General features: G+C 53.5%; 59 protein-coding genes, 6 tRNA genes and 1 pseudogene. 30 read left to right on the top strand and 36 right to left on the bottom strand.

What is annotated here, in order from left to right:
- Positions 1–71: 71 nt before the first annotated feature.
- The 7 genes from CRO87_RS21190 to uvrY form a co-directional block, all read right to left on the bottom strand.
- A tRNA-Leu gene (locus tag CRO87_RS21190) sits at positions 72–158 on the bottom strand.
- A 13-nt stretch (positions 159–171) separates the two neighbouring features.
- Positions 172–245: transfer RNA gene (locus CRO87_RS21185), tRNA-Cys, on the bottom strand.
- 38 nt (positions 246–283) lie between these two features.
- Positions 284–359 (bottom strand) — tRNA-Gly (locus tag CRO87_RS21180).
- Between the two features lie 48 nt (positions 360–407).
- Positions 408–483, bottom strand: a tRNA-Gly gene (locus tag CRO87_RS21175).
- A gap of 148 nt (positions 484–631) precedes the next feature.
- A complete protein-coding gene (pgsA, locus tag CRO87_RS21170; protein ID WP_097164896.1) occupies positions 632–1,180 on the bottom strand; it encodes a CDP-diacylglycerol--glycerol-3-phosphate 3-phosphatidyltransferase in 549 nt (182 codons plus the stop codon).
- A gap of 55 nt (positions 1,181–1,235) precedes the next feature.
- Positions 1,236–3,068 (bottom strand): excinuclease ABC subunit UvrC, encoded by a 1,833-nt coding sequence (gene uvrC, locus CRO87_RS21165; RefSeq protein WP_097164895.1) that lies wholly within the window; start codon positions 3,066–3,068, stop codon positions 1,236–1,238.
- Positions 3,065–3,721, bottom strand: a complete 657-nt coding sequence (gene uvrY / locus CRO87_RS21160; RefSeq protein WP_097164894.1) for a UvrY/SirA/GacA family response regulator transcription factor — start codon at positions 3,719–3,721, stop codon at positions 3,065–3,067. The genes uvrC and uvrY overlap by 4 nt, the downstream gene beginning before the upstream one ends.
- Before the next feature lie 444 nt (positions 3,722–4,165).
- Between uvrY and CRO87_RS21155 the strand changes: the two genes are divergently transcribed.
- The gene (locus CRO87_RS21155) at positions 4,166–4,390 is read left to right on the top strand and encodes a DUF2594 family protein (protein WP_097164893.1); all 225 of its coding nucleotides are present in this window, start codon (positions 4,166–4,168) and stop codon (positions 4,388–4,390) included.
- Between the two features lie 62 nt (positions 4,391–4,452).
- Here CRO87_RS21155 and sdiA read toward each other — a convergent pair whose 3' ends face one another.
- The 7 genes from sdiA to CRO87_RS21120 all read right to left on the bottom strand — a co-directional run bounded on the left by sdiA (position 4,453) and on the right by CRO87_RS21120 (position 10,393).
- Entirely contained in the window at positions 4,453–5,175 is a 723-nt protein-coding gene (gene sdiA / locus CRO87_RS21150; protein ID WP_097164892.1) for a transcriptional regulator SdiA, read from the bottom strand.
- Positions 5,176–5,434: 259 nt separating this feature from the next.
- Positions 5,435–6,187: an L-cystine ABC transporter ATP-binding protein TcyN gene (tcyN, locus tag CRO87_RS21145; RefSeq protein ID WP_097164891.1), complete on the bottom strand. Its 753-nt coding sequence runs from the start codon at positions 6,185–6,187 to the stop codon at positions 5,435–5,437.
- Positions 6,184–6,852 (bottom strand): cystine ABC transporter permease, encoded by a 669-nt coding sequence (tcyL, locus tag CRO87_RS21140; protein ID WP_097164890.1) that lies wholly within the window; start codon positions 6,850–6,852, stop codon positions 6,184–6,186. The genes tcyN and tcyL overlap by 4 nt, the downstream gene beginning before the upstream one ends.
- Positions 6,853–6,864: 12 nt before the next feature.
- Positions 6,865–7,851 (bottom strand): D-cysteine desulfhydrase, encoded by a 987-nt coding sequence (gene dcyD, locus CRO87_RS21135; protein WP_097164889.1) that lies wholly within the window; start codon positions 7,849–7,851, stop codon positions 6,865–6,867.
- A gap of 324 nt (positions 7,852–8,175) precedes the next feature.
- Positions 8,176–8,976 (bottom strand): cystine ABC transporter substrate-binding protein, encoded by an 801-nt coding sequence (gene tcyJ, locus CRO87_RS21130; protein WP_097164888.1) that lies wholly within the window; start codon positions 8,974–8,976, stop codon positions 8,176–8,178.
- 85 nt (positions 8,977–9,061) lie between these two features.
- The gene (gene fliZ, locus CRO87_RS21125) at positions 9,062–9,610 is read right to left on the bottom strand and encodes a flagella biosynthesis regulatory protein FliZ (RefSeq protein ID WP_097164887.1); all 549 of its coding nucleotides are present in this window, start codon (positions 9,608–9,610) and stop codon (positions 9,062–9,064) included.
- Positions 9,611–9,661: 51 nt separating this feature from the next.
- Positions 9,662–10,393: an RNA polymerase sigma factor FliA gene (locus CRO87_RS21120; RefSeq protein ID WP_097164886.1), complete on the bottom strand. Its 732-nt coding sequence runs from the start codon at positions 10,391–10,393 to the stop codon at positions 9,662–9,664.
- A 163-nt stretch (positions 10,394–10,556) separates the two neighbouring features.
- On the opposite strand from CRO87_RS21120, the gene CRO87_RS21115 reads away from it, so the two are divergent.
- Together CRO87_RS21115 and CRO87_RS21110 are read left to right on the top strand one after the other, a co-directional pair.
- The gene (locus CRO87_RS21115) at positions 10,557–11,822 is read left to right on the top strand and encodes an ATP-grasp domain-containing protein (protein WP_097164885.1); all 1,266 of its coding nucleotides are present in this window, start codon (positions 10,557–10,559) and stop codon (positions 11,820–11,822) included.
- A 2-nt stretch (positions 11,823–11,824) separates the two neighbouring features.
- Positions 11,825–13,018 (top strand): sulfatase-like hydrolase/transferase, encoded by a 1,194-nt coding sequence (locus CRO87_RS21110; protein ID WP_176504349.1) that lies wholly within the window; start codon positions 11,825–11,827, stop codon positions 13,016–13,018.
- A 28-nt stretch (positions 13,019–13,046) separates the two neighbouring features.
- Here CRO87_RS21110 and CRO87_RS21105 read toward each other — a convergent pair whose 3' ends face one another.
- The 4 genes from CRO87_RS21105 to CRO87_RS21090 all read right to left on the bottom strand — a co-directional run bounded on the left by CRO87_RS21105 (position 13,047) and on the right by CRO87_RS21090 (position 19,150).
- Positions 13,047–13,439 (bottom strand): adenylyltransferase/cytidyltransferase family protein, encoded by a 393-nt coding sequence (locus CRO87_RS21105; protein WP_097164883.1) that lies wholly within the window; start codon positions 13,437–13,439, stop codon positions 13,047–13,049.
- A 1-nt stretch (position 13,440) separates the two neighbouring features.
- Positions 13,441–14,595 (bottom strand): DegT/DnrJ/EryC1/StrS aminotransferase family protein, encoded by a 1,155-nt coding sequence (locus CRO87_RS21100; RefSeq protein WP_097164882.1) that lies wholly within the window; start codon positions 14,593–14,595, stop codon positions 13,441–13,443.
- 35 nt (positions 14,596–14,630) lie between these two features.
- Positions 14,631–18,047 carry a bifunctional class I SAM-dependent methyltransferase/glycosyltransferase gene (locus CRO87_RS21095; protein WP_097164881.1) on the bottom strand — a complete coding sequence of 1,139 codons (3,417 nt, stop codon included), beginning with the start codon at positions 18,045–18,047 and terminating at the stop codon, positions 14,631–14,633.
- Between the two features lie 230 nt (positions 18,048–18,277).
- Positions 18,278–19,150, bottom strand: a complete 873-nt coding sequence (locus CRO87_RS21090) for a flagellin (RefSeq protein WP_097164880.1) — start codon at positions 19,148–19,150, stop codon at positions 18,278–18,280.
- A 355-nt stretch (positions 19,151–19,505) separates the two neighbouring features.
- Here CRO87_RS21090 and fliD point away from each other — a divergent pair, with 355 nt between their 5' ends.
- The 4 genes from fliD to amyA all read left to right on the top strand — a co-directional run bounded on the left by fliD (position 19,506) and on the right by amyA (position 23,249).
- Entirely contained in the window at positions 19,506–20,906 is a 1,401-nt protein-coding gene (gene fliD / locus CRO87_RS21085; protein WP_097164879.1) for a flagellar filament capping protein FliD, read from the top strand.
- Between the two features lie 16 nt (positions 20,907–20,922).
- On the top strand, positions 20,923–21,333 hold the full coding sequence (gene fliS, locus CRO87_RS21080; protein WP_097164878.1) for a flagellar export chaperone FliS: 411 nt from the start codon (positions 20,923–20,925) through the stop codon (positions 21,331–21,333).
- Positions 21,333–21,695 carry a flagella biosynthesis regulatory protein FliT gene (fliT, locus tag CRO87_RS21075; RefSeq protein ID WP_097164877.1) on the top strand — a complete coding sequence of 121 codons (363 nt, stop codon included), beginning with the start codon at positions 21,333–21,335 and terminating at the stop codon, positions 21,693–21,695. The genes fliS and fliT overlap by 1 nt, the downstream gene beginning before the upstream one ends.
- A 66-nt stretch (positions 21,696–21,761) precedes the next feature.
- The gene (gene amyA / locus CRO87_RS21070) at positions 21,762–23,249 is read left to right on the top strand and encodes an alpha-amylase (RefSeq protein ID WP_097164876.1); all 1,488 of its coding nucleotides are present in this window, start codon (positions 21,762–21,764) and stop codon (positions 23,247–23,249) included.
- A 97-nt stretch (positions 23,250–23,346) separates the two neighbouring features.
- Here amyA and yedD read toward each other — a convergent pair whose 3' ends face one another.
- Genes yedD through CRO87_RS21055 form a run of 3 tightly spaced genes read right to left on the bottom strand, consistent with a single transcriptional unit; the run spans position 23,347 to position 24,787 of the window.
- Positions 23,347–23,760, bottom strand: a complete 414-nt coding sequence (gene yedD, locus CRO87_RS21065; RefSeq protein WP_097164875.1) for a lipoprotein YedD — start codon at positions 23,758–23,760, stop codon at positions 23,347–23,349.
- Positions 23,761–23,820: 60 nt separating this feature from the next.
- Entirely contained in the window at positions 23,821–24,264 is a 444-nt protein-coding gene (locus CRO87_RS21060) for a DUF421 domain-containing protein (protein WP_097164874.1), read from the bottom strand.
- A gap of 10 nt (positions 24,265–24,274) precedes the next feature.
- Positions 24,275–24,787: a hypothetical protein gene (locus CRO87_RS21055; protein ID WP_097164873.1), complete on the bottom strand. Its 513-nt coding sequence runs from the start codon at positions 24,785–24,787 to the stop codon at positions 24,275–24,277.
- Positions 24,788–25,011: 224 nt separating this feature from the next.
- On the opposite strand from CRO87_RS21055, the gene lysM reads away from it, so the two are divergent.
- Complete coding sequence (gene lysM / locus CRO87_RS21050; RefSeq protein ID WP_097164872.1) at positions 25,012–25,458, top strand: peptidoglycan-binding protein LysM; 447 nt, start codon at positions 25,012–25,014, stop codon at positions 25,456–25,458.
- A gap of 195 nt (positions 25,459–25,653) precedes the next feature.
- Positions 25,654–25,761 (top strand): annotated as a pseudogene (locus CRO87_RS22635) (NAD(P)/FAD-dependent oxidoreductase); the annotation flags it as partial.
- Positions 25,762–25,997: 236 nt separating this feature from the next.
- On the opposite strand, the gene CRO87_RS21040 reads toward CRO87_RS22635, so the two are convergent.
- From CRO87_RS21040 to CRO87_RS21025, 5 genes are all read right to left on the bottom strand, one after another.
- Positions 25,998–26,639 carry a LuxR C-terminal-related transcriptional regulator gene (locus CRO87_RS21040; protein WP_176504348.1) on the bottom strand — a complete coding sequence of 214 codons (642 nt, stop codon included), beginning with the start codon at positions 26,637–26,639 and terminating at the stop codon, positions 25,998–26,000.
- A gap of 299 nt (positions 26,640–26,938) precedes the next feature.
- Positions 26,939–27,901: a fimbrial protein gene (locus tag CRO87_RS22630; RefSeq protein ID WP_141398726.1), complete on the bottom strand. Its 963-nt coding sequence runs from the start codon at positions 27,899–27,901 to the stop codon at positions 26,939–26,941.
- A gap of 121 nt (positions 27,902–28,022) precedes the next feature.
- The gene (locus CRO87_RS21035; RefSeq protein WP_097164869.1) at positions 28,023–30,590 is read right to left on the bottom strand and encodes a fimbria/pilus outer membrane usher protein; all 2,568 of its coding nucleotides are present in this window, start codon (positions 30,588–30,590) and stop codon (positions 28,023–28,025) included.
- Between the two features lie 35 nt (positions 30,591–30,625).
- The gene (locus tag CRO87_RS21030) at positions 30,626–31,282 is read right to left on the bottom strand and encodes a molecular chaperone (protein ID WP_255252527.1); all 657 of its coding nucleotides are present in this window, start codon (positions 31,280–31,282) and stop codon (positions 30,626–30,628) included.
- Positions 31,283–31,363: 81 nt separating this feature from the next.
- Complete coding sequence (locus CRO87_RS21025) at positions 31,364–31,894, bottom strand: fimbrial protein (protein WP_097164867.1); 531 nt, start codon at positions 31,892–31,894, stop codon at positions 31,364–31,366.
- 624 nt (positions 31,895–32,518) lie between these two features.
- Between CRO87_RS21025 and CRO87_RS21020 the strand changes: the two genes are divergently transcribed.
- Together CRO87_RS21020 and CRO87_RS21015 are read left to right on the top strand one after the other, a co-directional pair.
- Positions 32,519–33,181: a helix-turn-helix domain-containing protein gene (locus tag CRO87_RS21020; RefSeq protein ID WP_097164866.1), complete on the top strand. Its 663-nt coding sequence runs from the start codon at positions 32,519–32,521 to the stop codon at positions 33,179–33,181.
- A 72-nt stretch (positions 33,182–33,253) separates the two neighbouring features.
- Entirely contained in the window at positions 33,254–33,892 is a 639-nt protein-coding gene (locus CRO87_RS21015; protein ID WP_097164865.1) for a winged helix-turn-helix transcriptional regulator, read from the top strand.
- 6 nt (positions 33,893–33,898) lie between these two features.
- Here CRO87_RS21015 and fliE read toward each other — a convergent pair whose 3' ends face one another.
- Positions 33,899–34,210 carry a flagellar hook-basal body complex protein FliE gene (gene fliE / locus CRO87_RS21010; protein WP_097164864.1) on the bottom strand — a complete coding sequence of 104 codons (312 nt, stop codon included), beginning with the start codon at positions 34,208–34,210 and terminating at the stop codon, positions 33,899–33,901.
- A gap of 214 nt (positions 34,211–34,424) precedes the next feature.
- Here fliE and fliF point away from each other — a divergent pair, with 214 nt between their 5' ends.
- From fliF to rcsA, 14 genes are all read left to right on the top strand, one after another.
- A complete protein-coding gene (fliF, locus tag CRO87_RS21005; RefSeq protein ID WP_097164863.1) occupies positions 34,425–36,101 on the top strand; it encodes a flagellar basal-body MS-ring/collar protein FliF in 1,677 nt (558 codons plus the stop codon).
- On the top strand, positions 36,094–37,095 hold the full coding sequence (gene fliG / locus CRO87_RS21000) for a flagellar motor switch protein FliG (protein WP_097164862.1): 1,002 nt from the start codon (positions 36,094–36,096) through the stop codon (positions 37,093–37,095). The genes fliF and fliG overlap by 8 nt, the downstream gene beginning before the upstream one ends.
- Entirely contained in the window at positions 37,088–37,786 is a 699-nt protein-coding gene (fliH, locus tag CRO87_RS20995; RefSeq protein ID WP_097164861.1) for a flagellar assembly protein FliH, read from the top strand. The genes fliG and fliH overlap by 8 nt, the downstream gene beginning before the upstream one ends.
- Positions 37,786–39,156: a flagellar protein export ATPase FliI gene (fliI, locus tag CRO87_RS20990; RefSeq protein ID WP_097164860.1), complete on the top strand. Its 1,371-nt coding sequence runs from the start codon at positions 37,786–37,788 to the stop codon at positions 39,154–39,156. The genes fliH and fliI overlap by 1 nt, the downstream gene beginning before the upstream one ends.
- 12 nt (positions 39,157–39,168) lie before the next feature.
- Entirely contained in the window at positions 39,169–39,612 is a 444-nt protein-coding gene (fliJ, locus tag CRO87_RS20985) for a flagellar export protein FliJ (RefSeq protein WP_097164859.1), read from the top strand.
- Positions 39,609–40,817 carry a flagellar hook length control protein FliK gene (gene fliK, locus CRO87_RS20980; RefSeq protein WP_097164858.1) on the top strand — a complete coding sequence of 403 codons (1,209 nt, stop codon included), beginning with the start codon at positions 39,609–39,611 and terminating at the stop codon, positions 40,815–40,817. The genes fliJ and fliK overlap by 4 nt, the downstream gene beginning before the upstream one ends.
- Before the next feature lie 105 nt (positions 40,818–40,922).
- A complete protein-coding gene (gene fliL, locus CRO87_RS20975; protein WP_097164857.1) occupies positions 40,923–41,390 on the top strand; it encodes a flagellar basal body-associated protein FliL in 468 nt (155 codons plus the stop codon).
- A gap of 4 nt (positions 41,391–41,394) precedes the next feature.
- A complete protein-coding gene (gene fliM / locus CRO87_RS20970; protein WP_097164856.1) occupies positions 41,395–42,399 on the top strand; it encodes a flagellar motor switch protein FliM in 1,005 nt (334 codons plus the stop codon).
- On the top strand, positions 42,396–42,806 hold the full coding sequence (gene fliN, locus CRO87_RS20965; protein ID WP_097164855.1) for a flagellar motor switch protein FliN: 411 nt from the start codon (positions 42,396–42,398) through the stop codon (positions 42,804–42,806). The genes fliM and fliN overlap by 4 nt, the downstream gene beginning before the upstream one ends.
- 2 nt (positions 42,807–42,808) lie before the next feature.
- Positions 42,809–43,192, top strand: a complete 384-nt coding sequence (gene fliO, locus CRO87_RS20960) for a flagellar biosynthetic protein FliO (RefSeq protein WP_097164854.1) — start codon at positions 42,809–42,811, stop codon at positions 43,190–43,192.
- A complete protein-coding gene (gene fliP, locus CRO87_RS20955) occupies positions 43,192–43,929 on the top strand; it encodes a flagellar type III secretion system pore protein FliP (RefSeq protein ID WP_097164853.1) in 738 nt (245 codons plus the stop codon). The genes fliO and fliP overlap by 1 nt, the downstream gene beginning before the upstream one ends.
- Before the next feature lie 11 nt (positions 43,930–43,940).
- Positions 43,941–44,210, top strand: a complete 270-nt coding sequence (gene fliQ, locus CRO87_RS20950) for a flagellar biosynthesis protein FliQ (RefSeq protein ID WP_097164852.1) — start codon at positions 43,941–43,943, stop codon at positions 44,208–44,210.
- A gap of 5 nt (positions 44,211–44,215) precedes the next feature.
- Complete coding sequence (gene fliR / locus CRO87_RS20945; protein WP_097164851.1) at positions 44,216–45,010, top strand: flagellar biosynthetic protein FliR; 795 nt, start codon at positions 44,216–44,218, stop codon at positions 45,008–45,010.
- A gap of 280 nt (positions 45,011–45,290) precedes the next feature.
- Positions 45,291–45,914 carry a transcriptional regulator RcsA gene (gene rcsA, locus CRO87_RS20940; RefSeq protein ID WP_097164850.1) on the top strand — a complete coding sequence of 208 codons (624 nt, stop codon included), beginning with the start codon at positions 45,291–45,293 and terminating at the stop codon, positions 45,912–45,914.
- Between the two features lie 236 nt (positions 45,915–46,150).
- Here the strand turns inward: rcsA and dsrB are convergent, their stop codons facing one another.
- Positions 46,151–46,339 (bottom strand): protein DsrB, encoded by a 189-nt coding sequence (gene dsrB, locus CRO87_RS20935; RefSeq protein ID WP_097164849.1) that lies wholly within the window; start codon positions 46,337–46,339, stop codon positions 46,151–46,153.
- 131 nt (positions 46,340–46,470) lie between these two features.
- On the opposite strand from dsrB, the gene yodD reads away from it, so the two are divergent.
- Together yodD and CRO87_RS20925 are read left to right on the top strand one after the other, a co-directional pair.
- Complete coding sequence (gene yodD / locus CRO87_RS20930; RefSeq protein ID WP_097164848.1) at positions 46,471–46,698, top strand: YodD family peroxide/acid resistance protein; 228 nt, start codon at positions 46,471–46,473, stop codon at positions 46,696–46,698.
- A gap of 200 nt (positions 46,699–46,898) precedes the next feature.
- A complete protein-coding gene (locus CRO87_RS20925; RefSeq protein ID WP_097164847.1) occupies positions 46,899–47,714 on the top strand; it encodes a mannosyl-3-phosphoglycerate phosphatase-related protein in 816 nt (271 codons plus the stop codon).
- Here CRO87_RS20925 and dgcQ read toward each other — a convergent pair.
- From dgcQ to CRO87_RS20910, 3 genes are all read right to left on the bottom strand, one after another.
- Positions 47,693–49,393 (bottom strand): cellulose biosynthesis regulator diguanylate cyclase DgcQ, encoded by a 1,701-nt coding sequence (gene dgcQ / locus CRO87_RS20920; RefSeq protein WP_097164846.1) that lies wholly within the window; start codon positions 49,391–49,393, stop codon positions 47,693–47,695. The genes CRO87_RS20925 and dgcQ overlap by 22 nt on opposite strands.
- 72 nt (positions 49,394–49,465) lie before the next feature.
- Positions 49,466–49,645 carry a YodC family protein gene (locus tag CRO87_RS20915; protein WP_097164845.1) on the bottom strand — a complete coding sequence of 60 codons (180 nt, stop codon included), beginning with the start codon at positions 49,643–49,645 and terminating at the stop codon, positions 49,466–49,468.
- A gap of 76 nt (positions 49,646–49,721) precedes the next feature.
- Positions 49,722–50,630, bottom strand: coding sequence for a DUF808 domain-containing protein (locus CRO87_RS20910; RefSeq protein WP_097164844.1), 909 nt, complete (start codon positions 50,628–50,630; stop codon positions 49,722–49,724).
- A 186-nt stretch (positions 50,631–50,816) separates the two neighbouring features.
- Between CRO87_RS20910 and yedA the strand changes: the two genes are divergently transcribed.
- A complete protein-coding gene (yedA, locus tag CRO87_RS20905; protein WP_097164843.1) occupies positions 50,817–51,728 on the top strand; it encodes a drug/metabolite exporter YedA in 912 nt (303 codons plus the stop codon).
- On the opposite strand, the gene CRO87_RS20900 is transcribed toward yedA, so the two are convergent.
- From CRO87_RS20900 to CRO87_RS20880, 5 genes are all read right to left on the bottom strand, one after another.
- Complete coding sequence (locus CRO87_RS20900) at positions 51,697–52,197, bottom strand: very short patch repair endonuclease (RefSeq protein ID WP_097164842.1); 501 nt, start codon at positions 52,195–52,197, stop codon at positions 51,697–51,699. The genes yedA and CRO87_RS20900 overlap by 32 nt on opposite strands.
- Entirely contained in the window at positions 52,181–53,602 is a 1,422-nt protein-coding gene (locus tag CRO87_RS20895) for a DNA cytosine methyltransferase (RefSeq protein ID WP_097164841.1), read from the bottom strand. The genes CRO87_RS20900 and CRO87_RS20895 overlap by 17 nt, the downstream gene beginning before the upstream one ends.
- A 57-nt stretch (positions 53,603–53,659) precedes the next feature.
- A complete protein-coding gene (locus tag CRO87_RS20890; RefSeq protein WP_097164898.1) occupies positions 53,660–54,373 on the bottom strand; it encodes a phosphohydrolase in 714 nt (237 codons plus the stop codon).
- 31 nt (positions 54,374–54,404) lie between these two features.
- Positions 54,405–54,683, bottom strand: coding sequence for a cell division protein DrpB (gene drpB / locus CRO87_RS20885; RefSeq protein ID WP_097164840.1), 279 nt, complete (start codon positions 54,681–54,683; stop codon positions 54,405–54,407).
- A gap of 298 nt (positions 54,684–54,981) precedes the next feature.
- Positions 54,982–55,071: transfer RNA gene (locus tag CRO87_RS20880), tRNA-Ser, on the bottom strand.
- Between the two features lie 92 nt (positions 55,072–55,163).
- Here CRO87_RS20880 and mtfA point away from each other — a divergent pair.
- Both mtfA and CRO87_RS20870 read left to right on the top strand, forming a co-directional pair.
- Positions 55,164–55,961, top strand: a complete 798-nt coding sequence (gene mtfA, locus CRO87_RS20875; protein ID WP_097164897.1) for a DgsA anti-repressor MtfA — start codon at positions 55,164–55,166, stop codon at positions 55,959–55,961.
- Positions 55,962–56,061: 100 nt separating this feature from the next.
- A tRNA-Asn gene (locus CRO87_RS20870) sits at positions 56,062–56,137 on the top strand.
- The last annotated feature ends 40 nt before the right edge of the window (positions 56,138–56,177 follow it).

The raw sequence follows: 56,177 nt of genomic DNA, 5'->3' as shown, positions 1-56,177 counted from the left end.
CAAATACAAAAAAACCACCCGAAGGTGGTTTCACGACACTGCTTATCATTGATTTTATTCTTGTTTTCCCATGGTAGCCGGAGTGGGACTTGAACCCACACAGCGCGAACGCCGAGGGATTTTAAATCCCTTGTGTCTACCGATTCCACCATCCGGCCTCGGGAAATAAAGTGGAGGCGCGTTCCGGAGTCGAACCGGACTAGACGGATTTGCAATCCGCTACATAACCGCTTTGCTAACGCGCCGATATTGCTAACACCCGCAACTGCCGATGTTTTTAAACTGGAGCGGGAAACGAGACTCGAACTCGCGACCCCGACCTTGGCAAGGTCGTGCTCTACCAACTGAGCTATTCCCGCTTGGGTGGTGCGTATCTTGCGATACTGCATCTGATGATGCGCAAATTTTGGAGCGGGAAACGAGACTCGAACTCGCGACCCCGACCTTGGCAAGGTCGTGCTCTACCAACTGAGCTATTCCCGCAGAATCAGATGAAGTTAATCACTTGATTTTGTTACCGTCTGGCAAGCTGTGCTGCCGTTCGATGCGATGCATTCTACTTACCTGACGCACTGAGTCAACGTTAATTTTCACCGCAGCAGATCGTTTGCTGAAAATTACGTCGAAACGATCACTGTTCCAGCAAATCGCCGCGCGCAGCGTTGAGATACTGGAACATTGACCACAGCGTCAGCACCGCTGCCACCATAAACAGGCCGATACCCGCCCATTCAACCCACTCGTTCGGCCGCCACAGCATCCATACCAGCGCCGCCATTTGCGCGGTGGTTTTGACTTTGCCAATCCAGGACACCGCCACGTTGCTGCGCTTGCCAAGCTCTGCCATCCACTCGCGCAGTGCAGAGATGATGATTTCACGGGCAATCATGGTTGCCGCAGGCAGCGTCACCCACCAGGAGTGGTAATGCTCCACCACCAGCACCATCGCGATGGCCACCATGACCTTATCCGCCACAGGATCGAGGAATGCGCCAAACCGCGTGCTTTGGTTCCAGCGACGTGCGAGATAGCCGTCAAACCAGTCGGTTATCGCGGCAACGAAGAAAATCAGTGCGCAGGCAAAAGGGGCCCAGACGAAAGGCAGATAGAACGCCAGCACGAAAAAGGGGATCAGGATGACGCGGAACAATGTAAGCAATGTAGGGATATTAAATTGCATGGCGACGGTAACTATCTGTTGTCAGTAAAATTAGCCCTATGTTGCTACAGAGCCCCTAATGTTTCAACGAGTAGAAGATCTTTTCTGCCAGACCGTGAGAAATACCCGGCACTTTCGCAATATCTTCGACGCTCGCTTTTTGCAACCCCTGCAAGCCGCCCATATATTTCAACAACATCTGGCGGCGCTTTGGCCCCACGCCTTCGATGGTCTCGAGCGTGCTGGTGCTTTTCACCTTCGCGCGTTTTTTACGATGTCCGGTAATAGCATGATCGTGAGATTCATCGCGAATGTGTTGAATCACGTGCAGTGCCGGAGAATCCGACGGCAGGTTGAAGCCCTCGCCCTCCGGCTCGAAGAACAGGGTTTCCAGTCCGGCTTTACGGTCGCTACCCTTCGCCACGCCGAGCAGCAGCGGGTGATGCTTATCCCAGTTGACCTCAAGTTCTGCAAACACCTGCTTTGCCTGGCCGAGCTGGCCTTTCCCGCCGTCGATCAAAATGACGTCCGGAATTTTGCTCTCTTCAATATCTTTGCCATAGCGACGGCGCAGCACCTGGTTCATCGCCGCGTAGTCATCACCCGGCGTGATACCGGTGATGTTGTAACGACGATATTCCGCACGCAGCGGGCCGTTGCTGTCGAACACTACGCAGGAGGCGACGGTTTGCTCGCCCATCGTATGGCTGATGTCGAAACACTCCATACGCTTCACCTCCGGCAGGTTCAGCTGCGTTGCCAGCGCCGTCAGGCGTTGAGAAATGGTCGACTGCTGCGACAGCTTGGTGACCAGCGCAGTTGTGGCATTGGTGCGCGCGAGTTTCAGGTAACGGGCCCTGTCGCCGCGCGGTTTCGTCTGAATATTAATGCGGCGGCCCGCCAGTTCGGAGAGCGAATCCGCCAGCAGCGTTTTGTCGCCGAGGTTAAAGTCGAGCAGGATTTCACCCGGCAGCGTGCGCGCCTGGCTGCCCTGTAAATAGAACTGGCCGACAAAGGTTTCCACCACTTCGCCCGCCTCCGTTCCGGCCGGAACCTTCGGGAAATAGCTGCGGCTGCCCAGGACCTTGCCCTGACGAATAAACAGCACGTGAACACAGGCCAGACCGCCGTTGAAGGCCACGCCGATAACGTCCAGGTCGTCGCCCTCGTTGGAAACGAACTGTTTTTCTGTGACGCGACGCACCGCCTGAATCTGATCGCGAATGCGCGCCGCTTCTTCAAACGCCAACGACTGGCTCGCTTTTTCCATGCGGGCGACCAGCTGATTGACCACCTGCTCGTCTTTTCCTGCGAGGAACAGCCGCACGTACTCTACCTGCTGCGCATACTCCTCTTCGCTGACCAGCCCCGCCACACATGGGCCGAGGCAACGGCCAATCTGATATTGCAGGCACGGGCGCGACCGGTTGCGATACACGCTGTTCTCACACTGGCGAATGGGGAAAATTTTCTGCAGCAGCGCCAGGGTTTCCCTTACCGCGTATCCGTTCGGGAACGGGCCAAAATATTCGCCTTTGGCGTGCTTCGCCCCACGGTGCATCGCGAGGCGCGGATGAGTATCGCCACTCAGAAAAATAAACGGGTAGGATTTGTCATCGCGCAGCAGCACGTTATAACGCGGCTGATAGAGCTTGATGTAGTTGTGTTCAAGCAGCAACGCTTCCGTCTCCGTGTGGGTTACGGTGACGTCTATCTGCGCAATGAGCGCCACTAAGGCTTCAGTTTTTCGCGAGGCGAGGTTGCTGCGGAAGTAACTGGCAAGGCGCTTTTTAAGGTCTTTGGCTTTGCCTACGTAGATAACCGTGCCGCCAGCGTCGTACATACGATAGACGCCGGGCTGGCTGGTCACGGTTTTCAGAAAGGCTTTTGAATCAAATACGTCACTCACTGACTTGCTAACGACTCCGCATTACACAGGCCATGGCGAATTGCCAGGTGCGTCAGCTCCACATCGCCATGAATGTTTAACTTGCTAAACATACGATAGCGGTAGCTGTTCACCGTTTTCGGGCTGAGATTCAACTGTTCGGAGATCTCAGTCACCTTCTGGCCTTTGGTGATCATCAGCATAATCTGCAATTCACGTTCAGACAAACTGGCAAACGGTGATTCTGTTTTTTCAGGTTCAATCTGGCTCAGGGCCATTTGCTGAGCAATGTCGGAAGCGATGTAACGCTGACCGGCAAAGACAGAGCGAATGGCGTTGACCACCTCCTGTGGTGCGGCACCTTTACTCAGATAGCCTGCGGCCCCTGCCTGCATCACCTTGGCGGGCAGCGGATTTTCCGTGTGAACGGTAAGCATGATGACTCGGGTACCTGCGGTGGAGCGCGCAATTTTGCGCGTGGCTTCCAGCCCGCCAATACCTGGCATGTTCATGTCCATTAGCACAACATCTACCGGGTTAGCACGGCACCATTTCACCGCATCTTCGCCACAGCAGACTTCACCGACAACCTTAATACCCTTTATATCTTCCAGAATGCGTCGTATCCCTGCGCGCACCAGTTCGTGGTCATCAACAAGAAGGATGTTGATCAAAGGAATAATCTCCAGAATAGGGATAACGCAACTCTCTCTAAATTCGCGTTCATATTAACGGGTTTTATCTCGAGTTTGAAAGGCAAAAGATGTTCCATTCAACATTTAGCGACTTTTTCTGGAAATCAAAACGTACAACGGCTGGAAACATTCACAAAACAGACAGATACAACAACCATTTTTTTAAATGGTCGTTTCAGAAATTTCCCGATAACACGAGTTTTTGCGCAGATGATAAATACGATTGCAAAAGTGTAACAATAATTAACTAACGATGAACCCGGGCTAAACATATAATCATTTGCCCGCGCGTTAATTAGCGCTAAACACCTCTAAGCATAGGACAAAAATCAGACACTCCCGTTTTCTCCTGAGCCTGTGGTATACTGCGCGACCTTTACTGTTACCACCGCATAAGCGCGATAAAATCCAACGAGGAAATAGATGAGCACTCCTGATTTTTCCACTGCTGAGAATAATCAACAACTGTCCCAGGAAGTTTCCTGTCTGAAAGCCCTGCTGACCCTGATGCTTCAGGCGATGGGCCAGGCAGATGCAGGGCGCGTGATTATTAAAATGGAAAAGCAAATCACGCAGATGGAAGATGAAGCTCAGGCGGCCGTATTTTCCAGCACAGTTAAGCAAATTAAACAGGCTTACCGCCAGTAATGATGAAACCGGCTGCCATGTGCAGCCGGTTTTACGTCTGACACGCAGAACGTCGGATGCCTTCAGATAACGCCAGTCGCAGCGGCATAGCAGGCAATTTGCGTCTTGTTTGGCGCGTTGAATTTCTTCTGCATATTCTTTTGGTGAAAATTCACGGTATTTTCAGATATCGACAGAATGATCGCTATTTCCGCTGAGGTTTTCCCCTCCGCAGTCCACTTCAGAATTTCCAGTTCGCGTTTGCTGAATCGCATTTCCGGCGCCATCACCATCGTATCCTCCAGACGCAGCAGCGTGGCCAGACTCAGCTCCATCAAGGTTTGCAGGCGCAACTCCGTTTCATCGTCGGAGTGCGGGTTCGGCTGATGACCCTGCCGCGATACCGATAAAAAACCGTGCGCACGATTAGGCAGCATTAAGGACTGAGTGATCCCCCGCTGCAGGCCATGGTCACGCGCGGCACTCCAGAACGCCTGGGTTTCGCTGAATAAGCTTTCACTCCAGGGAAGATGCCCGTTGCGGTAATTCTCCATTTTCAACACAGGATCGATGGCGAAATAATTCTCGGCCTGGTAATGCTCCATCCAGGCTTTCGGGTAGGTGGTGTGCAGAGAAAGTTTAGGGCGGGTGAAGGGGACCGGATGCCGTACACACAAGGCGAACCAGTCATATTCCAGCGAGTGAGTCTGCTGCTGCAAAATGGCATAGACCTGGTCATTTGCCGTGGCGGCCTGGAATTGTTGCGTTATCGCTTTACGCCACTGAAAAAAATCGATGTCCCTCATATCTGACGAGAAAACTCCTGATTGATAATCATTCCTGTGAATACAGCAAACTAACACATAATTCTTATTTATATATGTAAAAAATCGTAGATGCCGTAAATAATCTGATACGCCCTGCTCCCCCCGGGCAAACTGGTGGATAAAAGCTTTGTGCGACTCACAGCGAAATAAGCCCGTAGTGACTAAGGGTTATAAATCTTAAAGTAAATTATTTGGTTATATAAAAAAACGGCCTGAGATTTTCAGGCCGTTTTGAGAACTACTGCATGAGGAATTTTTCGAGGAACTGGCGCGTGCGCGGTTGCTGAGGGTTGGCAAACAGCGCTTTGGCTTCGCCCTGCTCCACAATGCGACCCTGATCCATAAAGATGGCCCGGTCCGCCACGTCGCGGGCAAAACTCATTTCATGGGTCACAATAACCATCGTGCGCTTTTCAAGCGCCAACTGACGAATGGTGTTCAGCACCTCCCCCACCAGCTCAGGGTCCAGCGCGGAAGTCGGCTCATCAAACAGAATCACATCCGGGCGCATAGCCAGCGCCCGCGCAATTGCCACGCGCTGCTGTTGGCCGCCGGACAAACGCCGCGGGTAGCTGGTTTCTTTTCCAGTTAACCCCACTTTGGCCAGCAACTCTCGGGCACGCGTCTCAGCTTCGCTTTTGTTTTCACTCTTGACGATCACCGGCCCTTCAATAATGTTCTCCATCACCGTGCGGTGTGGAAACAGATTGAAGTTCTGGAATACAAACCCCACGTGCTGGCGCAGAGTACGGATAAGCCCCTTTTGCTGACTCAGCGGTCTCGCGGTATCGATGGTGATATCCCCGACGCGAATTGTGCCGCTCTCTGGCTGCTCCAGCAGGTTGATGCTGCGCAGCAGCGTGGTTTTACCCGAACCGCTCGGCCCGATGATCGCCACTACTTCGCCCTCGTTCACCTGCAGGTCGATACCGTGCAGCACCGTCTGTCCGTGGAATTTTTTCACCAGGTTTTTAACGTCGATAGCACTCATTTCGGATCACGCTCCTGGCGGTTCAGCTGGTTTTCGAAGTAGTTCTGCAATGCAGAGAGTACCGTTGCCATCACCCAGTAAATCAGCGAGGCCGCAAGATACATGGTGAACACTTCCAGCGTGCGCGAGGTGATAAGCTGCGCCTGACGGAACAGCTCCGGTACCTGAATGGTGGCCGCAAGCGAGGTGTCTTTTACCAGGCTGATAAAACTGTTAGACAGCGGCGGCAGCGCCACGCGGGCGGCCTGAGGAAGGATCGCACGACGCAAAGTCTGCCATGGCGTCATACCAATACTGGCGGCAGCTTCCCACTGACCTTTTTCAATCGACGAAATCGCCGCTCGCAGCGTTTCCGAAGTGTAGGCTGCGGTATTGAGCGACAGGCCAATCATCGCCGCCGGGATCGGATCCAGCTCAATACCAAACTGCGGCAGGCCGTAATAGATCATAAACAGCTGGGCGATAAGCGGCGTGCCGCGAAAAATGGAGATATAGAAGCGCGCCAGCCAGCGAACGGGGCCGACCGGAGACATTCGCATCAGCGCCAGTAAGAAACCGAGCACCAGCCCGAAGAACATCCCGCCGATGCTGAGCTGTAAGGTGAAGACCGCCCCTTTCAGCAGATAGGGCAGCGAATCAATAACCAGTTGGATACTTTCTTGCATTATGGGCGTCTTTTATACGTGTGGATGATAGGCGAACAGCGCCGGAGCACCGCCGGTGTGAACGAAGAGAATCGGCCCTTCATCCTTAAAGCGTTTCTGACTGATGCCATCAATCAGCCCGGCCATTGCTTTACCGGTATAAACCGGATCCAGCAGAATGCCCTCCAGACGGGCCAGCAGCTTCACCGCTTCCATCCCTTCTTCGTTTGGCGTGCCGTAACCAGGAGCAAAGTAATCGTCCCAAAGTGTAATTTCCGCTTTCGCTTTTAGCTCCAGGCTTTCCGCCACGGCCTGCTGCAGGGTAACAACCTTCGGTTTTTGATCGGCAATATGGCGGGAGACCGTCACGCCAATCAGCTCTGCCTCAGGCATCAGCTGTTCTAATCCCACGGCAAGCCCCGCATGCGTGCCCGCGCTGCCGGAGGCCACGACCACCGAAGAGATCGACACTACGCCTTCACACTGCTGAGCGATTTCCAGCGCGCTTTCTACATAGCCTAGTGCGCCAATCGCGTTCGAACCACCGACCGGGATCACGTAAGGACGAAAGCCCTGCGCTTCCACGCGCGTGGCCAGCTCTTCCAGTTGACGGTTAGGATCGGTCAACGCATCGCACATCTCAATTTGCGCATTGAAATAGTCCAGCAGCAGGCGGTTGCCGTTGCTGAGATAGTTTTCTGCCTGGGTTCCAATTGGGTTTTCCAGCAGCGCCACGCAGTGCAGGCCCAGCTTTGCCGCCACGGCTGCCGTCTGACGAACGTGGTTAGACTGAATAGCACCGGCAGTGATCAGGGTATCTGCGCCTTCACGCAGCGCATCTGCGGCAAGGAATTCGAGCTTGCGCAGTTTGTTGCCGCCCATCGCCATCGGCGTGACGTCGTCGCGCTTGATAAAGATATCGCGGCCCAGATAGTCGGAGAAACGTGGCAGGTATTCCAGCGGCGTTGGCGCGCCAATAAATTCCAGCCGGGGGAAACGTGTGAGATTGTGCAGTGACATAGCAGCTCCTGTTTTCTTTTTATTATGCACACAGTTGCGGGCGAAATGAAAAAAGGCGCTGAGTTAGCGCCTTTTTGAGATTTTTATCGACAAACAAACGCGTGTTCTGCGCTGCCTGTCCCCCTCTCCCCGACCCTCTCCCTGAATGGAGAAGGAGAAAGTCACAACCGACTCCGTGCAGTTCTTTCTCCCCGTGAGAGAAGGAGAAAGTCACAACCGACTCCGTGCAGTTCTTTCTCCCCGTGAGAGAAGGAGAAAGTCACAACTGACTCCGTGCAGTTCCCTCTCCCTGTGGGAGAGGGTTAGGGAGAGGGAAACTACGGTTTATTTGGTAACGTCAGCCCCGAACCACTTCTCGGAGAGCGCTTTCAGGCTACCGTCTTTCTGCATTTCGGCGATAGCCGCGTCGACCGCTTTCAGCAGGTCTTCGTTGCCTTTACGCAGCGCCACGCCAGACTCCTGACGGGAGAACGCTTCACCGGTGACGGCCAGGGTATTGTTGGTTTTCTTGACCAGATCCAGCGCCGCCAGACGGTCAACCAGAATCGCATCAATACGGCCTACGCGCAGATCCTGATATTTGGTCGGATCGTCATCATAGGTGCGTACATCCACGCCCTGCACGTTCTGGCGCAGCCACTCTTCATAGTTAGTGCCCAGACCCACGCCAACTTTTTTACCTTTCAGGTCCGCCGCGGTTTTGATGGTGCCTTCATTGCCCTTTTTCACCAGCGCCTGAATACCGGACACGGTGTACGGCGTGGAGAAGTCATACTTCTGCTTACGCACGTCGGAGATGGTTACCTGGTTGATCACCACATCGATACGTTTGGAATCCAGCGAGGCCAGCATGCCGTCCCATTTGGTCGGTTTCAGGTCTGCTTTCACGCCCAGATGCTTGGCCAGTTCCTGTGCGAATTCCACTTCAAAACCGGTCAGCTTGCCGTCATCGCCCTGGAAGCTGAATGGCGGATAAGTGCCTTCCAGCCCGACGCGCAGCGAACCGCGTTCTTTGACCTGATTCAGCAGGTTTTCAGCGGCGAAAGTTTTCACGCTCGCCCCGGCGACCAGCGCCACGGCCATCATGCCCATCAGAGCCTGACGGCCCATAATTGCTAATTTCATTCTTCCCCCGAACATGTGAATTTTTTTGCAGTGTAAGGCGTCTGGGAAAAACAGCTAATACCCTTCCGCTATAGGCTATTCAAATTCAATATAACTCAGAGATTGCCTGCATGGCGAACTTCTGCTTTGGCTCCACCGGGCGCAGGTTTTTGAATTGCGAATATTTTCTTAGGGCAATGCGGTAGTTATTGGTGCTGGTCTGCGGCAACCACGGTGAGAGCGTTTCGTCTGGTTCGCCGTCCAGCAGCTCACGGTCGATTTTCAGGGTCGTCAGATGATTACCAAGGCGACGCAGACGCACCACATATTCGCGCACGGTGCCCGGACTCATATCGGTTTGTTCAAAGAGATACTGCTTGAAGCCAAGGATATCGAAGAAGTCGCTCTGCTCTTTGCAGTGCAGATCGCCGCAGAAGCGGCACAGCGCGACCCACTCGCGGCGCTCCTGCTGCCAGTCAGCTTCGTCCATCAGCATATCAAGGCGGGATATAGCGATTTTGTTGACGATTTCGCCGGCCCGGACCAGCGTGATGCGGTCGAGCATTTTGTGGCAATGGGCGCAATGCGTCTGGCTGTGTTTAAAGTCTTTGAGATAGCGGCTTAAAGGCCGTCTTTTTACCTGCTGCACCGTCATGATAACTCCTGGTCGTTAATGCTATGTGCGGCATTCCCCAGGCATAACGGTTTAACCGCCTTCCTGGTACCGCCCCAGTTTTGTTCGCAAACGCTTTATGGCCTGGCTGTGAAGCTGACTGACGCGCGACTCTCCCACCTCCAGTACGGCACCAATCTCCTTCAGATTGAGTTCCTCCTGGTAGTAAAGCGTCAGCACCAGCTGTTCGCGCTCCGGTAACGCTTCAATGGCATCCATCACTCGCTGACGCAGGTTTCCTTCCATCAGCTGATGAAGCGGGTTCTCCTGCTGGTTCTCTTCAGTCACTAACTCGATACTGTCGCCGTGCTCTTCCCGCCACTCGTCGTAGGAGAAAAGCTGACTGTTGTTGGTATCGAGCAGCATCTGTCGATACTCCTCAACGGCAATGCCCAGGCGCTGGGAAACCTCCGTCTCGGTGGCGTTGCGTCCCAGCTCCTGCTCCAGTTGCCCCATCGCCTGCGCCACTTCGCGGGCGTTACGCCGCACGCTTCTGGGCGCCCAGTCCCGGCTGCGCAGCTCATCGAGCATCGCGCCGCGAATGCGTTGTACTGCGTAAGTGGTAAACGCCGTGCCTTGCAGTGCATCGTAACGTTCGACGGCATTCAGTAGCCCAATGCCGCCCGCCTGAAGCAGATCGTCCAGTTCCACGCTCGCGGGCAGGCGCACCTGAAGGCGCAATGCTTCGTGTCGCACCAGAGGGACATAACGCTGCCACAGCGAGTGTTTATCCATTACACCATCAGCGGTATAGAGTGAATTCACGATAAACAGCCCTGCAATAGATGAGTTATCGGCATGATTATCCGTTTCTGCAGGGGTTTTAATCGACGGAATAGTGGCTAAAAGGAGGGGTTATTTGGGGAGTTGCACGTAAGTAAGGACCTCATACTGGAAAGTGTAAAATCCTCTTTCAGGCAGACCTCTGATGATTAATGTTTTGATTTCACCGGCCGGAACAGAGATTGGTCGTGAGATTTGGCAGTCGCTGCGCTTTGACAAATCCGTTCGGCTTTTTCTGGCGGGCGAAGACTATGACAATCATGCTCGTTACTATGATTGTGATTATCACCTGCTGCCCGGAATAACATCAGATAACTGGCTGTCGGCTTTACAGACGTTTATTTCCCGGCACGAAATTCATTATATTTTCCCGGCTCATGATGATGTGCTGTTTGCCTATGCTCAAAAGCAGGAAAATATCGCTGCCAGAGTGATCACTTCAAACGCCGAATGCTGTGAAATTACCCGCTATAAGAGCCTGACTTATAAAGCACTTGCCGATGTTATTCACGTTCCACGCTGTTATGAAACCGTTGAAGAAATAACTGAGTGGCCCGTATTTGTAAAGCCTGACCGCGGTCAGGGTGCACAGGGCGCAGTCAAAATCGCAGATGAAACGTCGTTACGCCGACATCTTGCGGAACACCCTGGCGTTATCATTTGTGAATACCTGTCTGGAGCAGAATATACCGTCGATTGTTTCAGCAACGCCCAGGGCGTGATCTTCTGTCAACCACGCACCCGCGAGCGCATCCGGGCTGGCATTTCGATGGGCTCGAAGCGTATCGAAATAGAAGGCGTCAGAGAAATGGCGGAAAAAATTTCGACGCGTCTGAACCTGCGCGGGGCCTGGTTTTTCCAGCTCAAATACAGCAATGACAGCGTGTTAACACTGCTGGAGGTCGCGCCGCGAATAGCCGGGACAATGGCCCTTAACCGGGTGCGCGGCGTTAATTTCCCGCTTCTGTCGCTTTACGAGCATCAAAATATTGCTTTCACCCTGCCCGCTCTTTTACCGGTAGAACGTATCAGCCGGGCTTTAAGTAATCGCTATCGCAGCGACATTACCTTCAGCCATGTGTATGTCGATTTCGATGACACGCTAATAATTCATCAAAAATTGTGCCTGCCGCTGATCGCCTTTTTATATCAGTGCGTGAACGAGGGAATTCCCCTTTCTCTCCTGACTCGTCATCGCGGTGATATTTATCAGCAACTGAATAAATGGCGACTGACCACCCTGTTTGACCGGGTTTATCACCTGACAGAGCAGGATAAAAAATCCTCTTATATCACCGAGCCTGACGCCATCTTTATCGACGACAGCTTCCGCGAGCGCGATGAAGTGCATCGCTCCTGCGGGATTTACACCTTTGACATTAGCATGCTTGACGTCCTGATTAAGGAATGAACATGAACAAAAACATTGTCTTTATTCACCTGGAAAGCCTTAATCAGGCGATTTTTAGCCACCGCCACTGGTTCCCTTGCCTGAATAACCTTGCCCCGCACTGCCTGCGCTTTAATAATTTTATTTCCTCTGCCACCTCCTCATTTATGGCCGTCAGCGATTTACTACACGGCGACGAAAATGTACTGGAGCGCAACGTTAATTTTGAAGTGGGCTTACAGGTCAATCGTCAGTCACCGGCGTTATTCGATCTTCTTGCACAGCAGGGTTATCAGACTCGCGGTCTGGGGTTCCCTAAAAACTGGGCCAGCTTTGATACTATCTGGAGCGCAGAGCAGCCATATGAATGGTTCGATACCTCAGGCGAAATGCTGCGTAACGCCGAGTCGGTTATCGCCGATAAATCTAAACCGTTTGCGCTTTATATCTGGAATCTGAGCAGTCACCTCTGCTATCAGGACGGCTATAAAGCCGCGGGCGATAATACCTTTGCACGCTGGCAGCGCGGTTATGAAAGCATGGATAATACCGTTGGCGATATTCTGCGCTTGCTGATGGATCACAAGCAAATGGAAAACACCTGTCTGGTGGTTTTCGGCGATCATGGCGATGACTTCTGGAACCACGGTATTTACGGCGGCTTCGCCCACGGCATCGAACCCTATACTTCTCTGGTTCATACGCCTGCATTTATTTACGATCCGCAGCAAAAAGGCCGCGATATTAATCATCTGGTTAGCATGCTGGACCTGCAAAAAACCGCTTTGGAACTGCTGGATTTACCCGCAGAAAAATCAGCCCACACGTTCTCTGCCCTTTCAGGCAAACGTGAGTATTGCTACAGCAGGAACCTGTTCGCCGCGCAACAGGGTGAAACGGAAGGTATGCCGCTGCGTAAAGGCTACGCCATTACTTCTGAGCTTTTCCATTTGCTGTACGTGAATGGGGAATATCAGATGTTCGCATGGCAGGCTGATGGCGCTAATCAGTTTAATCTGCTCGATTATTTAACCGAAACAGGGAAAGGTCTGACGATCGATTATCCGCGTCTGGGAATGGGTCGTGCTCAGGGCCCGCATCCGCATATTCAATCGTTCCTCTATCCGGGCTGTGAATCGCTGATTGTGACGGAATTTGAAAAGATGTCGGCGCTGCTTCAGGAGTGGATTGCAGAGAAAAATTCGCTGCTTAATTAATAAAAAACCCCCATTGAAACATGGGGGATTAGCGTTCTCGGGCGATTTCGATGATTTCTGTTGTGGAGATGGAAGGCGTCCGTGGCAAATAGAGCACCTCGCATTTAGGTTTCACCCAGTCAAATCTCCCCAACCAGTCATCTCCCATCACCAGCAAATCGGCGCGATACTGTTCGATATAGCGCAGTTTATCCTCGAGCGTCTCCTCGATAAACACTTCGTCCACACACTTCAGCGAGGCAATGATCCTCTCCCGGTCAGCCTGACGGTAGATAGGGTTACGCTGCTTCTTGGAGAAATTCAGGGCGTCGGAGGACACCCCGACAATTAAATAATCCCCCAGGGCGGCAGCCCGTTGCAAAATATTGACGTGGCCGATATGGAAGACATCAAAAGTCCCAAAGGTAATCACTCGTTTCATTTCAGATCTCCGCGACCGCCATTTTGATTTGAGGCCCCGACCTATGGGCCGAAAAACTCAGCAGCAGTTCCACAATCTCATCCACCTCCTGCAGCGTTAACGTCGGATATACAGGCAGACAAAGCACGGAAGCCGACACCGATTCAGCGACGGAAAGATGGCCAGGACGAGCACTTGGCAGACCCCGGTACATAGGAAATTCAGAAATCAGCGGATAAAAATAGCGGCGGGTGAAAATATTCTCCTTTTTCATCTGCTCATAAATGCTGTCTCGCGAACAGCCAAATTCTGGGCCAATAAAGACGGGAACATAGGCGCAATTCCATTCGACATTTTCAGGCGCCTCAAGTAAACGTAGCCCCGGAATATTTTGCAGCAGGCTCTGGTAACGCTGATAAACCGCACGCCTCTTCTCCAGTGCGTCATCAATATGACGCAGTTGCAGCATGCCAAATGCGGCCTGTACCTCGTTCATTTTGCCGTTAATTCCCGTCGCCACCACCGTGGTTTCATCGGCAAAGCCAAAGTTCTTCAGGAAATCAATGCGCTTTTTCATTTTGGCATCGCGACAGATAATCGCTCCGCCCTCGACGGTATTAAATACTTTGGTGGCATGGAAACTCAGGATCGATAAATCGCCCTGGTTCAGTACGCTCAGCCCATCCTGTTTAACGCCAAAAGCGTGGGCCGCATCGTAAATCACCCGCAGATCATACATGTCGGCAATACGCTGGATCTCATCCACGTCACACGGAATACCATAGCAGTGAACGGGCAGGATCGCCGTGGTCTCCGGCGTAATTGCCGCTTCGATTTTCGCCGGATCCATATTGCAGGTGAGCGGATCAATATCAACAAATACCGGAGTCAGCGAATTCCAAAGAATGGAGTGTGCGGTCGCCACAAAGGAATAAGGCGTGGTGATCACTTCACCTTTGACCCGAAGCGCCTGGAGCGCCGTCAACAATGCCAGGGTGCCATTGGAGAATAAGCACAAGTGCTCAACGCCCAGATAATTCGCCAGCTCCGCTTCAAGCTGCTGATGAAATGGCCCGGCATTGGTCAGATGTTTGCTCTGCCAGATTTGCTCGAGGTAGGGAATAAACTCCTCAAGCGGCGGCAGCAACGGGCTGGTTACATAAATATTGTCACGCACAGGGAACCTCCGGGGCTGATACCACAGCCTGATACTTAAATTTCGATAGTCATGGTCGCGGGCTCTTCACCCGCGCAATAACGTTGCCAGATAGCGCGCAGCGTTTTTTCCAGCCCCAGCGAAGCATCAAAATTGTCTTTCTTATCGCTGTTAAACTGCTCACGCATAGCCATACGGATCTCGTTTAATTCATCAAGCCGATTTAGCCAGCCGATTGCCTGTTGGAAATAATCTTCTTCATTGATGACGATAAATTGCTCATGGCGGTAGGCTTTCATAATCTCAGCCCCCTGACGCGCGGCCATGGTTTCACCATTCAAGGTGATAGTTGGCACGCCCATCCACATCGCGTTATTGCTCGTCGTGCCGCCGGTATACGGGAAGGTGTCCAGCATCAGGTCAATCTCATGATGCATCAGCATGTATTCCATGAGATGGGTTTTATTGCGGAAAATAAGCTGCTCTGGCTTCACACCGTAACTTTCCAGCTTTTTACGCAAAATTGCGGAAACCTCTTCGCCCGGCATGTAGCCAATCAGCATGCGCGACTCCGGCGCGGCGACCAGAATTCGAGCCCACAGCTGCAGCACGCTGTCATTAATTTTCTTCGGCCTGTTAAGGCTGCCAAAGGTGAAGCCCTTGCCCTTCAACGCCGGAAGCGTATTGACCTCAGGGGAGTTCTTATCCGGCTCGAATTGAACTGGCATCTGCATATAGATGAGTGCTTCGCTGAACTGATCCTCCAGCTCTCCTTCCGTCGCCAGGCCCGTTCCACAGATGTGATAATCCATGGTCGGGATCCCCGTCGTTCCAGGATAGCCAATCCAACTAATGGAAAGCGGCGTCGGCTTCAGAGAAAACGTGGTGAGGCGGTTGTAAGCCGTGTAGCCCGACAGGTCGATGAGAATATCGATCTCGTCGGCGTTGATGACCCTTGCCAGTTCCACGTCACTTATCTGGCTGACGTTTTTCCACTCTGTGGCACTCTCCTCAAAGAACTGGCTGACCTGATCGTAGAGCGGGGAAGTGTGATAGACATACAGCTCATGTCTGTCACGGTTCAGCGCCTGCCAGAAAGGCTTGACGAACCCGGATACCGGATGGCGGCACAGATCGCCGGAGACAAAGCCGACCTTCAGACAACGCTGAGGATCTTTGCTTTGCGGCCAGGTAAAGCGCACGTTCTGTTTGCGCGCCCAGGCCTCATATTTCCGCCCCGTTTTGACGTGCTCCTGATAAAGCTGCTGCGTCGTAATCTCCGTGCTGTGCGCAAGGCTGAACATCAGACTGGTGTCGTAATCAAACTCCTGCGGGCTTTCTTTAATGGCCCGACGGAACAAGGCAATGGACTCTTCGATGCAGGCCTGCTCCGCCTTAAGATTTGCGAGGTTAGCGAGCATCCCGCTGTTTCTCGGCATCAGGCGCAGAGCGTTATCGAAGCAAATTTCTCCGGAGGTAAACGCGTCATGTTCGGTGTACAAGCGGCCTAACACGTCCCAGGAGAGCGCATGCTGAGGATTAACGCTCAAAATGGCCCGCACCAGTCGTCCGGTCAGCCACTGACGATCCAGATGCCAGGCCGTTATCGCCAGTTCAAAGTAAATGTCCCAGTTGGCCGGAATAATCGCCAGACTGCGAACGATAGCCTGAATAGCGGAGCTATTTTGCCGTGTACGCGAATAGACGCGAGAAAGCTCAAGCCAGGCGTTCGGATTCTCGGGATGCTGACGCACCAGCTCCAGGGCAACTTCGCGCGCCTGCTCATACTCACCCGCAGTGATCATGCCGTACATGCGGTCGAGGTTTTTTTGCGGCATCGGTTTAATCTGCCCTGCATCACTGTTCTTTATGCGTGGCAAAACAGGCGTGGAGCAAAAGCCCCCCTGCTTCACAGAGGTGGAAAACAGGATCAGCGGCATCACTACAGGCGCCAGTTCGTCCACGCTCACTTCTGTGATTAAGGACTGGAAGTGATGACGCCAGCTCTCAGCGTTAGCGATAAGCACGCCCTTGCGCCGTAGTCCTTCAAGCAGCTTGATATCGGCAAAGGCATAGCTACGTTTCTCAATCACGCTGACTTCCTGCACCGTCAGCGCAACGGGCTCCTGCCAGAGGTTAATACCCGCTTTCAACTGCGAGACATAGCCCTCCATAAACGAACCGATCCCGACGGAAGTCACCTCGTTGTAGCCGGAGGCTAAAAGCTGAAAGTGCAGTCCGGTTGAGCCCTGCTTAAAAAGCGCTTCGAGCGCATTAAGCAGCTCAACTTCATGCTTTGCTTTATCGGCTTCAGGCGAACGAGTGTGAAAACAAAGTTGCTCAAAGTTGACTGAAAGTGGCCAGGCTTCGCCAATCACATCCAACACCGACAGCGCAACAGCATTATCCGTGCTGATAAATCCACCGGACGCAGTGGTGAAGCTGTTGCGAACAACACCGTTGGCATTCATTTCACGGTGGAAATTTCCGGCCCAGTGAAAATCGCGCAGTCTGGCAAGGTCAGGCAGCGAAGTGATTGCGGCTTCGCGTGCGGTGCTGACCAACAGGCTAAAGCGAGTCTGACGGCAGACAGCAACATCCAGATATTGCTGGAAAAGAACTTTGTCGTCCGGCGAGCAGATAGTCTGATTGATCTCCGCCACCGTCTCGCCAAAGTGATCGGGACACTCCAGCCACGGATAAGCATCCCCGACATAGCTAAGCCCGGCGCGTACCGCACACTGGTTGAAATCGACCAGATAATCCGAGTGATTAATATTTTGCAGGTAGCGTAGCGTGAAGGTGTCATCGTCCATCGCTTCCGCTGCCCTGATAAGCTCCAGCAGATTTGCGCGCTGCGGATGCTGACTCATGCCAAGCGACAGCCAGGTTAATGCTGCTCTGGCGCTTGCCAGAAGCTGCTGCGGATCGTCAACCCGGCTGGTATGCAGCGCGATGGCGTCCTGTAAGATCTGCGCGGTCTGGCTACCCGGTTGTGTGTTCCATTCGAAGCCGATAACGCCCTGCTCTGTCAGATGCTGCTGGCAGAACGTCAACACTGCCTGGCGTGTTTCATCATCCACCAGCGTGAAAAGACCATGGATAACAACAAAGTCAAACAGTCCTGGTTCGCTTTTCAGTAACTCGTCCAGCCCGGCGCAAAACAGCTGCACGTTGCGGATCCCACAGGCTTCGGTTTGCTGCTGGCAGGCTTCGACTTTTTGGGCAATTAAATCGATGACCACAATGTCTGCCGCAGGCAGGCTCTGGGCAATCGCAATAAGCTGCGAAGGTTCACAGCAGCCTAGCAGCAGGATTCGTGAAGCAGAAGGAGCGCTCACCTCAACGCCGTAAAGCCAGGCTGCTGCCTGCAAACGAAACGGCGAAAGCCCGGCCCTGATGCCTGTGGCCTCAGGTACGCCAGCGGTTTGAGAAATAAAGCCGAAGCCAGGCGATGAGTCCAGTGAGAACACTGCGCAATCCTTAATAATGAAAACGTTTCTTGCATCGTATCCGGCGACGGGGAAAGTGATTCCTGGAGTAAGGGGGAAAAATACGGCTATTTCATCTCTTCCTCGAAAAATGACGGCACACTGCCAGTGAGTCCTCCCAGCGCCGGGCCGCCGGGCATTTTCCTCATCGTGAATAACAAAAAAGCCAACCCCAAAGGGTTGGCTTATCGATACCGCTAAAAGCTTGCGGATTAACGCAGCAGGGACAGAACGGTCTGTGGAACCTGGTTTGCCTGGGACAGAACAGAAGTACCAGCCTGTTGCAGGATCTGCGCACGGGACATGTTGGACACTTCGGTCGCGTAGTCAGCATCCTGAATACGGGACTGTGCTGCGGACAGGTTAGTCACGGTGTTGTTCAGGTTAGAGATGGTGGATTCGAAACGGTTCTGAATCGCACCCAGGTCAGAACGCTGGTTATCAACGGCTTTCAGAGCATCATCGATAGAAGACAGAACGTTAGTCGCCATAACGTCGAAGCCCTGAGTCTTCACGTTACGGGTGCCGCCGCCGGTCACACCGGTAGTCACGCCAGCAGTACCAGAAGAGGTGAATTTGTTCCAGCCGCTGTTGCCGTTAATCTGGATGTCAATTTTCTGACCGTCGTTCGCACCAACCTGGATAGAGATTTTGGTCGCAGCGCTGCTACCGGCCAGGATTTTGATGCCGTTGAACTGGCTCTGGTTTGCAACGCGGTTGATCTCGTCCAGACGCTGGTTAACTTCAGACTGGATGGAGTCGACGTCAGAAGCGGAGTTAGTCCCGTTCTGCGCCTGAACAGACAGCTCACGAATACGCTGTAAGTTGTTGTTGATTTCGTTCAGAGAACCTTCAGCGGTCTGAGCAATAGAGATACCGTCGTTGGCGTTACGGGAAGCCTGAGTCAGACCCTTGATGTTAGAGGTGAAGCGGTTAGAAATCGCCTGACCTGCTGCATCGTCTTTTGCGCTGTTGATACGCAGACCAGAAGACAGACGCTCGATAGCGGTACCCAGCGCAGACTGAGATTTGTTCAGGTTGTTCTGAGTAGTCAGGGACATCAGGTTCGTATTGATAACAGCCATGGTTTATTTCCTTCAAAAAATGGATTTAGAATCGGTGCCTGACACTCGCTGCGTCTCACCGTCAACAAGGTTATCGACGGGTTGTCGGTGGACTTTAGAAATAATCCACAGAAAATCTTAATTATTTGTTTTTTATTGATTTATTTTTTAACGCCGTTTCTAAATCACGCTTTAAAAGGCACAACCTTAGCCATTTTTGAAGATAGAGATGCCGTTATTCACCCTTTTTAATCAGCCTATATAGCCCCCGGGCAACAGGTTATTCCGCCGATTATTTTTTCACGTCATGTATAAACTTTTCCGCATGTAAGCCGATAGAGAGTCAAGTTCTATCCGATTCTGAAGGAAATTAGACATGGCCACTATTAGTAACCTGGGCGTTGGCTCGAACCTGGACCTCACTACGCTATATAACCAGTTAGAAACAGCGGAGCAGTCCAAGCTTACGACAATTACCAACCAACAAAATACCTATAACGCCCAGCTTAGCGCTTATGGAAAATTGCAAAGTGCCCTGACCAGCTTACAAACGGCAACAGCAAATCTTGGCAAAGTGGCGACCTGGAACTCCACAACGGTATCCAGTACCAATACGTCGTTTTCTGCTGTGACAACCAGCGACGCGGCTATCGGTAATTACAATGTGAACGTGATTCAGGTCGCTAAGGCGCAGGTCCTGACTTCGGGTTCGTTCGCAGCGAACAATACCCAGCTGGGTGGCACCACTGCAGACGGCACGCGTAAGCTCACCATCACTCAGCCGGGCACAAAAGATCCTTTAGAGGTAACGCTGTCGGATTCCGACACCAGCCTGACGGGGATCGCCAATGCCATTAATAAAGCCAACGGCAACGTCAGCGCCACGGTGATCAAAGCGGCAGATAACGACTACCGCCTGATGCTCACCTCTAAATCTACAGGGACCGACTTCGACATGACGGTTAGCGTCACTGGCGATGACACCCTGCAGCAGGCGCTGAACCTGAGCGAACAGAGCGCGTCAAAGAACGCCATTGTGTCCGTTAACGACATTAGCATTGAGCGTTCCAGTAATACGATTTCCGATGCCGTACCGGGCATGACGCTGACGTTGAAATCGCCTAGTACCGCAGCAGAAACCCTGACAGTGGCGCGTACCACGGATGCAAACAATAAAGCGATTACCGACTGGGTCACCGCTTACAACTCGCTGCAATCCACAATCGCCAGCGTGACAAAATATGTCGCCGTTGATGCCGGAACAGACCAGTCCAGCAACAACGGAGCGCTGGTGGGTGATAACAACGTACGTTCGATTCAGTCGCAGCTGCGTAGCCTGTTGACTAACGTGCAGACTGGCACTTACGGCATTGCCGCACAGTTGGGGATTACTCAGGATCCGGTAACCGGCTCAGATGGCGCCACGGGGAATCTGAAGATCGACACCACCAAGCTGACCAAAGCGCTGACCGACAACCCACAGGCAGTTCAGCAGTACTTCGTTGGCGATGGCAAAACCACAGGTTTCGCCACCCAAATGAACAACACGCTGACTCAGATGCTGGATACATCCACCACCAGCTCCGGGGTCATCAAAAACGCTCAGGACGGTATCAATAGCACCTTGAAAACCCTCAAGCAGCGCTACGATGATATGTCCGATACCATTGACTCAACGATGGCCCGCTACAAAGCACAGTTCACTTCGCTGGATACGCTCATCAGCAAACTGAACAACACGGCCAGCTATTTGACGCAACAATTCAGCTCTAAATAGCAGTTAAGGAACGAACATGTATAGTAAAAGTGGTGTGCTCTCCTACCAACAGGTAGGTGTTGAAAGTGCTGTAATGAGTGCCACTCCGCATCAGTTGATTGTCATGCTATTCGACGGCGCACTGAGTGCGCTCGTCCGGGCCCGTCTTTTCCTTGAACAAGGAGACGTCCCGGCCCGGGGAGATGCATTGTCGAAAGCCATTAATATCATTGATAACGGTCTGAAAGCGGGTCTGGATAACAGCGTCGAGAGCGACCTGCCAGAACAGCTTGCCGCTCTTTACGATTACATGGTCCGTAGACTCCTGTATGCCAACATCCACAGCGACGGGGAGGCGATAAGCGAAGTGGAAGCCCTGCTTGCCAACATCGCCGACGCCTGGAAGCAAATTGGATCCTCTTCATCCCTTGTTCAGGATGGATACTGATGACAACGTTCGCGCAACCACTTAAGGAGTGGCAGAGCCTGCATGAGCTCAGCCTTAAAATGCTCGACCTTGCCCGGCAAGGAGATTGGGACGCTCTGGTCGAGCAGGAGATGAAGTATCTGCAGGTTGTAGATAATATTGCCCAAAACCCTATTCCCCAAAGCAGTAAACGCGAGTCGGAACAGGCGCGACTTATTCTGGAAAAGGTCCTTGCCAATGAAGAGGAACTGAAGGGATTACTGCAGGTGCGGATGGAGGAATTACGTTTACTAATCAATAACACAGGCAATCAACGTTCGGTGACGACCGCCTACGGAAAACACGCAGGAAACATCCTGTTTCCCGACTTTCCGCCGCAATAATCTCTCTGTCCTGCATTTTTCGTTCATACTCCAGAAGTCCTCCTAACGGCTTCTGGAGCATTCTGGATGAAAAACCCCACGCTGTTGCAGTGTTTTCACTGGTATTACCCCGCTGGCAGTGAATTGTGGCGAGAGGTTGAAGCGCTTGCGCCCAATCTGAACGAAATTGGCGTCAATATGATTTGGCTGCCTCCGGCATACAAAGGCGCATCGGGCGGCTATTCGGTCGGCTACGACAGTTACGATCTGTTCGATCTGGGCGAGTTCGATCAAAAAGGTTCGGTCGCCACCAAATACGGCGATAGAGCTCAGCTACTTGCAGCACTTGATGCCCTGAAGAAAAACGACATCGCCGTGCTGCTCGACGTGGTAGTGAACCACAAAATGGGCGCCGATGAGAAAGAACGCGTCCGCGTGCAGCGGGTTAACGAACAGGACCGCAACCAGATCGACGATGAAATCATTGAGTGTGACGCCTGGACCAAATACACCTACCCGGTCCGCAACGGCCAGTACTCGCAGTTCGTCTGGGATTACAAATGCTTCAGCGGCATCGACCATATTGAAAACCCCGATGAAAACGGCGTTTTTAAAATCGTTAACGACTACTCCGGTGAGGGCTGGAACGATCAGGTCGACGGTGAGCTCGGCAACTTCGACTACCTGATGGGCGAGAACATCGACTTTCGCAATCACGCGGTGACAGAAGAGCTAAAATACTGGGCGCGCTGGGTGATGGAGCAGACCGGCTGCGACGGCTTCCGCCTGGATGCGGTGAAGCACATACCGGCCTGGTTCTACAAAGAGTGGATCGAGCACGTGCAGGAAGTCGCGACAAAGCCGCTGTTTATCGTTGCCGAATACTGGTCCCACGAAGTTGGCACGCTGCAAAACTACATCAATCAAGTCGATGGCCAGACGCTGCTGTTTGACGCGCCGTTGCAGATGAAATTCCATGAAGCCTCAAGGCTTGGCCGCGACTATGACATGAGCCAGATCTTCACCGGCACGCTGGTCGAGGCAGACCCGTTCCATGCAATGACGTTGGTCACCAACCATGACACGCAGCCGCTCCAGGCGCTGGAAGCCCCGGTCGAGCCCTGGTTCAAACCCCTTGCCTACGCGTTGATTTTACTGCGTGAAAACGGCGTGCCTTCGGTGTTCTATCCGGACCTTTTCGGCGCTATCTATGAAGACACCGGCGGCGATGGCAACACTTACAAAATTGAGATGCCGGTTATAGAACAGCTGCACGAGCTGATCGATGCCCGCCAGCGCTTCGCTCACGGCGTGCAGACGTTGTATTTCGATCATCCCAACTGCATCGCCTTCAGCCGCAGCGGTACCGACGAAGCGCCCGGCTGCGTGGTGGTGCTTTCAAACGGCGACGATGGCGAAAAGAGCCTGACGCTTGGCGATAACTACGGCAATAAACGCTGGAAGGATTTTCTCAATAATCGCGAAGAGGTTGTCGAAACCGACGGCGAAGGTAACGGCGTGTTCACCTGTAAGGGCGGCAGCGTCAGCGTGTGGGTAATGGAAGACGTATTGTAAGCGCGAAAAATGCCCGGTGGCGCGATGCTTACCGGGCCTACGCAACGGCAACATATTGTAGGCCGGGTAAGGCAAAGCCGCCACCCGGCTTTTTTTTTCAAGGCAGCGGAGAAAGCAGCGGGTTTTTTTGCAGGTAGTCGGCACATTCCTGCGTCGGACGATCCACGCGTTTGAGCGTCATGCGATCGTAATCCAAGCGGTCGCCTTCGCGGTCGATGGCGTACACTTCTTTTTTCTCGGTGACGTTGTAGTAGTCTTCGCTGCGCTGCATCAGCTTGCCCGGACGAGCAATGACGCGCTGCCACTGACGGCAGTCGAGGGTATCGCCCTCTTTGGTAACCACCAGCGTCGCAATGGCTTCGGGGCTAACCATCGCACTCTGCGGCCCTTCGGACTGCCAGTAACCCGCAAGCCCTGCTGGCGCAGGCGCTTTCACCACGTTATTGTAATTATCCACCTGAGCACAGCCGCTCAGGGCCAGCAGCGCGCCAGCAATCGCAAACTTTTTCATCACCCGTCCTGAAATTCGTGAAAAAAATATTGTGGCATTAAAGCATTAACGCTTCCAGCCCTACTTCTGCGGGATGATGGAGATATGGCCGTTGCTTTCAAGGATGGCGAATTTGATATCCGCAAGCCCGGTCAGTCCCTGGTTGTTGCGGGCCGACACCATAATGTCATCCTCAGAGATATCGGCCATCTTCATTTTGTCGCGCAGCAGCACACCGTTTTCGACCAGCACGACCGCCGTGCCGTCAATCATCTCAACTGCGCCCGGCAGGTATTTTTTTATTTTGCCAAACAGCATGTCCATCACGATGAGCGTGATGATGCACAGCGACGCGCCAGTGACGGAGAAATCATTGCCAAGCAGCCCCTGCTGTGTCGCCTCACTGATGATCAGCAGCAGAATCAAGTCAAACGACGTCATCTGCAACAGCGCCCGTCGTCCGGCAATTTTAAACACCAGGACCAGAATCAGATAGATGGCGACTGCCCGCAAAATCATGTCCATTTGTCTGACCTCAGGGATAAACGAACTGCGTCAGGGAGACAGCAGGCTGCTGATTCACCTGCAGTGTGGAAATGACCTTGCCCGAATGGCGCGGCTGCACGCTGAGCCACAAGGCATGCGCTCCCCCTTCAGGCTGGTCGTGAAACTCAAGGGTCATCTCACCGTTATGGCTGCTGGAACGCCAGGGTTGCGGATAAAGCGCATTGATTTCAAAAGCATCCATAAACTGCCCGCCGAACGTCACGGTATAGCGCTCACCCGGCGGCGCATTGAGCGTGATTTTCAGGTCCATATCACTCTGATTGCGCCCAAAGCGTTCGTAATCGACCTTCAGAGAGTGGGTGCTGTTTACCGCGCTGCCGTTGCTGAAAATCCCTTTAGAGAACAGGCCACAAAATCCGGCCAGCAGCACTAACACCAGCAGCACAAAGCCATACTGGCGGGCGGCATTCTCCACCCGCAACCAGAAAATATGCTCCACGACCGGCGCGGAGTGCGACGAAGAAGATTTAGTTGCAGGCATGACTGTCACTCCATTAGCGGGCCGTGATGAGAAGTATGGTCGGTTACGTTGAAAGCGGAAGGCAGCAAATGAAAAATCTTAAAAAAGCGCCAGAAATACAAGGAGGTAACTTATCAGAACAATCGCCATCACCCTCCACAATATATGGACTTATACTGCGTCGCCGTACAAAACGGCGGTGGATATTAACCAGAATCAGTATGACTCATTACAAGGAGATAAAAATGGGACTGTTTACATTCGTGAAAGATGCCGGGGAGAAGCTGTGGAACTCCGTTTCGGCGCAGAAAGGCAGTGAACAAGGCGAAAAATTGCAGGCACATGTCAAAGCGCTGGGTATTCCGGGGGCTGAAAATGTGCAGGTAGCCGTAGCCGACGACGGTACCGCAACGGTGACGGGTGAAGGGCTCACTCAGGAAGCAAAAGAGAAGATTCTGGTCGCCATTGGCAACGTGGCAGGTATAAGCCAGGTCAACGACAGCCTTTCTGCCACCTCTGGTGAGGAAAGCCGCTATCACACTGTCAAACCCGGTGACACGCTGAGCAGCATAGCAAAGACCGAATACGGCAATGCCAACGAATATCAGCGCATTTTTGAAGCCAATAAACCCATGCTCACCCATCCCGATAAAATCTACCCGGGCCAGGTGTTGATCATCCCGCAGGAATAAAGCCGCGCTGCCATTGACTCCAACGAGCAAGGTTTACAGGGTTATAAGAAGGATAATGGAATGAATATATTGAATACGATTGCAGGCGTGCTGGGCGGGAATGAAGGCGATACCACGTCTTATCAGGCTATCCTGAGCTGGGTAAATGAGCAGGGTGGCGTAAACACCCTTCTCGATAAATTTCACAAGGAGGGTATCGGCGAGGTGATGGACGTCACTGGCTGGCTCAGTGGCTACAACTTCCAGTGGGCATGGGCTTCAACGTGGGCGTGGGCGTGTGCGCAGGCGTTGACTGAGATGTGAACCGACAAAATGGGGGGCAGATTTGAGCCTTTGCTGAGCGTTCAGGATGTGGCTTCGAAAGGCCAAGTGCGAAGATCCAAGGACTGAAAAGGACTGCCCCCCGGTTGCCTGGCCAGGAACCGCCTTCGCTGGCGGCACCATGTAAGGTACAAACGTTGCTCAGCACCTGTTGGCGCCTCTGTGCCGCCTGGCGGCATAGAAAAGCATGTCAGGTCTGTACCCACTACGACAGAATTTCAGTTTCTCACTACATTCCCAAGGATGAAGGATGGGGGACTGATTGTTTTGACCAGTTGAGTGCTAAGAAACTTATGCAATTCATAGTCACTGCGCAAATTGAATCGCCTCATCACTAAGTACTTCTGTGAAAAAACAGTTTTAATATTGATGCTGAGCTTGCCTGCAATCTCAGGCATTGTTCTCCCGGCATAAAAAAGAGTCATAATTCTGGCCTGCTGAAAAGAAAGTGCTTTGCGGGGGCAGTGAAAGCAAACATTCTCTTCATGATGCCATGCATTCAGATTATACTTCTCCCATATGTCCTGAATAAATAACTTAGTCCATTCCACAGAGGAGTTCATGGTGATAAACACCATATCCTGAAAACAAGTGGGCCGCTGTACACGCTTCGAATCCAGACTATCTACGACACCAATAATGACACCCTGCCTCCTGTGTCGTAATTCATAAATACAACTAATACTTTCTCCGGGCTGAAGCCTAATGATAATTAGATCTGCCTTCTGAATACTATCAGTTGAATAATCTGGTAAAAAACAAACATTCTGTAGCCCTTGATATCCAAGGGCATCTGACAGTACGTATTTCATCCCATTCAGCCAGAAAGCATCTTCTCCTTTAATTAATACACTAATCATTAAACACCGTGACACCCGATAAAGAAATACCAATAACCGCATTCATGCAGATGACATTATCCGCATACACATAAAGTAAAAAAAATATATAATAATAAATTTTTTATTACATGCCAATATAACTCAAGAGAAGTAATTGAAACTATTTTAATTAGGATTCCATTGCCTCATCTAATGATAGCACCATACCGTAAAAAATAAAATGAATTCATAGCTCAAATATAACACCAAAAACAAAACGCAATGGTGTTTAAGAAATTATAAATATCAACAGTATATCCTAGTCTGCATGATAACTATCAGTTATACGAAATAGTAAATGTAGTTACAGTTTTTATCTGACCGGATGTCAGAGATCCTCCTTTATAAAAATAATACGAATCCAAATTCATAATCTGTGAGGCTTGTGCATTATTAGTAACGGTGAGGTTTTGACCGAGTGTAACAGGGGAATTGTTATAAACCATCTGTATACCTACGTTATCATTTCCACTTTCTGTATTAGCCAGCACATCATTATTACCCGACATAGCGGTACCTTCAAATTTCGTTTGTAATAACATACCTGGAGTACAGGTGAAATTTATAGTAAAACTTTTTTTGGCCGGATATCTTCCTGGACCATTCCTCCTTAAGTCCGTACCGTTCACCTGAGGAAGCTGGACGGTTTGGTCCGGATTTCCAATAGTGCATGTTGGTGCATTGACTGAAACCTGATTACCTATTGCCAGATAATTATAAATTGTTGTATTTAAAGGGCTTACCTGACTTGTACTTGTCATCGCTTTAACAAGAGGATTTGGCAATGTAATTCTACCAGAAGTCATATTACCGATAGAATAAAACTGTATATAAATCCCAGTAATTCCTGCAGCCCCCCCTGAACTGTTATGTAAATACCAGTACGTTGGTGTATTTCCAACATACGTTAGAGAAATGAACGAAGTCCATACTTTGACGCCAACTCCAGGAACAGATGTTGCGTAAATATTGGCATACGCTGTTGGTGTCAATGGTGTATTAAATGCAAGATACATGTAGGGAACAAACCCACAATTACCTAACGAAGCGTAAGAAGCATTAAATGGTCCGTAGGCAGGTCCAATTGGCTGTCCGGGTTGAGTCTGAGGCGGTACCGTTATAGTTGCTGGAGTTAAAGAAACAGTTGTGGTTACAGGAGATGGGGAGCAATTCGCGCGTGCCTCATTAGTATAAAAATTCACCAAAATAATAAAAGTAGCAATTAAAAATACCTTCTTCATTTCTTCCTCTGCATCTAATATTTAGTAGACATTAACACATCATAAGACATGAATAAGTCATTAAAACAATCCACTCAAATAAATCTAAATTGAACAAGATGACATGAGTGGCCAGTAGTTATTATTGACACTTTATATCCAAGGCAATAATATGTGAATTGCTATCTTTTAACATGGTATCTGAAACTAAATATTTGGAATTACACTGCTGATCTTTGCTCTCTCCCCACTTAGCTATCAGATTTCCATTCACTTCCGCACCAGTCAAATAAACCTGACCAGAATCACCAACAATAAAACTATTTGAGTTTTGAGATAAAGATAATGTTACTATCGCGCCGAATGGAACAGGCTGCCCGTTCTTCTGAGTCATATTTATAAGTATACGCAATCCGACATTCGCCACATATTCAGCACGAACTACCGCACCGCGTGTAGGAACAACCGTAGCGGTTGTAAGATCCAGCTCGACGTCATTCGGCAGCGTTTCAGTACTCAGCGTCACGTCATTTTTCCTGTATGGCGTGATGTTACTAACTGCCGTATAGCCACGCCAGTCGGTTTTGGCTCCGGTCTGGTTCTGAATACCAACGCCCTTCGCACCCGGTGCCTTCACCAGCACGTTGGTTTCACCTAACGGCTGCGAGAGCGTCACGCCATCGGCATGGGCGATAACGCCGCCCTGCAGGCCGTAGTTCAGACGGTCACTGCTTTTGTCGTAGGCATAACCTGCCGTGACTTCACCGTAGGTCCCTTTGTAATCACCATTCATGTTGCCGGTGTAGCCCACACCGTCAGTGCCGTAACCCTGCTGTACGTTCCAGCTTAGCGCGTTGTTTTCCAGCGCCATGCCGTTGATGCCCACAGAATGTGTAGTGCCGTTGTTTTTGCTGGCGTTCATATTGTAGTTGGCCCACGTCTGCGGCAGGAATTTCTCTAGCGGAATGCTGACGTTGAATGCCACAATCTGGTCTTTGTCGTAGCTCATGCTGCTGTTATTACTGGTGTCATTGCTGCTGTTGCCGTAACTACCGTTACCATTTTTACTGTAGGTGTAGGTCAGTCCGTAACTGATGCCACCCCAGTAGTTGTTGTAGCTGGCGCTGTAGGATTCCGTACTCTTGCCGGAATTCCAGTAGTCCTCTTTCACTGCACTGAGTGACATAGACCCGAAGCTCTGGCCCAATGACTGGCTGACCGTCATCTCTGCGCGGTTGCGACGGCGGTCATTGAGTGCGCTGCTGTCGCCATACGAGTCCAGCACTTCCTGCATACCGTAATAACCTGCCGTCGAGTAGCGGTAACCCGCAATGGCAAAGTTGGTTCCGGTTTCCGCAAAGTTTTTGCTGTAGCGAATGCGCCATGACTGACCGTTCTCTTTATCCTGGTTTTTCGGCGTCGACCATGCCTGAGTCACGTCGGTAGAGAAAGCCCCGAGATCGCCCATATTTTTACCCACACCTGCCGCCAGCGACTGGTACTTGCTCGACTCCTGGACTCCACCGTACAGCGTAAAGCCATGCGGCAGACCGTAAATCGCCGTCCCCTGAGCAAATGAGGTCTTATCCACGCTGCTGCTGTACGAGCGATACTGCCCGCCGGTAACAGCAAACTTCATCCGCCCTTCACGCTGCAATACCGGTAGCGAAGCAAATGGTACGGTGAAGTGCTGCTCGCTGCCGTCGGCTTCCTTGATGGTCACCTCCAGGTCACCCGCACCGCCAGTCGGGTACATGTCGGTGATCTCAAACGCACCCGGTGCCACATAACTCTGGTAAATCTGATAGCCGTTCTGGCGCACCACCACCTGGGCATTGGTGCGGGCAATTCCGCGCACCACAGGGGCATAGCCTTTCAGCGAATCTGGCAGCATGTCGTCATCGGATGCCAGCTGCACGCCGCGAAACGGCATGCTGTCGAACACATCCGCAGGCGCGGAGCTGTCACCGGCGGTGAACTGAGCTTTCAGTGGCACTATCGAGCGCTGGGCATAGGTATAAACCGTATCCCATTTGTCCTGACCTGAACCATCGCGGCTCCAGGTGGAATAGTTGCGCAACCGCCACGGGCCGATGTTAATGCCCGGACGCAGGTTGGCGTACTGGCTGTTGCTGTCGCTGCTGCTACCGCTACGTGCCCAGCTGTTGGCGCCGCTCAGGCTGTAGTTGAGCATCAGCGCGGTAATGCCGTTGTCCCACTGCTCCGGCGGCACGTAGCCACGGGCCTGCATGGCGATAGCGGCCTGGGGAATGGTCAGCGCCAGACGCTGGCTGCTGAACTGGAACTCCGCCGTGGCCTGGGGAATAGCTGCCAGCCTGGCGCACTCTCCGCCTTTATTCAGGTCCGGAAACAGTTCGGTTTTCACGCCCCAGCCTTTCAACTGCTCCACGCTCAGGCAGGGCTGCAGGCTCTCTTCGCCGTCAGGCCCTTTCACCGAATCGAACTGCACGTCCAGGGTGTCGACCAGTTGCTCATCCAGCATCACGTCAACATGGTATTTGCCCGGTGCCTGCGAGCCGGACTCGAACGCCGACAGGTCCGCGTGACCTGTGCCAGGATTTTCAAGCTCAACCAGTTTAGGGTTAAAGTAGTCACGCGCATCAGCCAGACTACTGTGCCCGCCAACTGCCATCGCGACAAAGAAAGCCAGCCTTGCCGGGCGAAATAATGTTTTCCGTGCCATCATCATTACCCTTTTAATCCTTTAATTATTATTTGTTGTTATTAAATGCTGGCGTTATGCACTTCTCCGGTGCCACCGTAGTCATTAATCACTTTGAATGTTACTGCCCCACCACTGACGCCCGGCGGTAAAGCGAAGCGCGCGCTGCTGCCCGGCAGGACATAGCTGACGTCGTTAAGCTTTTTACCGTTGACGGTAATTTCATTAAAATTAATCACCAGGCTGGTCGGGTTGGTTACCTGAATCTGGTTACCGCTGCGCTGCCAGGTTAATTTCTCCGCCTGATCTTCCGGCAACTGGCCTTTTAACGCCGCCGGGCGATAAATCAGCTTGATGCGTGTTTTCACCGCTATTTGCAGGGTATTGTCTTTGGCTGCTGCCGATGGAATAGCTTTAATATTCAGCCAGTACAGACTCTCTTTATCCTGCGGTAATGTGCCTGCCAGTAAAATACGCTCAACGTTCTGCTGGCCTTTATCCAGTCGGTACAACGGGGGAGTGATAATAAAAGGCGCTTTCTCAGCGCCATTACCTGGCACTTCGACCCATGACTGAATTAAATACGGCGTACTGTCCGGGTTATTGACGCTCAGAGAGGCTTCCTTTTTATTTCCATCATAAACAACACGGGTTCCGCCAATAATGATGCCGGCATTTGCAATCGTGCACCCTGTGATAATGGAAATACATATGATCATTACTTGGATAAAAAAGTTCATACACTGTCTCAATTTAAAAAGGGCCGATAATCCGGCCCTGATTTTTTCCGGTAACGGAACTTAGTTGTAAACCACAGAGAAGTTAGCTACTGAGTTAGCCGGACCTGCAGTTACTGCTGCTGCGGTAGATTTGTACTGTGCGTAGAAATCCAGGGTGTTGTCTGCAGTGGAAACCAGGGTGTAACGATAGCCGTTGTCACCGTGCAGGCCCAGGTCAGCCTTGTCAGCAGTCATCAGGTTGATGGCCACACCAGTTGCTGCGCCAGCAACAGAGCTATCAATTGCCAGCAGAGAAGAGTTAGTGGTATCTGGCTTGCCGTCGAACATTACGTGAGCAGAGGTCACGGTAGCTGGGCAGTCTTTCAGTACGACATTGAATTTCTTAGCAGCAGTAGTATCACCAGCTGCAGTAAATTCAGACTTATTGTACTGACCCAGAGCCACAGTCTGATTCTGAGAAGCCACGTCAACGGTGCAGGCAGCATCCAGAATTTCGCCTGTGAAGTTTACTGTGCCAGCCGCAGCAAAAGCGTTAGACATAGACAGTACAGCTGTAGCAGCGATAGCAACGGCGATCAGATTTTTTTTCATAACTTTATCCTATAAATATTAATTTTTCACCCGGACGTATTAAAACGTCTTTATCAAATTAAACTTGATAAATTCAGTCAGGTATTTTCCATTTCAGTATTACAAAATAGTTTTTCACCCTGCTCTTACCGCCAATCAGTAGTGACGAAACGCTACTTTTAAGCTTAAGAGTGGAGGCCCATTTTGCTTAAGGTGAAATTTATAGAAACACTTATTTCCTGGCAATTAATTTTAGTGTCTACGTTTAGACACTGATAATTCACTTGACCAATGATATAACAAATAAGAAACAAACATAAACAAACAATAAACAGTGAAAGCGCGCAGGCCAGCTTAAATAAAACATATCGAGCCACCTATAAATTCATTATTTTCCATACATTAGTGGCTAGAAGTAAGATTCTAAAAAAACAAGTGTCTATTTTTATACACACGTCATTCTTCGCCATCAAAATACGCATAGAAATCGTTTAATTACCTTCCTGACTGAAAATTTCAAGGCGTTATCTATTTCTTTGGGTCAAGTGTCTATTTTTAGACACCACTCTCTGCATTGACTCTGTACTGAAGGCGTTAATAATCGCACTTAATATTTTCTTGATGAATTATTAGATCGACACATTTATGAATAAAACCATGAATATTGATGCCAGAGACTCCACGCTCTGTGCCGATAATGCTAAGCCCGTAGATGCCTTTCAGCAGCTCATGGCGCACCTTGCCATCGATACGATGAGAGTAGACATACCGAAAAGCAAAGTCCTGAGCTACAGCCAGGGGGGCGGCAAGGTCTGCTATATCCTGCATAAAGGCAGTGTGGCGATACATCGCCGGGGAGATGGCATTGTGATGATCTCTGAGGCAGCGCCGTTTATCTTCGGCCTGAGCAATCAGGACAACATCACCGATACTTCCTACTTGCGCACACTTGAGGAGTGTGAAATCAGCACAATCACGTTGCGAGAGGCCAACCAGATTATTTTGCAGGAGAACCTGTGGAAATCGCTAACGTTGATACTGCTCTACACTATGTCCCGTATCTATGAGCACTGCACACAGCTGCATCAAATGTCCTCCTACGACATCATTCGTTTTCAGCTGAACGAGTTGGCGAAAGAATCTGATGAATTCAGGATGAAAACAACGGTGGCGAACTATATTAAAAGCAGGACATATTTATCGCGCAGCGGGATCATGAAGATCCTGCAAGAGTTACGCACGGGGGGTTACATCACCGTGGAAAAGGGAGTACTTAAAGGCATCAACTATCTGCCGAAAAAGTACTGAGCTACACCCTTTCTCCTGCTCTATTCTGGTTAACTGGCTGCGCTCTTACTTTGACTACAAAGGAAAGAAGTGATGAAAAAGCCGTTTCCCCCGAAAGACCTGAATGAAACGTCCCAGAGTGGCGTTGAATTAATTGAAAGGATCACACCTTTACTCACCTTCAAAGAGTATCCAAAGGGATCAAAGCTCTTACATGGTTACGGAGAAGAAGCTAAGAGCTATGTCATTACCGAGGGGATGTTTAGCATCTACAGGGATGCAGACGATCTGATGCTGGTGTCCATGAAGGGGCCTGCGCTAACGGGTTTTTCTACCTTCGCCTTTAATAACAACGCCACTTTCATTAAAACCATCACGCCCTGCAAGATTGCCGTGCTGGCACAAGGTGAGGCAGAAAAGATTATTGACCAGCACAACCTATGGAAACTGTTGGCCTTGCATCGTGGTGAAACGTTACGAAAGCTTTTTTATTTCCACACCAGCCTCATCACCCCCACCGCCTACGAAGCCATCCGCATTCAGCTACTTTTGTTGATGAATGAACCTGAAGAGTATCGCCTGTCTATTCCGGTCGAGAGCTATATCCGCCAGAAGACCCTGATGTCACGCAGCGGCATCATGAAGATCCTCAGCCAACTGCGCCAGGGCGACTACATCAACGTCGAGAATGGGAAACTGATTAGTGTGAATAAGCTTCCCGATCGGTATTAATCTGCACTACACCTGCATGCCCATCACTTCCTGATACGCAGCAACCAGCTTGTTTCTGACCTGAATACCCATCTGCAACGAAACGGATGATTTTTGCAGGTCGGTCATCACATCGTTCAATGCAACCCCCGGCTCGCCTAAGGCAAATTTCTGCGCCTGCGCTTTGGCGCTGTTTTGCGTTTCGCTGATGCGGTCGAGTGCGGCGGTAAGCTGCCCGGCGAAGCTGATGGTGGGCTGCTCTTCCACCTGCTGATTGCGGGCGACGCTGGCCGCGGCCTGCATCTGCGTCAGAACCCCTTCAATACCTGTAATGGCCATATTGATCCCCTGGTCGATGTCATGGGGAGTGAGATTAGCAGTTTGTCAATGAGATAAAGGCGCTAATTAACGCTAAAAAACCCGACTATTTGGACGATGGAAAATTCTCAGACGGCAAATAATGGCATCAGTACCCCTTTGCCTTTGCCGACCGGGAGTCAGCCTTGCTTTTGTACACGTTTAACGCCATCGACCTGGATTCACGAGGTGCGCAATGAGCGCGACCGCGGCCACGCCACAATCAAAAATGCCAGAGTGGGTCGCTCGCCTGCGCGCTAACCCGAAAATCCCTCTTATGGTTGCCAGCGCTGCCGCGGTGGCGATCGTCGTCGCACTTGTGCTGTGGGCAAAGCAGCCGGACTACCGCACGCTGTTCAGTAACCTGAGCGATCAGGACGGCGGTGCCATCGTCACTCAGCTTCAGCAGATGAATATTCCTTATCGCTTTGCTGACAGCGGCGGCGCGATTGAAGTGCCAGCCGACAAAGTGCACGAGCTGCGCCTGCGCCTGGCGCAAGCCGGGCTGCCCAAAGGCGGTGCGGTCGGCTTTGAGCTGCTGGATCAGGAAAAATTCGGCATCAGCCAGTTCAGCGAGCAGGTGAACTACCAGCGCGCCCTGGAAGGCGAACTGGCCCGCACCATCGAAACCCTCGGTCCGGTGAAAAGTGCCCGCGTGCATCTGGCGATGCCAAAACCCTCGCTGTTCGTGCGTGAGCAGAAACTGCCTTCCGCCTCCGTGACCCTGAACCTCGAGCCAGGCCGTGCGATGGACGAAGGCCAGATCGCGGCGGTAGTGCATCTGGTTTCCAGCGCAGTGGCGGGCCTGCCGCCGGGCAACGTGACCCTCGTCGATCAGGGCGGTCACCTGCTAACCCAGTCCCAGACCGGCGATCGTGACCTTAACGACGCGCAGCTGAAATACGCCTCTGATGTAGAAGGCCGCGTACAGCGCCGTATCGAATCGATCCTGTCGCCAATTGTCGGCAACGGTAACGTCCACGCGCAGGTCACCGCGCAGATCAACTTCGACAACAAAGAGCAGACCGAAGAGCAGTACCGTCCGAACGGTGATGCTGCACAGGCCGTGATGCGCTCCCGTCAGGTGAATGAAAGCGAGCAGGTTGGCAGCCCGAACCCGGGCGGCGTGCCGGGTGCGCTCTCCAACTCCCCTGCCCCGGCGCCGAATGCACCGATCTCCACGCCTCCGGCGAACCAGCAGGCTGGCGCTCAGGGCCAGCAGCGCAATACCAGCACCAATAACCAGAGCGGGCCGCGTAACAGCTCGCGTAACGAAACCACCAACTACGAAGTCGACCGCACCATTCGCCACACCAAAATGAACGTCGGCGACATTCAGCGCCTGTCGGTGGCCGTGGTGGTGAACTACAAAAATCTGCCGGATGGTAAGCCGCTGCCGTTGACCGCCGATCAGATGAAGCAGATTGAAGACCTGACCCGCGAAGCAATGGGCTACAACACGACCCGCGGCGATACCCTCAATGTGGTGAACTCGCCGTTTACCGCGAATGACGACACCGTTGGCGAACTGCCGTTCTGGCAACAGCAGGCGTTTATCGACCAGATGCTGTCCGCCGGACGCTGGCTGCTGATTGCCCTGGTGGCGTGGATCCTGTGGCGCAAGGCGGTACGTCCGCAGCTCCTGCGTCGCGAAGAGGAAGCGAAAGCCGCACGGGAAGAAGCGAGGCTTGAGCGTGAAACCAGCGAGGCCGTGAAGGTTCACATCAACAAAGATGAACAGCAGCAGAGCCGTCGCGCCAACCAGCGCCTGAGCGCCGAAGTGATGAGCCAGCGTATTCGCGAAATGTCAGACAACGATCCGCGCGTCGTCGCGCTGGTCATTCGCCAGTGGATGAGTAACGACCATGAGTAATGCCACCCTTAGCGGTACCGATAAAAGCGTCATCCTGCTGATGACCATTGGCGAAGACCGCGCGGCGGAGGTGTTCAAGCACCTCAACACGCGCGAAGTGCAGACGCTCAGTGCAGCAATGGCCAACGTGCGTCAGATCTCCAACAAGCAGCTGACCGAAGTCCTGGCTGAGTTTGAGCAGGAAGCCGAACAGTTTGCCGCACTGAACGTCAACGCCAACGAATACCTGCGCTCCGTGCTGGTGAAGGCGCTCGGTGAAGAGCGCGCCAACAGCCTGCTCGAAGATATTCTGGAAACCAACGAAACCACCAGCGGCATCGAAACCCTCAACTTTATGGAGCCGCAGAGTGCCGCCGACCTTATTCGCGACGAGCACCCGCAGATCATCGCCACCATTCTTGTCCACCTCAAACGTGGCCAGGCGGCGGATATTCTGGCGCTGTTCGACGAGCGCCTGCGTCACGACGTGATGCTGCGTATCGCTACCTTCGGCGGCGTGCAGCCAGCGGCGCTGGCGGAGCTGACAGAAGTGCTGAACAACCTGCTCGACGGCCAGAACCTCAAGCGCAGCAAAATGGGCGGCGTGAGAACGGCGGCGGAAATCATCAACCTGATGAAAACCCAGCAGGAAGAAGCGGTCATCACCGCCGTGCGCGAGTTCGACGGCGAGCTGGCACAGAAGATCATCGACGAGATGTTCCTGTTCGAGAACCTGGTCGAAGTGGACGACCGCAGTATCCAGCGCCTGCTGCAGGAAGTGGATTCAGAATCCCTGCTTATCGCTCTCAAAGGCGCCGAGCAGCCGCTGCGCGAGAAGTTCCTGCGCAACATGTCGCAGCGTGCGGCGGACATCCTGCGCGACGACCTCGCCAACCGTGGCCCGGTGCGTCTGTCTCAGGTGGAGAACGAACAGAAAGCGATTCTGCTTATTGTGCGTCGTCTGGCGGAAACCGGCGAGATGGTGATTGGCAGCGGAGACGATACCTATGTCTGATGCCATGCCGTGGAAAGTCTGGCAGCCTGACGACCTGGCCCCGCCGATGCAGGCCTTTGTGCCGGAAATTGCCGAACATACAGACACCGAGCCGGTCGATGAAATATCGGAGGAGCAAAAGCTGCAACAGCAGCTGGCGCAGATCCAGATGCAGGCCCATGAGCAGGGCTACAACGCGGGCCTCGCCGAAGGTCGCGCTGCCGGGCAGTCTCAGGGGTATCAGGAAGGATTAGCGCAGGGCCAGGAACAGGGTCTGGCGCAGGCCCAGCAGCAGCAGGTGCCGCTGCACGCCAGAATGCAGCAGCTGGTGAGCGAGTTTCAGCACACCCTGGACGCACTCGACAGCGTGATCGCCTCTCGCCTGATGCAAATGGCGCTGGAAGCCGCTCGCCAGGTGATAGGCCAGGCGCCGATTGTCGATAACTCGGCGCTGATCAAACAGATTCAGGGGTTGTTACAGCAGGAGCCGCTATTCAGCGGGAAGCCGCAGCTGCGCGTCCATCCGGATGATTTACAGCGCGTCGAAGAGATGGTCGGCGCCACGCTGAACCTGCACGGCTGGCGGCTGCGCGGCGATCCTTCACTGCATCACGGTGGCTGCAAAGTCTCCGCCGATGAGGGCGATCTCGACGCCAGCGTTGCCACGCGCTGGCAGGAGCTGTGCCGCCTGGCCGCTCCGGGAGTCATCTGATGACCGCCCGTCTGACCCGCTGGCTCACCACGCTGGATAACTTCGAGACCAAAATGGCGCTGCTGCCGTCGGTGCGCCGCTACGGGCGACTGACCCGCGCCACCGGGCTGGTGCTGGAAGCCACGGGGCTTCAGCTGCCGCTCGGCGCAACCTGCGTCATTGAGCGTCTGGAAAACGGTGAAGTGCGCGAAGTGGAGAGCGAAGTGGTCGGCTTTAACGGTCATCGCTTATTTCTGATGCCGCTGGAAGAAGTGGAAGGCATTCTGCCTGGCGCACGCGTCTATGCGCGCAACGCTTCGGGTGACGGCCTGCAAAGCGGGAAGCAGTTACCGCTTGGTCCGGCGCTTTTAGGCCGCGTGCTCGACGGCGCAGGAAAACCGCTCGACGGCCTGCCCGCGCCTGATACCACCGAAACCGGCGCGCTGATCACCCAGCCGTTCAACCCGTTGCAGCGTACAGCCATTGAACACGTGCTCGACACTGGCGTGCGCCCCATTAACGCCCTGCTCACCGTCGGGCGCGGCCAGCGTATGGGCCTGTTTGCCGGTTCCGGCGTCGGCAAATCAGTCCTGCTCGGCATGATGGCGCGCTACACCCAGGCCGACGTGATTGTGGTCGGGCTTATCGGCGAGCGTGGTCGTGAAGTAAAAGACTTTATCGAAAACATTCTCGGGGCAGACGGACGCGCGCGTTCAGTCGTGATCGCCGCTCCAGCGGACGTCTCTCCCCTGTTACGTATGCAGGGCGCGGCCTACGCCACGCGCATTGCCGAAGATTTTCGCGACCGCGGTCAGCACGTTTTGCTGATCATGGATTCGCTTACCCGCTACGCGATGGCTCAGCGAGAAATCGCCCTCGCCATCGGCGAACCGCCTGCCACCAAAGGCTACCCGCCTTCGGTGTTTGCCAAGCTGCCCGCGCTGGTGGAACGCGCCGGGAACGGCATCAGCGGCGGCGGATCGGTCACCGCCTTTTATACCGTGCTCACCGAGGGGGACGATCAGCAGGATCCGATCGCCGACTCGGCCCGTGCGATCCTTGACGGCCACATCGTGCTGTCCCGCCGCCTGGCGGAAGCGGGCCACTATCCGGCCATCGACATCGAAGCCTCCATCAGCCGCGCCATGACGGCGCTCATTACCGAGAAGCACTACGCGCGGGTGAGAAACTTCAAACAACTGCTCTCAAGCTTCCAGCGCAACCGCGACCTGGTGAGCGTCGGCGCCTATGCCAAAGGCAGCGACCCGATGCTCGACAAGGCCATCGCGCTGTGGCCGCAGCTGGAGGGCTTTCTGCAACAGGGTATTTTCGAAAAAGCGGACTGGAATGACTCCCTCCAGGCTCTGGACATCATCTTCCCGGCCGCTTAACAGGAGACCGACATGGCAGAACACGGTGCCTTAGCCACGCTCAAAGAGCTGGCCGAGAAAGAAGTCGACAACGCCGCCCTGCAGCTTGGCGAGATGCGGCGCGGCTGCCAGCAGGCGGAAGAACAGCTGAAGATGCTGATGGATTATCAGCTTGAGTACCAGACCAGCCTGAACGACACCCTGTCTCAGGGCATGGCCAGCCTGCGCTGGCAGAACTATCAGCAATTTATTCAGACCCTGGAGAAGGCTATCGATCAGCATCGCCAGCAGCTTCTGCAGTGGAACCGCAGGGTCGAGCAGGCGCTCAACGCCTGGCGCGAGAAAAAACAGCGTTTGCAGGCATGGCAGACGCTCCAGGACAGACAGGCCGCCGCCACGCTGCTGGCAGAAAACCGTCTGGACCAGAAGAAAATGGATGAGTTCGCCCAGCGTGCCACCTTAAGGAAACCCGAATGATTACTCTGCCGAAAATTCTCGTCAGTGAGACCGATATCGCAAGCGCACAAACGGGCGGCATCGCCGGTACCGACGCAGGTGGCGCCCAGGACTTTTTTGCCCTGCTCTCCGGCGCTATGTCCGGGAAAACGGGTAAAGAGGGCAAGCTGACGCTTGCTGATTTACAGGAAGCAAGCCAGAAGCTGCCACAGGGTGATGCGAAAGCCACGCTCAGCCAACTGCTCGCACAGCAAGGTGAAGACGATACGCAAAAAATCGATCTGACGACACTCACTGACGCACAGTCACTGGTGAGCGCGCTTACCCCGGAAGCGAAAAGCGACGTGGTCAAACAGCTGACCAAAGATCTGCAAAAGGCCGAAGAGAAGCCGACGCTCAGCGAAGAAGATCTGGCGGGTTTAAGCGCGCTGATGGCGATGCTGCCGCACACCGCTCAGGCCACCGCAGCAACACCCGCCATTTCTGGTGATGCTGTCGCTGCCTCAGCGGGCTCTGGTGTTAAAGGCTTCGCGGAATTAGCTTCTGCCAACATCACCCCAGACGCCCGCCATTCCTCAGGGAAAGAGTTTGCGGTGGCACAAACCGGGCACGGCGTGCAGGCAGTCCATACTGATGACGCCAGCAGCCAGGCAACGCCACTGGTGGCATCCATTGCCGCAAAAGCTGAGGCAGACAGCACGCTTTCCGCCGCAGCCCCTGTCGCGACCACCGCGCCCGTTATCAGCAATGCCACCGCCACGGTCAATACCCACCCTGTGGTGACCGTCAACTCTCAACTCGGCACACCGGAGTGGCAGCAGAACGTCAGCCAGCATATCACCCTGTTCACCCGTCAGGGCCAGCAGACCGCTGAACTGAAGCTGCACCCGGAGAACCTGGGCCAGGTGAATATCACCCTTAAAATTGACGACAATCAGGCGCAAATCCAGATGGTTTCCCCGCACAGCCATGTGCGTGCGGCGCTGGAAGCGGCCATCCCGACTCTGCGCACGCAGCTGGCGGATAACGGCATTCAGCTTTCGCAGAGCAACGTCAGCAGCGAAAGCTTTGCCGGACAGCAGCAACAATCGGCTTTCGGGCAGTCTTCCTCGCAACGTTTTGCTGAAGGTCGGGCAAATCCTTCCGATAACGAAGAGACGCTGAGCGTTCCCGTCAGCCTGCAGGCGCAGGCCCGGGGCAACGGCATTGTCGACACCTTCGCCTAACGCCAGAGGTAGCACGATTATTCCCGTCTTTTCCGCCCTTTGAGGCGGACTTAAGTCGGGATAATCACCTGATTAGCAGTACTCAATACAGGAAAGCCGTAACAGATGACTGACACCGCGATCGCAAAGAAAAGCAAGCGCTCAATCTGGATCCCGCTGCTGGTGCTGGTGACGCTCGCCGCCTGCGCCACCGCAGGCTACAGCTACTGGCGTCTGCAACAGCAGCCCTCTGCTGAGGCCAAGAAAGAGCCACCTCCGCCACCGGCCCCGGTGTTCTGGGCACTGGACACCTTCACGGTGAACCTGGGCGATGCCGATCGCGTGCTCTACATTGGTATTACGCTGCGCCTGAAGGACGAAGCGACCCGTACTCGCCTGAACGACTACCTGCCGGAAGTGCGCAGCCGACTGCTGCTGCTGTTCTCGCGTCAGGACGCGGCGAAGCTTGCCACCGACACCGGCAAGCAGGATCTGGTCAACGCCATTAAACAGACACTTGCCCCACCGCTGGTGGCGGGCCAGCCGAAGCAGGAAGTGACTGACGTGCTGTATACAGCTTTCATTCTGCGGTAATCCCATGGGCGACAGTATTCTTTCTCAGGCCGAAATTGATGCACTGCTGAACGGCGACAGCGATAAGAACGACGAACCTCAGCCCGGAGCCTCCGGCGAGAGCGACATTCGTCCCTACGATCCCAATACCCAGCGTCGCGTGGTGCGCGAGCGCTTACAGGCGCTGGAGATCATCAACGAGCGTTTTGCGCGTCAGTTCCGTATGGGGCTGTTCAACCTGCTGCGCCGTAGCCCGGACATCACCGTCGGGGCGATTCGCATTCAGCCGTATCACGAGTTTGCCCGCAACCTGCCGGTGCCGACCAACCTGAACCTGATCCACCTGAAGCCGCTGCGCGGCACGGGTCTGTTCGTGTTCTCGCCAAGCCTCGTGTTTATCGCTGTAGACAACCTGTTTGGCGGCGACGGACGCTTCCCGACCAAGGTGGAAGGCCGTGAGTTCACCCATACCGAGCAGCGTGTGATCAACCGCATGCTGAAGCTGGCGCTGGAAGGCTACAGCGACGCGTGGAAGGCGATTAACCCACTGGAAGTCGAATACGTGCGTTCGGAGATGCAGGTGAAGTTCACCAACATCACCACCTCGCCGAACGATATCGTGGTGAACACGCCGTTCCATGTGGAAATTGGCAACCTGACCGGCGAATTTAACATCTGCCTGCCGTTCAGCATGATTGAACCACTGCGCGAGCTGCTGGTGAATCCGCCGCTGGAAAACTCCCGCAGCGAAGATCAGAACTGGCGTGAAAACCTGGTGCGCCAGGTGCAGCATTCGGAGCTGGAGCTGGTGGCCAACTTTGCCGACGTCTCCCTGCGCCTGTCGCAAATACTAAAACTACAGCCCGGTGACGTGCTGCCGATCGACAAACCGGACCGCATTATCGCCCACGTGGATGGCGTCCCGGTGCTGACCAGCCAGTACGGCACGGTCAACGGTCAGTACGCGCTGCGCGTTGAGCATTTGATTAACCCGATTTTGAACTCGCTGAACGAGGAACAGCCCAAATGAGTGATATGAATAATCCGTCCGATGGCAACGCTGGCGATATGGACGATCTGTGGGCTGAAGCGTTGGGCGAACAGAAATCCGCAGGCAAAAGCGCCGCGGATGCGGTCTTCCAGCAGTTAGGCGGCGGCGACGTGAGCGGCACCCTGCAGGACATCGACCTGATCATGGACATTCCGGTCAAGCTGACCGTCGAACTGGGTCGCACACGGATGACGATTAAAGAGCTGCTGCGCCTGACGCAGGGTTCCGTCGTCTCTCTGGACGGTCTGGCCGGTGAACCGCTCGATATCCTGATCAACGGCTATCTGATTGCTCAGGGTGAAGTTGTTGTCGTGGCCGATAAGTACGGCGTGCGCATCACCGACATCATTACGCCATCCGAGCGTATGCGTCGCCTGAGCCGCTAAACATGAAACCCCAGGCTGTCATTTCGCACCCGGCCCCGACGGCCTCGCCCGCTTCCCCGCTGATTACGGTCAGCGGCGCGCTGCTCGGCATCATTTTGCTGATTCTGGCGGCGGCGTGGCTCGCCAGGCGCTTTGGTTTTAGCGGTGTGAAAACGACGGCGACGAAAGAGCTGAAGGTTAGCGCCAGCGCGTCGCTGGGCCAGCGTGAGCGGGTTGTTATTGTTGATGTTGAAGATGCACGCCTGGTGCTGGGCGTGACCGCAAGCCAGGTGTCGCTGCTGCATAAGCTGCCGCCAAAGATTATCGATCCGGAAGCCCCAAAGATGGACACCCCCGATTTTGCTTCCCTGATGAAGTCCGTGATTAAGCGTCCAGGGAGACTCTGATGCGCCGCCTGTTGTCCCTTTCGCTTGTTACGCTGTGGCTGCTTTCCCCTGCGGCCTTCGCCCAGTTGCCAGGGCTTGTCAGCCAGCCGCTGCCGAACGGCGGCCAGAGCTGGTCGCTGCCGGTGCAGACGCTGGTGTTTATCACCTCGCTCACCTTCCTGCCCGCCATTTTGCTGATGATGACAAGCTTCACGCGTATCATCATTGTGTTTGGCCTGCTGCGCAGCGCACTCGGCACCGCCTCCGCTCCGCCGAATCAGGTATTGCTTGGGCTGGCGCTGTTTCTGACGTTTTTCATTATGTCGCCGGTCATCGACAAGATTTACAACGACGCGTATCAGCCATTCAGCGAAGACAAAATCACCCTTGAACAGGCGATTGATAAGGGCTCGCAGCCGCTGCGTGAATTTATGCTGCGCCAGACGCGAGAAGCCGACCTGGCCCTGTTCGCAAAGCTTGCTAATACGCCGCCAATTCAGGGCCCGGAAGCCGTGCCGATGCGCATTTTGCTGCCCGCTTACGTCACCAGCGAGCTGAAAACCGCCTTCCAGATTGGCTTCACCATTTTTATTCCGTTCCTGATCATCGACCTGGTAGTAGCCAGCGTGCTGATGGCGCTGGGGATGATGATGGTGCCTCCGGCGACTATCGCCCTGCCGTTCAAGCTGATGCTTTTCGTGCTGGTTGATGGCTGGCAGCTGCTGGTCGGGTCCCTTGCACAAAGTTTCTACAGTTAAGGAGTGCCGCGATGACCCCTGAATCGGTAATGATGATGGGCACCGAAGCGATGAAGGTCGCGCTGGCGCTGGCGGCTCCGCTGCTGCTGGTGGCGCTGGTCACCGGTTTGCTTATCAGTATTTTGCAGGCTGCCACGCAGATTAACGAAATGACCCTGTCGTTTATTCCAAAAATTATCGCCGTGTTCGTGGCAATGATTGTGGCGGGCCCGTGGATGCTAAACCTGCTGCTAGACTATGTGCGCACGCTGTTTAACAACCTGCCCTACATCATTGGATAGAGCAGATGCTACACGTTTCAAGCGATCAGTGGGTCCACTGGCTTAGCCTGTACTTCTGGCCGCTTTTACGGGTGCTGGCGCTGATCATGACGGCGCCAGTGCTGAGTGAAAAATCCGTCCCCAAACGCGTGAAGCTCGGCCTTGGGATCATCATCACCTTTATCATCGCCCCTGCGCTTCCGGCAACCGATGTGACGCTCTTTTCCCCCAATGCGTTGTGGCTGGCGTTGCAGCAGATCCTGATTGGTATTGCGCTTGGCTTTACCATGCAGTTTGCCTTTGCGGCGGTGCGATTTGCCGGGGAAGTGATTGGCCTGCAAATGGGCCTCTCGTTTGCGACTTTCGTTGACCCCAGCAGCCACCTCAGCATGCCGGTACTGGCCCGCATTATGGATATGCTGGCAATGCTGCTGTTTCTGGTGTTCAACGGCCACCTTTGGCTGATTTCCCTGTTGGTCGACACGTTTCATACGCTGCCGATTGGCGGGCAGCCGCTGAACAGCAATGCCTTTTTGGCGCTGAGCCGCGCCGGGGGGCTTATCTTCCTCAATGGCCTGATGCTGGCCTTGCCGATTATTACCCTGCTGCTGACCATCAACCTTGCGCTTGGCATGCTCAACCGCATGGCTCCGCAGCTCTCGGTGTTTGTCATCGGTTTCCCGATTACGCTGACCGTTGGCATTATTTTGATGGCGGCATTAATGCCGCTGATTGCCCCCTTCTGTGAGCATTTATTCAGCGAAATATTCGATCTATTGGCAGATATTATCAGCGAGATGCCAAAGATAAGTTCTCCTTAATATAAAAAGGGATATCCTAAGGATATTCTTAAAACACGACCACAAAAACATCTACCAGGATATATCTGGCGCGGGTTAATTGTTTTTACCCTTCTCACATAACATAACATTTACTTTACTTTAAGATGTTTCCTGGCAAATTATACGTAACTTTACGGGATAGTTGTAGCCGCTCGATTGTGTTACTTTCTCTTTGCAAAAGCTGATTTTTCGCGCTCTGACAAATAAAAAACAATCGGGTAATGGGTTAATTATCGTTATGCATTGAGTGAGGGTAACCATGTCAACGATTATTATGGATCTATGCAGTTACACCCGGCTGGGACTCACCGGGTACTTGACCAGCCGGGGGATAAAGAAGCGTGACATCGGCGACGTCGAGAGCATCAGTGAGCTTGAAGCGGCCTGCGGGGCTCTCAGCCCGTCTGTCGTGTTCATTAATGAAGACTGCTTCATTCACGATACAGAAAGCAGTCAGCATATAAAGCAGATCATTAATCAACACCCCAGGACACTGTTTATCGTCTTTATGGCGATTGCCAATATTCATTTCGATGAGTATTTATTGGTCAGAGATAATTTGCTTATCAGCTCCAAATCGATAACGCCCGAATCACTGGATGGTATTCTGGCTGATTACCTGCAAAAGATCGGTGGAGATGTTAGCAAAATTAAAATACCGACGTTATCATTAAGCAGAACTGAATCCAGCATGCTGAAAATGTGGATGTCTGGTCAGGGCACGATTCAAATATCCGATCAGATGAATATTAAGGCGAAAACGGTATCATCACATAAAGGTAATATTAAAAAGAAAATAAAAACGCATAATAAGCAGGTTATTTATCACGTTGTCCGATTGACAGATAACGTGACCAGCGGAATTTACGTCAATATGCGATGAATTAGTGTACAGCGATTAGCTGCTAACGTGTTTAGCCAGAGTAGCATCGTTCCGTTCACTTTATGTTCTTTCGTTTCCTTGAGCTCTTCATCACGCGAACGGGAAAAGGAAGCCGGGATTGTTAAGGGGGTGTCGATGAGCCCCCTTAACACGTTCACCGCAAAAACGTTACCAGAGAAGCACGGCAGCCAGCGCGATCGGAAAGATGCCACGGCCATTGCCTGTCTGAAAAGAAATTAGTCCACCTTTTCGACGAAGACCCCGTCATCGTGGCCGATCTCATTAAAGAACCAGATCCCCATCGGGTAATCCTCCAGCGACACCAGATACATCGTTCCTTCATTAAATTGTTCCACGGCCAGTACAACCCCCGGTCGACGCGGCCCGCCGTCCGTTTTGACCGTCACGCGATCGTTCACCTGCATAGGTTTTCTCCTGTCATTTCTATCCAGCCAGTGTAGAACAAAACGCCTTTGCTGGCAGCGTCCGCCCGACCGATGGCTGTTTTTTTCAGCGGTCTATACTTTAGGGTGGGTGATTGTATGAGGACCCTGGAATGAAAACTGCCAAAGAGTACAGCGATACCGCCAAGCGCGAGGTGAACGTTGATGTCGATGCCCTGCTGGATGCCATCAACGAAATCAGTGAAAGCGAAGTGCATCGTGCGGGCGATTCCGCCAATCACGTCAGCATTAACGGGCGTGAATACCATACCTGGAGAGAGCTGGCCGAAGCCTTCGAACTTGATGTTCACGACTTCAGTATTACTGAAGTGAACCGCTGATCGCCGGGTAAAAAAAACCCGACCGTGGAAGGGTCGGGTTGAACAAGCTTTCGCAAGAAACACTTGAAAATTCGTTACACCAGGAAATCTGATGCGGATAAGACATTATCCTCAATTTTTTTATCAGACAAGCACTAATCATTAATATTGTGAATGTATTTAGGTATTTTCCCGCATGCATTTGCGTTTAAGGAGAGGCAATGCCCGACCTGCACGAGCCCCTGATCCTCTTTACCGACGTCGAAGGAACGCTACTCGACATCCACACCCTGCAATGGCAGGCCGCTAGCGAATGGCTGTCGCGCCTGAAGCAGCATCAGGTTCCCGTGGTGCTGTGCAGCAGTAAAACCGCGGCGGAGATGATGCTGTTACAGAAAGAGCTCGGTCTGGAGTCACTGCCGCTGATTGCCGAGAACGGGGCGGTTATTCAGCTCGCTGATAGCTGGGATGACGATGAATATTTCCCTCGCCTGATTACCGGTTCGCCCCATGAAGAAATTCAGCATGTACTCAGACAACTTCGCGACAATGAGGGTTTTAAGTTCACCACCTTCTCAGACGTGCCCGAACAAACCATTGCTGAATGGACAGGAATGAACCTCAGGCATGCCGCGCTGGCGCGTCTACACGAAGCCTCGGAAACCCTGATCTGGCGCGACAGCGACGAAAGGATGCAGGAATTTTCTGCCACGCTTGCCTCGCTGGGCCTGCAGTTTGTACAAGGCGCGCGCTTCTGGCACGTGCTGGATGAGCGGGGCAGTAAAGCCCAGGCGGTCACCTGGTTACTGAGTCGTTACCAGCAGCGGGAAGGTTTTCGCAGGGTGTCGATTGGGCTGGGCGACGGCCCGAACGATGCACCGCTGCTGGACACCACCGATTTCGCCGTGGTCGTGAAGGGGCTAAACCGGGATGGCGTAAACCTCAACGATGACCGCCCTGAGCGTGTTTATCACACCCGGAAAAGTGGCCCTGAAGGCTGGCGTGAAGGCCTTGACTACTGGCTATCCTCATCCTGACAGCATACCTGATTACGCCCGTTCTGTTTCGCCAGATACAGCCTGCCATCGGCCACGGATTGCAAATGCTCAATGTCGAAGAGGCCTTTTTCATCGCTGCTGCTGACGCCGAGTGAGGCGCTTATCCGCAGCGTGGTACCTTTGCCAATCAGGATCTCCCGATTGTTAATTCTGGCACGGACCCGCTCGGCCATCGCGCAGGCTTCCTCTTTGGAAGCCCCAGGCAGAACCAGGCAAAACTCTTCGCCACCGACGCGCCCTGCGAGATCGTCTTCGCGAATTTGTGAGGAAATCATGCTGGCAACGTGGCTGAGCACCCGGTCGCCTGCCTGGTGGCCGAAGCGGTCATTAATGCTCTTAAAGTAATCCAGATCGAGCTGCACCACCGACAGAGGCTCGCCCTTGGCTTCACTTCGCTTCGCCGCTTTACCGGCCAGATCGAACAGCGTGCTGCGGTTGTAGAGACGCGTTAGACCGTCATGCCAGGCCTGCCACTGCAGCGAACTTTGCAGGGTGCTCATGTTGCGCACCATGCGACGGATAACGACCCATGAAAGGATGAGCATGGCGGTAAACAGCGCCCAAACCAGGCTCAGCACCACGGAAATGGTGCCGAAATCGCCTCTCACGCCCTCATCAAGATGATGGATACGCACCAGCACGCCATCGAAATTGCGTATTCTCTCCCAGTTCACGTAGTTGGTGGTGAAGCGAAGCCCGCCCCGATTGTCATGTTCGAACGCCTGCGCAAGCTGCGCTTTTTCCGTTTCACTCATGAGATCTGATTTGCTGCCCTCCGGGAGAGAACTGGCGAGCAGGTTCATTTGCCTGTCGTAGAGACGGTACTCCCCCTCTTCTTCTCCTTGTGCCGCCGTGGCCAGCATGCTTTTCATCTGTGTCAGGGAAAACTCGATTGTCAGCACGCCGAACCAGTAGTGCTGGTAATCCACCGGCAGGGAGACGGCGATGCGGCGAACCGGGCCATCCGGCGTGTCGAGCATCCAGCTCAGCCAGCGAACGCCCCGTCCGGGGTTATTGCGCTGTGACTGATCGGCAAACCAGGGGCTGGTGACCAGCGCGTAATACCGCTCGACCAGGTCATTGTTGCCCGACACTGGCCTGCTTGAGATAAAAAAACCGCCGCGGGAGACGTACATCATCTGCTGTGGAGCGCGTTTGATGGTAGTAGACAAACGCAGCAGATACCCGACCTCCAGCGTGGCGGTCAGTTCGTTGCCCAGCAGCGCGTTTTCACGGGAAAGAATAGTGGTTTCATCGACAAATGCATCTGAAACGCCGTGCACCGGCAGCGTTCGCTGATTATCGAGCAGAATGGACCACTGATGCTGCGTACGCTTGCGCTCAAATTCTTCGCCTGCCTGGCGCAGCACTTCAAACGCCAGCGGCTGCTCAAGTGCCGCCTGCATACCGTTGCGGTAAAACGTCAGCCGGTCGATGCTGACCTGCAGCTGATTGTTGAATTCATGGGCCACGTTCTCCAGCGTGTTACGCTGGCTTGAAATGTAGGCCTCTTCAAGCACCACGACTTCGCGCCATGTCAGAATCGTTGAGAAGAAAAAGACGATGAAAAAGCAGTAATTGACCACCCGGCCAGGGTTGGCATGACGACTGAGGCTCTTCAACCAGCGCGGATTATCCACTTTTGTTACGTGGGGCACACAAACTCCCTGACATTCCCTGAATCTTTTAGTCGGTAAAAAACGCCCGGCTATTTTTGCCGGGCGCGTTCGCTATGCCTCGTTTGAACTTCGCCGTTCACCCGGCATCAGTTCATCCTCACGGAAGGCTTCACGCTTGACGCCGAACCCGTCGTACCAACGACATTCAACCATTCCGCTGGCGTACCCCGTGACAACCATACGCGGCCCGCCATTTTTCGGCTTAACTTCATCACTGACCAAAAAGACCATAACTGCCTCCGGTATCAGAGTGAAACTGTTTCACGATAGCTGAAAATGGCCGGGTTTGCGTAGTCTCTGAAAACTTTTACGTTGCCGGGCGTAACCGTGAAATGAGGTTGACCCCCGCCAGCACGACGGCACCCACAGCAAAGCCAAACACTAAGTTGAACAGCGTTGGGGAGAGCAATCCGACGAACCCGCCCTGCCCTGCGGCAAAGGCTTCAACAGCGTGATGCAGAGGCGCAATGCCGTGAACCACGATCCCGCCGCCCACCAGAAACATCGCCAGCGTACCCACCACGGAAAGTATTTTCATCAGCCAGGGCGCAATAAACAACAGAGCTTTACCCACGGCCTGAGCCAGGGCTGCACGCTTCTCCACCAGCCAATAGCCCATGTCGTCCAGTTTCACAATTACCCCAACCAGACCGTACACACCCACGGTGACAAGAATGGCAATACCGGACAGCACCAACACCTGATTGAGCAGTGGCGATTCGGCCACAATCCCCAGGGTGATTGCCACAATTTCTGCCGACAAAATGAAGTCAGTGCGCACGGCACCCTTCACTTTGTCTCGCTCAAACGCCAGTGGATCCTGATTTGCGATAGCCTCCAGACGCTGCTGGCGTGCCTGTGGGTCTTCCTTATGCTTGCGCTGATGCAGCGTATGCAGCACTTTTTCGACGCCCTCAAAGCAGAGGAACGCCCCGCCCAGCATCAGCAGCGGCGTAATGGCCCACGGCAGGAAGGCGCTTATCAGCAACGCCAGCGGCACGAGGATCACTTTGTTGATAAACGACCCTTTTGCCACGCTCCACACGACGGGCAGCTCGCGATTGGCACGTACGCCGGTTACCTGCTGCGCGTTCAGCGACAAATCGTCCCCCAGTACCCCGGCGGTCTTCTTTGCTGCCAGTTTGCCCATCACCGAGATGTCGTCCAGCAGCGTGGCGATATCGTCCAGTAAGGTTAAAAGACTGCTTCCGGCCAAATGAGACTCCTTCGTTTTTTATACATTTCTGAGCTTTATAGTATGAAGCAAAAGTCGTTTCGCGCCCATTGCTGCGCGCTGTCAACTGAAAAGAGGACGCCTACTCCTAATTAAAGCACTCGCCAGATGGATAGTTTTCCCGTTAACTATACGCGCCCTTCTTAATTCGCTTTTTCGTGAGGACCCATGCAGGTCAGAAATCTGTTACCGCTCATCGGCGCGCTCTTCGCCCTCTATATCATCTGGGGATCGACCTATTTTGCCATCAGCATTGGCGTGGAAAGCTGGCCGCCGATGATGATGGCCGGGGTGCGTTTTCTCTCTGCGGGCGTGCTGCTGATGGGCTACCTGTTGCTGACCGGGCATAAACTGCCCGCACGCCGCCCACTCTTGAATGCGGCGCTGATTGGCGTCCTGCTGCTGGCGATTGGCAACGGTTTTGTCACCATTGCCGAACATCAGCATGTCGCCTCCGGTATTGCTGCGGTTGTCGTGGCCACCGTGCCGCTGTTTGCCCTTTGCTTCAGCCGCCTGTTTGGCATTGCCACCCGCAAGCTGGAGTGGCTTGGCGTGGCAATTGGCCTTGCGGGTATCGTGCTACTTAACAGCGGCGGCAACCTCAGCGGCAATCCGTGGGGTGCCCTGCTGATTCTGATCGGCTCCCTGAGCTGGGCGTTCGGATCGGTGTACGGCTCGCGTATCGAATTACCAACCGGGATGATGGCGGGCGCGGTAGAAATGCTGGCTGCGGGCGTGGTACTGATGTGTGGCTCGTGGCTGACCGGGGAAAAACTGACGCAGATGCCGACGCTGTCTGGCTTCCTGGCGGTAGGCTACCTCGCTGTTTTTGGCTCACTCATAGCGATCAACGCCTACATGTATCTTATCCGCAACGTTTCACCGGCCGTCGCAACCAGCTATGCCTACGTCAACCCGGTGGTTGCGGTGCTGCTTGGCACCAGCTTTGGGGGCGAATCGCTTTCTTCCGTGGAGTGGCTGGCGCTGGGGGTTATTATTTTCGCCGTCGTGCTGGTGACGCTTGGCAAAACGCTGTTCCCGGTGCGGGCTACCGTGAAATCGTGTGATGTGGAGAAGTAGCGGACATCGCCGCGATGCCCTGAGTGTCGATCTGCGCGCTGCCAACGCCGGCGCAGATCCACTCCTCCAGCCTCTCTTTCAATGCCGTATCGCTGAGCTTTTGCCTGCCGCGCAGCGCACACTCCCAGACCACCATCACCCGCCAGCCCTGCGCTTCCAGCAGCGCGATATCCCGGGCGTCACGCTCAACGTTTTTGCCGATCTTGCCCAGCCAGAAGTCAGTGCGGGTTTCGGGCACTTTAAAAAGGTAGCAGTTGTGATGGTGCCAGAAGCAGCCGTGGGTAAAGAGGATGCAACGGTTATCCTCCAGCACAAAGTCCGGTTTTCCCGGCAGCGTGGCGTCCTGCACGGTAAATGGAAAACCAGCATCACTCAGTAAGGCTGAAAGACGTTTTTCAATGGCGGTATTTTGCGTGCCGATAGCACGCATATTTTTGCTGCGGGTTGCCGGGTTATGAACGTCCGCCATCGACTTTTTCCGCCTTACGGTACTCCACCGCCGTGAGGATGCGGCTTTTCAGCAGTTTTGCCACGGCGGCAAAGGCAGGCACGACCACGGAGTTGCCGAACTGGCGGTAGGCCTGAGTGTCCGACACAGGAATGCGGAACTGATAACCCTGCGGGGATTCAAAGCCCATCAGCCTTGCGCATTCACGCGGCGTTAACCGGCGCGGACGACGCTGCTGATTATGCGGATCGTCAAAATTTTGCTCGCCCAGAGCTTTGTCCCACCCTCGATCGACCAGGATCTCCGCGCCATCTTTGTAATAGCGAGCGGAAAGCGTACGCGCCACGCTGCTGGCCCGGGTCGGATCCACCAGCCCATAGCCAAAACCGTTGCCACGCGCCTGGTGCTTCTTGGCATAACGATAAAGATATTTCCACAGCACTGGCGTAAGGATAAATTTCGCATCCACGCCAGGTTCAAGGAGTTCGCCAAACGTCGGACGACGTTCAGGATAAAGTGCCGGCAGATCGCGCAGGGTAAAGCCCTGTTGCAAATCCAAATCGCGGCGGAACCCTACCAGCACAATACGTTCGCGGTGCTGCGGCAGGAAGTGCTGACCGTCGATGACTTTCGGGTCATCCGCGCCCATTTCCGCCGAGTCAGCCACGTCATAGCCCAGTGACTCCAGCGTTTGCATGATAATGCGGAACGTCTTCCCACCGTCATGGCTCTTTAGATTCTTGACGTTTTCCAGCACGAAAATCGATGGGCGGCAGGCATCAATAATGCGCGCCACGTCGAAAAAGAGCGTGCCCTGAGTGTCGCAGGCAAAGCCATGCGCGCGACCTAAAGCATTTTTCTTTGACACGCCAGCCAGCGAAAACGGCTGACACGGGAAGCCCGCCAGCAGCACGTCATGTTGAGGGATAATCTTCCGAATGTGCGCCGCGGCCTCGCTGTCACTGATATCTGACTCGTTGCTCAGGGTCACATTACGGATATCTTCATTAAACTGATGTTCTTTTGGGTCGCAGTACCAGTTGGCTTTATAGGTGCGCACGGCATGTTTGTTCCACTCGCTGGTGAAAACACACTTGCCGCCAATGGCTTCAAAACCGTTGCGGATGCCGCCGATGCCGGCGAAGAGATCGATAAAACGGAACTGCTCAGGCTGGCCTGACGGCTGAGGCAACAGCGCCGCAAGCCTCGCATATTCTCGCTCACCAAGACGGCGGTTAATTTTGCCGTTGTCGGTGGCGCGTTTAAGGATTGCCGGGCTCCAGTGCTGCTCACCCACGCCGTTGAGGGTGGCCACCAGCGTTTTCACATCGTAAATAGTGAGCAACTCGATGAGTAACACCTGCGCGTCTGGCCCGGAAAATTCCGCGTCCTGAGAGGAGAAAGTGCGAGTAAGTGTGTGCTGCATATCAATAACCGGGACAGACCATTTTCGCTGAGAGTAACACAATTTCCCCCTGTGGACTCAGGCCTGAGGCGCAAAACGCGCCAGAATCGTTGGATCATAGTCCAGATAATCGCCCTGCAGCTCAGCGCTTATTTTTGCCATAAACTCGACGAGATAGCGGGCATTATGATTCGCCAGCGCTCTACCCTTCTCGGTCTGCATCGTGGCGGGCAGGCCCAGCAGCTTGTTCTGGAAGTGGTCGAGGGCATAGCGCTTGTCGTTCAACGGGCGCGTATCGGCAAAAGGGTCTTCGGCATTGAACAGCGAAACATTGAGTTTTCCCGCCACCGCAAAGACGCGAGCCAGCCCAATAGCTCCAAGAGATTCCAGACGATCGGCGTCCTGAACAATCTTAGCTTCCAGCGTCTCAGGCGGGATGTTCGCGCTGTGGCTATGCGCTTCGATGGCGTGCGCCACCGCAGAGTACAGCTGCTCAGGGAAATCAGGGAAATCCTCTCGCAAAATCGACAGCGTTTTTTCTGCCGCAAGGCGGGACGACTGGCTACGTTGCGGATGATTTTTGGGCAGGCTCACGATGTCATGAAAGTAACAGGCGGTGAGGACCACTCGCTCATCGACACTCTCTTCTGAAGACAACCGCTGCGCAGTTGTCCAGACGCGGCGGAAGTGTGAAATATCGTGCGCCGCGTCGTCGTCACTATGGTGCTCCGCGAGCCAGTTTTCAAAACGTTGTTGCCACAATTGCACAGAGAGTCGCCTCTTATCGTTGATAACGGAGAAGCGAGGATAGCAGCTTTTGGTTTCAGCTTTCTGACAATCTGGACCGGCGCGGCCGGGTGTACCAGGCAATGCTCCCGAGGATGGCGCCAACCACGCTCAACACCAGAAAACCCAACAGCGCCCCCAGCCATTTGCCCGCGGTAGAGCCAAGCTCACCTTCGAGTGTCGCCCCGGGAATGGGGTCAATCTGACTAACAACCCAGAAATAGCGCAGCATGGCCCAGAGAAAGTAGCCGCAGAATGCGTAAAAAACCCACAGTGCCAGCATGCCGCCGGGCCCACGAGTTACTCTTTCGTCCATAAAGAAAGACCCTTCCTGATCGTACAATGATGTTTCGTTTTTCACTTTAAAAAGCTTTTAATGTGATATTAGTCACATTATAGCGCAGCGGCGGCATTAGATAAGAGCCCAATGGCCACATTTTAGCGTGACTTAACTTTCATTTGATTTTGGGCAACTTTACCGACATTTTTAGAAACGACAGGGAGCATTCCGATCACGGCAGCTAAAAAGCGGTTCTACACTGTTTTGAAGGTGAAATGAAAAGGTATCTGTGACGGGCGTCGTTGAAAAATTTCAAGGTAACTGCTTGAATAATTGGCGGAGAGAGGGGGATTTGAACCCCCGGTAGAGTTGCCCCTACTCTAGTTTTCGAGACTAGTCCGTTCAGCCGCTCCGGCATCTCTCCGCTGAGTGGTTGCCATGATGCCAGGAACCTTGGCATTTTAACAGACCCTGTCCTTATAATTGATTTCAAGTGACGAGTTTGCGAGCAAAGCGATGATTAAATGGCCCTGGAAAGCACATGACGCTCCTCTTAGCGCGGATATCCCGTGGGAACAAGCGCTTGCTATCCCCGTTCTGGCGATCTTATCACCGGAAGAACAGGTGAAGCTCACACAGCTGGCTGACCGTTTTCTGCAGCAAAAACGGCTTGTGCCGCTGCAGGGGTTAGAGCTGGAACCGCTGCAAAACGCACGTATTGCCCTGCTGTTTTGTCTGCCGGTCCTGTCGCTCGGCCTGGAGTGGCTTGACGGCTTTCATGAAGTGTTGATTTACCCTGCCCCGTTCGTTGTGGATGACGAATGGGAAGATGACATCGGCCTTGTGCACAGCCAGCGAGTGGTGCAGTCTGGCCAGAGCTGGCAGCAGGGGCCGATCGTACTCAACTGGCTCGATATTCAGGATTCGTTCGACGCTTCCGGATTTAATCTTATCGTGCACGAAGTTGCACATAAGTTGGATGTGCGCAACGGCGATCGCGCGAATGGAGTTCCCTTCGTTGCGCTGAGGGAGGTAGCTGGCTGGGAGCACGATCTTCACGCGGCGATGAACAACATTCAGGATGAGATTGACCTGGTGGGTGAAAGTGCCGCCAGCATCGACGCCTATGCCGCGACGGACCCTGCGGAATGTTTCGCCGTGCTGTCAGAATACTTCTTTAGCGCACCTGAGTTGTTCGCACCGCGCTTCCCGGCGCTGTGGCAGCGTTTCTGCCATTTTTACCAGCAGGATCCGCTGCAGCGAATCCGTGATAATGGCAGCCGTGAGGACGTAAATCTGCGCGTAGTACACTAAAAGCGCACATTGCATTTATTTCATGCAATTGAATCAGTCAGTTAATTTTAGTGTTGACACAAAAAAGGCTGCCCATTAATATTCGCCTCGTTCACACGATTCCTCTGTAGTTCAGTCGGTAGAACGGCGGACTGTTAATCCGTATGTCACTGGTTCGAGTCCAGTCAGAGGAGCCAAATTCAAAAAAGCCTGCTTTCGAGCGGGCTTTTTGCTTTT

The sequence above is a fragment of the Enterobacter sp. CC120223-11 genome (assembly GCF_900215375.1).
GTDB lineage: Bacteria > Pseudomonadota > Gammaproteobacteria > Enterobacterales > Enterobacteriaceae > Scandinavium.
The sequence above is the reverse complement of the archived record's forward strand: the minus strand, read 5'-3'. Positions and strand labels throughout refer to the sequence as shown.

Coding starts and splice junctions, on each gene's coding strand:
- CRO87_RS21155 (WP_097164893.1), top strand. CDS start 4,166: ATGAGCACTCCTGATTTTTCCACTGCTGAGAATAATCAACAACTGTCC.
- fliI (WP_097164860.1), top strand. CDS start 37,786: ATGACCGCCCGTCTGACCCGCTGGCTCACCACGCTGGATAACTTCGAG.
- dcyD (WP_097164889.1), bottom strand. CDS start 7,851: ATGTCACTGCACAATCTCACACGTTTCCCCCGGCTGGAATTTATTGGC.
- CRO87_RS21040 (WP_176504348.1), bottom strand. CDS start 26,639: ATGATTAGTGTATTAATTAAAGGAGAAGATGCTTTCTGGCTGAATGGG.
- fliS (WP_097164878.1), top strand. CDS start 20,923: ATGTATAGTAAAAGTGGTGTGCTCTCCTACCAACAGGTAGGTGTTGAA.
- yedA (WP_097164843.1), top strand. CDS start 50,817: ATGCAGGTCAGAAATCTGTTACCGCTCATCGGCGCGCTCTTCGCCCTC.
- fliN (WP_097164855.1), top strand. CDS start 42,396: ATGAGTGATATGAATAATCCGTCCGATGGCAACGCTGGCGATATGGAC.
- CRO87_RS21115 (WP_097164885.1), top strand. CDS start 10,557: ATGATTAATGTTTTGATTTCACCGGCCGGAACAGAGATTGGTCGTGAG.
- fliL (WP_097164857.1), top strand. CDS start 40,923: ATGACTGACACCGCGATCGCAAAGAAAAGCAAGCGCTCAATCTGGATC.
- CRO87_RS21020 (WP_097164866.1), top strand. CDS start 32,519: ATGAATAAAACCATGAATATTGATGCCAGAGACTCCACGCTCTGTGCC.
- CRO87_RS21090 (WP_097164880.1), bottom strand. CDS start 19,150: ATGGCTGTTATCAATACGAACCTGATGTCCCTGACTACTCAGAACAAC.
- CRO87_RS21030 (WP_255252527.1), bottom strand. CDS start 31,282: ATGATCATATGTATTTCCATTATCACAGGGTGCACGATTGCAAATGCC.
- tcyN (WP_097164891.1), bottom strand. CDS start 6,187: ATGAGTGCTATCGACGTTAAAAACCTGGTGAAAAAATTCCACGGACAG.
- CRO87_RS21025 (WP_097164867.1), bottom strand. CDS start 31,894: ATGAAAAAAAATCTGATCGCCGTTGCTATCGCTGCTACAGCTGTACTG.
- yodD (WP_097164848.1), top strand. CDS start 46,471: ATGAAAACTGCCAAAGAGTACAGCGATACCGCCAAGCGCGAGGTGAAC.
- CRO87_RS20895 (WP_097164841.1), bottom strand. CDS start 53,602: ATGCAGCACACACTTACTCGCACTTTCTCCTCTCAGGACGCGGAATTT.
- fliD (WP_097164879.1), top strand. CDS start 19,506: ATGGCCACTATTAGTAACCTGGGCGTTGGCTCGAACCTGGACCTCACT.
- fliF (WP_097164863.1), top strand. CDS start 34,425: ATGAGCGCGACCGCGGCCACGCCACAATCAAAAATGCCAGAGTGGGTC.
- CRO87_RS21060 (WP_097164874.1), bottom strand. CDS start 24,264: ATGGACATGATTTTGCGGGCAGTCGCCATCTATCTGATTCTGGTCCTG.
- dsrB (WP_097164849.1), bottom strand. CDS start 46,339: ATGCAGGTGAACGATCGCGTGACGGTCAAAACGGACGGCGGGCCGCGT.
- fliQ (WP_097164852.1), top strand. CDS start 43,941: ATGACCCCTGAATCGGTAATGATGATGGGCACCGAAGCGATGAAGGTC.
- fliT (WP_097164877.1), top strand. CDS start 21,333: ATGACAACGTTCGCGCAACCACTTAAGGAGTGGCAGAGCCTGCATGAG.
- CRO87_RS20915 (WP_097164845.1), bottom strand. CDS start 49,645: ATGGTCTTTTTGGTCAGTGATGAAGTTAAGCCGAAAAATGGCGGGCCG.
- CRO87_RS21105 (WP_097164883.1), bottom strand. CDS start 13,439: ATGAAACGAGTGATTACCTTTGGGACTTTTGATGTCTTCCATATCGGC.
- fliE (WP_097164864.1), bottom strand. CDS start 34,210: ATGGCCATTACAGGTATTGAAGGGGTTCTGACGCAGATGCAGGCCGCG.
- fliR (WP_097164851.1), top strand. CDS start 44,216: ATGCTACACGTTTCAAGCGATCAGTGGGTCCACTGGCTTAGCCTGTAC.
- CRO87_RS21035 (WP_097164869.1), bottom strand. CDS start 30,590: ATGATGATGGCACGGAAAACATTATTTCGCCCGGCAAGGCTGGCTTTC.
- fliM (WP_097164856.1), top strand. CDS start 41,395: ATGGGCGACAGTATTCTTTCTCAGGCCGAAATTGATGCACTGCTGAAC.
- CRO87_RS22630 (WP_141398726.1), bottom strand. CDS start 27,901: ATGAAGAAGGTATTTTTAATTGCTACTTTTATTATTTTGGTGAATTTT.
- amyA (WP_097164876.1), top strand. CDS start 21,762: ATGAAAAACCCCACGCTGTTGCAGTGTTTTCACTGGTATTACCCCGCT.
- CRO87_RS20900 (WP_097164842.1), bottom strand. CDS start 52,197: ATGGCGGACGTTCATAACCCGGCAACCCGCAGCAAAAATATGCGTGCT.
- CRO87_RS21055 (WP_097164873.1), bottom strand. CDS start 24,787: ATGCCTGCAACTAAATCTTCTTCGTCGCACTCCGCGCCGGTCGTGGAG.
- tcyL (WP_097164890.1), bottom strand. CDS start 6,852: ATGCAAGAAAGTATCCAACTGGTTATTGATTCGCTGCCCTATCTGCTG.
- fliO (WP_097164854.1), top strand. CDS start 42,809: ATGAAACCCCAGGCTGTCATTTCGCACCCGGCCCCGACGGCCTCGCCC.
- fliH (WP_097164861.1), top strand. CDS start 37,088: ATGTCTGATGCCATGCCGTGGAAAGTCTGGCAGCCTGACGACCTGGCC.
- mtfA (WP_097164897.1), top strand. CDS start 55,164: ATGATTAAATGGCCCTGGAAAGCACATGACGCTCCTCTTAGCGCGGAT.
- fliK (WP_097164858.1), top strand. CDS start 39,609: ATGATTACTCTGCCGAAAATTCTCGTCAGTGAGACCGATATCGCAAGC.
- drpB (WP_097164840.1), bottom strand. CDS start 54,683: ATGGACGAAAGAGTAACTCGTGGGCCCGGCGGCATGCTGGCACTGTGG.
- pgsA (WP_097164896.1), bottom strand. CDS start 1,180: ATGCAATTTAATATCCCTACATTGCTTACATTGTTCCGCGTCATCCTG.
- fliZ (WP_097164887.1), bottom strand. CDS start 9,610: ATGACGGTGCAGCAGGTAAAAAGACGGCCTTTAAGCCGCTATCTCAAA.
- fliJ (WP_097164859.1), top strand. CDS start 39,169: ATGGCAGAACACGGTGCCTTAGCCACGCTCAAAGAGCTGGCCGAGAAA.
- sdiA (WP_097164892.1), bottom strand. CDS start 5,175: ATGAGGGACATCGATTTTTTTCAGTGGCGTAAAGCGATAACGCAACAA.
- lysM (WP_097164872.1), top strand. CDS start 25,012: ATGGGACTGTTTACATTCGTGAAAGATGCCGGGGAGAAGCTGTGGAAC.
- CRO87_RS21015 (WP_097164865.1), top strand. CDS start 33,254: ATGAAAAAGCCGTTTCCCCCGAAAGACCTGAATGAAACGTCCCAGAGT.
- fliG (WP_097164862.1), top strand. CDS start 36,094: ATGAGTAATGCCACCCTTAGCGGTACCGATAAAAGCGTCATCCTGCTG.
- yedD (WP_097164875.1), bottom strand. CDS start 23,760: ATGAAAAAGTTTGCGATTGCTGGCGCGCTGCTGGCCCTGAGCGGCTGT.
- fliP (WP_097164853.1), top strand. CDS start 43,192: ATGCGCCGCCTGTTGTCCCTTTCGCTTGTTACGCTGTGGCTGCTTTCC.
- CRO87_RS20925 (WP_097164847.1), top strand. CDS start 46,899: ATGCCCGACCTGCACGAGCCCCTGATCCTCTTTACCGACGTCGAAGGA.
- rcsA (WP_097164850.1), top strand. CDS start 45,291: ATGTCAACGATTATTATGGATCTATGCAGTTACACCCGGCTGGGACTC.
- CRO87_RS21110 (WP_176504349.1), top strand. CDS start 11,825: ATGAACAAAAACATTGTCTTTATTCACCTGGAAAGCCTTAATCAGGCG.
- tcyJ (WP_097164888.1), bottom strand. CDS start 8,976: ATGAAATTAGCAATTATGGGCCGTCAGGCTCTGATGGGCATGATGGCC.